53 protein-coding genes and 2 tRNA genes (1 of these 55 cut by a window edge) are annotated in these 57,154 nt (G+C 56.5%); 34 read left to right on the top strand and 21 right to left on the bottom strand.

Annotated elements, in window-relative coordinates:
• The 8 genes from dnaK to greA form a co-directional block, all read left to right on the top strand.
• Positions 1-370: the final stretch of a molecular chaperone DnaK gene (dnaK, locus tag HZS80_RS17490; RefSeq protein ID WP_179916763.1), read on the top strand. It extends 1,565 nt beyond the left edge of the window; the window shows 370 of its 1,935 coding nt (coding positions 1,566-1,935); the start codon falls outside the window, past its left edge; it ends in the stop codon at positions 368-370.
• Between the two features lie 164 nt (positions 371-534).
• Complete coding sequence (gene dnaJ / locus HZS80_RS17485; RefSeq protein ID WP_179916762.1) at positions 535-1,680, top strand: molecular chaperone DnaJ; 1,146 nt, start codon at positions 535-537, stop codon at positions 1,678-1,680.
• Between the two features lie 88 nt (positions 1,681-1,768).
• The gene (locus HZS80_RS17480; RefSeq protein ID WP_179916761.1) at positions 1,769-2,668 is read left to right on the top strand and encodes a DMT family transporter; all 900 of its coding nucleotides are present in this window, start codon (positions 1,769-1,771) and stop codon (positions 2,666-2,668) included.
• Positions 2,669-2,853: 185 nt separating this feature from the next.
• Positions 2,854-3,135, top strand: a complete 282-nt coding sequence (locus tag HZS80_RS17475) for a DUF2218 domain-containing protein (RefSeq protein ID WP_035562678.1) — start codon at positions 2,854-2,856, stop codon at positions 3,133-3,135.
• A 102-nt stretch (positions 3,136-3,237) separates the two neighbouring features.
• Complete coding sequence (gene dapB, locus HZS80_RS17470; RefSeq protein ID WP_179916760.1) at positions 3,238-4,044, top strand: 4-hydroxy-tetrahydrodipicolinate reductase; 807 nt, start codon at positions 3,238-3,240, stop codon at positions 4,042-4,044.
• A gap of 383 nt (positions 4,045-4,427) precedes the next feature.
• Entirely contained in the window at positions 4,428-5,573 is a 1,146-nt protein-coding gene (gene carA / locus HZS80_RS17465; RefSeq protein WP_179916780.1) for a glutamine-hydrolyzing carbamoyl-phosphate synthase small subunit, read from the top strand.
• A gap of 68 nt (positions 5,574-5,641) precedes the next feature.
• Positions 5,642-8,872 (top strand): carbamoyl-phosphate synthase large subunit, encoded by a 3,231-nt coding sequence (carB, locus tag HZS80_RS17460; protein WP_179916759.1) that lies wholly within the window; start codon positions 5,642-5,644, stop codon positions 8,870-8,872.
• Positions 8,869-9,345, top strand: coding sequence for a transcription elongation factor GreA (gene greA / locus HZS80_RS17455; protein ID WP_008958788.1), 477 nt, complete (start codon positions 8,869-8,871; stop codon positions 9,343-9,345). Before carB ends, greA begins: the two co-directional genes overlap by 4 nt.
• Positions 9,346-9,439: 94 nt before the next feature.
• On the opposite strand, the gene yhbY is transcribed toward greA, so the two are convergent.
• On the bottom strand, positions 9,440-9,766 hold the full coding sequence (yhbY, locus tag HZS80_RS17450; protein WP_008958789.1) for a ribosome assembly RNA-binding protein YhbY: 327 nt from the start codon (positions 9,764-9,766) through the stop codon (positions 9,440-9,442).
• Between the two features lie 114 nt (positions 9,767-9,880).
• On the opposite strand from yhbY, the gene rlmE reads away from it, so the two are divergent.
• From rlmE to HZS80_RS17370, 16 genes are all read left to right on the top strand, one after another.
• A complete protein-coding gene (gene rlmE, locus HZS80_RS17445) occupies positions 9,881-10,528 on the top strand; it encodes a 23S rRNA (uridine(2552)-2'-O)-methyltransferase RlmE (RefSeq protein WP_179916779.1) in 648 nt (215 codons plus the stop codon).
• A gap of 274 nt (positions 10,529-10,802) precedes the next feature.
• Positions 10,803-12,809, top strand: a complete 2,007-nt coding sequence (ftsH, locus tag HZS80_RS17440; RefSeq protein WP_179916758.1) for an ATP-dependent zinc metalloprotease FtsH — start codon at positions 10,803-10,805, stop codon at positions 12,807-12,809.
• A 114-nt stretch (positions 12,810-12,923) separates the two neighbouring features.
• The gene (gene folP / locus HZS80_RS17435; protein WP_035562701.1) at positions 12,924-13,838 is read left to right on the top strand and encodes a dihydropteroate synthase; all 915 of its coding nucleotides are present in this window, start codon (positions 12,924-12,926) and stop codon (positions 13,836-13,838) included.
• The gene (gene glmM / locus HZS80_RS17430; RefSeq protein WP_035562704.1) at positions 13,835-15,184 is read left to right on the top strand and encodes a phosphoglucosamine mutase; all 1,350 of its coding nucleotides are present in this window, start codon (positions 13,835-13,837) and stop codon (positions 15,182-15,184) included. The genes folP and glmM overlap by 4 nt, the downstream gene beginning before the upstream one ends.
• A 121-nt stretch (positions 15,185-15,305) precedes the next feature.
• Positions 15,306-16,055, top strand: a complete 750-nt coding sequence (gene tpiA / locus HZS80_RS17425; RefSeq protein WP_035562707.1) for a triose-phosphate isomerase — start codon at positions 15,306-15,308, stop codon at positions 16,053-16,055.
• A 4-nt stretch (positions 16,056-16,059) separates the two neighbouring features.
• Positions 16,060-16,419, top strand: coding sequence for a preprotein translocase subunit SecG (gene secG, locus HZS80_RS17420; protein WP_035562710.1), 360 nt, complete (start codon positions 16,060-16,062; stop codon positions 16,417-16,419).
• 48 nt (positions 16,420-16,467) lie between these two features.
• Positions 16,468-16,554, top strand: a tRNA-Leu gene (locus tag HZS80_RS17415).
• 167 nt (positions 16,555-16,721) lie between these two features.
• A tRNA-Met gene (locus HZS80_RS17410) sits at positions 16,722-16,798 on the top strand.
• Positions 16,799-17,149: 351 nt separating this feature from the next.
• The gene (rimP, locus tag HZS80_RS17405; RefSeq protein WP_008958796.1) at positions 17,150-17,611 is read left to right on the top strand and encodes a ribosome maturation factor RimP; all 462 of its coding nucleotides are present in this window, start codon (positions 17,150-17,152) and stop codon (positions 17,609-17,611) included.
• 72 nt (positions 17,612-17,683) lie between these two features.
• Positions 17,684-19,198 (top strand): transcription termination factor NusA, encoded by a 1,515-nt coding sequence (gene nusA, locus HZS80_RS17400; RefSeq protein ID WP_035562713.1) that lies wholly within the window; start codon positions 17,684-17,686, stop codon positions 19,196-19,198.
• A gap of 27 nt (positions 19,199-19,225) precedes the next feature.
• Positions 19,226-21,805, top strand: a complete 2,580-nt coding sequence (gene infB, locus HZS80_RS17395) for a translation initiation factor IF-2 (protein WP_035562716.1) — start codon at positions 19,226-19,228, stop codon at positions 21,803-21,805.
• 18 nt (positions 21,806-21,823) lie between these two features.
• Positions 21,824-22,240, top strand: coding sequence for a 30S ribosome-binding factor RbfA (rbfA, locus tag HZS80_RS17390; RefSeq protein WP_008958799.1), 417 nt, complete (start codon positions 21,824-21,826; stop codon positions 22,238-22,240).
• Positions 22,240-23,160, top strand: coding sequence for a tRNA pseudouridine(55) synthase TruB (truB, locus tag HZS80_RS17385; RefSeq protein WP_035562719.1), 921 nt, complete (start codon positions 22,240-22,242; stop codon positions 23,158-23,160). Before rbfA ends, truB begins: the two co-directional genes overlap by 1 nt.
• Positions 23,161-23,289: 129 nt before the next feature.
• Positions 23,290-23,559: a 30S ribosomal protein S15 gene (gene rpsO / locus HZS80_RS17380; protein WP_007111823.1), complete on the top strand. Its 270-nt coding sequence runs from the start codon at positions 23,290-23,292 to the stop codon at positions 23,557-23,559.
• 163 nt (positions 23,560-23,722) lie between these two features.
• Positions 23,723-25,891 carry a polyribonucleotide nucleotidyltransferase gene (gene pnp, locus HZS80_RS17375; RefSeq protein WP_035562722.1) on the top strand — a complete coding sequence of 723 codons (2,169 nt, stop codon included), beginning with the start codon at positions 23,723-23,725 and terminating at the stop codon, positions 25,889-25,891.
• Between the two features lie 143 nt (positions 25,892-26,034).
• Positions 26,035-27,204 carry an MFS transporter gene (locus HZS80_RS17370; protein ID WP_035562724.1) on the top strand — a complete coding sequence of 390 codons (1,170 nt, stop codon included), beginning with the start codon at positions 26,035-26,037 and terminating at the stop codon, positions 27,202-27,204.
• Positions 27,205-27,234: 30 nt separating this feature from the next.
• Here the strand turns inward: HZS80_RS17370 and HZS80_RS17365 are convergent, their stop codons facing one another.
• The gene (locus HZS80_RS17365; protein WP_082072658.1) at positions 27,235-28,110 is read right to left on the bottom strand and encodes a LysR substrate-binding domain-containing protein; all 876 of its coding nucleotides are present in this window, start codon (positions 28,108-28,110) and stop codon (positions 27,235-27,237) included.
• A 173-nt stretch (positions 28,111-28,283) separates the two neighbouring features.
• Between HZS80_RS17365 and HZS80_RS17360 the strand changes: the two genes are divergently transcribed.
• The 5 genes from HZS80_RS17360 to HZS80_RS17340 are packed head-to-tail and all read left to right on the top strand — an operon-like array spanning position 28,284 to position 32,663.
• Positions 28,284-29,207, top strand: a complete 924-nt coding sequence (locus tag HZS80_RS17360; protein WP_035562726.1) for an aminotransferase class IV — start codon at positions 28,284-28,286, stop codon at positions 29,205-29,207.
• Entirely contained in the window at positions 29,197-30,156 is a 960-nt protein-coding gene (locus HZS80_RS17355; RefSeq protein ID WP_200897114.1) for an alpha/beta hydrolase family protein, read from the top strand. The genes HZS80_RS17360 and HZS80_RS17355 overlap by 11 nt, the downstream gene beginning before the upstream one ends.
• Positions 30,146-30,715, top strand: coding sequence for an RBBP9/YdeN family alpha/beta hydrolase (locus tag HZS80_RS17350; protein ID WP_035562728.1), 570 nt, complete (start codon positions 30,146-30,148; stop codon positions 30,713-30,715). Before HZS80_RS17355 ends, HZS80_RS17350 begins: the two co-directional genes overlap by 11 nt.
• Positions 30,712-32,115, top strand: coding sequence for a CoA transferase (locus tag HZS80_RS17345; protein WP_179916757.1), 1,404 nt, complete (start codon positions 30,712-30,714; stop codon positions 32,113-32,115). Before HZS80_RS17350 ends, HZS80_RS17345 begins: the two co-directional genes overlap by 4 nt.
• Entirely contained in the window at positions 32,112-32,663 is a 552-nt protein-coding gene (locus HZS80_RS17340) for a 2'-5' RNA ligase family protein (RefSeq protein ID WP_179916756.1), read from the top strand. The genes HZS80_RS17345 and HZS80_RS17340 overlap by 4 nt, the downstream gene beginning before the upstream one ends.
• Before the next feature lie 132 nt (positions 32,664-32,795).
• Here HZS80_RS17340 and HZS80_RS17335 read toward each other — a convergent pair whose 3' ends face one another.
• The 11 genes from HZS80_RS17335 to dksA form a co-directional block, all read right to left on the bottom strand.
• Entirely contained in the window at positions 32,796-33,974 is a 1,179-nt protein-coding gene (locus HZS80_RS17335; RefSeq protein WP_035562738.1) for an acetyl-CoA C-acetyltransferase, read from the bottom strand.
• Positions 33,975-34,193: 219 nt separating this feature from the next.
• Positions 34,194-34,574 carry an aspartate 1-decarboxylase gene (panD, locus tag HZS80_RS17330; RefSeq protein ID WP_007111819.1) on the bottom strand — a complete coding sequence of 127 codons (381 nt, stop codon included), beginning with the start codon at positions 34,572-34,574 and terminating at the stop codon, positions 34,194-34,196.
• Between the two features lie 28 nt (positions 34,575-34,602).
• On the bottom strand, positions 34,603-35,475 hold the full coding sequence (panC, locus tag HZS80_RS17325; protein ID WP_179916778.1) for a pantoate--beta-alanine ligase: 873 nt from the start codon (positions 35,473-35,475) through the stop codon (positions 34,603-34,605).
• 69 nt (positions 35,476-35,544) lie between these two features.
• Positions 35,545-36,336 (bottom strand): 3-methyl-2-oxobutanoate hydroxymethyltransferase, encoded by a 792-nt coding sequence (panB, locus tag HZS80_RS17320; protein ID WP_179916755.1) that lies wholly within the window; start codon positions 36,334-36,336, stop codon positions 35,545-35,547.
• 157 nt (positions 36,337-36,493) lie between these two features.
• Positions 36,494-36,988: a 2-amino-4-hydroxy-6-hydroxymethyldihydropteridine diphosphokinase gene (gene folK / locus HZS80_RS17315; RefSeq protein WP_179916754.1), complete on the bottom strand. Its 495-nt coding sequence runs from the start codon at positions 36,986-36,988 to the stop codon at positions 36,494-36,496.
• Positions 36,988-38,370, bottom strand: a complete 1,383-nt coding sequence (pcnB, locus tag HZS80_RS17310; RefSeq protein ID WP_179916753.1) for a polynucleotide adenylyltransferase PcnB — start codon at positions 38,368-38,370, stop codon at positions 36,988-36,990. Before pcnB ends, folK begins: the two co-directional genes overlap by 1 nt.
• Before the next feature lie 896 nt (positions 38,371-39,266).
• The gene (locus HZS80_RS17305) at positions 39,267-40,655 is read right to left on the bottom strand and encodes a sigma-54-dependent transcriptional regulator (protein ID WP_179916752.1); all 1,389 of its coding nucleotides are present in this window, start codon (positions 40,653-40,655) and stop codon (positions 39,267-39,269) included.
• Entirely contained in the window at positions 40,633-43,581 is a 2,949-nt protein-coding gene (locus HZS80_RS17300) for an ATP-binding protein (protein WP_179916777.1), read from the bottom strand. Before HZS80_RS17300 ends, HZS80_RS17305 begins: the two co-directional genes overlap by 23 nt.
• 1 nt (position 43,582) lies before the next feature.
• The gene (locus HZS80_RS17295; RefSeq protein ID WP_007111811.1) at positions 43,583-43,759 is read right to left on the bottom strand and encodes a hypothetical protein; all 177 of its coding nucleotides are present in this window, start codon (positions 43,757-43,759) and stop codon (positions 43,583-43,585) included.
• A 1-nt stretch (position 43,760) separates the two neighbouring features.
• Entirely contained in the window at positions 43,761-44,672 is a 912-nt protein-coding gene (gene gluQRS / locus HZS80_RS17290; RefSeq protein WP_179916751.1) for a tRNA glutamyl-Q(34) synthetase GluQRS, read from the bottom strand.
• Positions 44,673-44,788: 116 nt separating this feature from the next.
• Positions 44,789-45,226: an RNA polymerase-binding protein DksA gene (dksA, locus tag HZS80_RS17285; RefSeq protein WP_007111809.1), complete on the bottom strand. Its 438-nt coding sequence runs from the start codon at positions 45,224-45,226 to the stop codon at positions 44,789-44,791.
• A 217-nt stretch (positions 45,227-45,443) separates the two neighbouring features.
• Here dksA and HZS80_RS17280 point away from each other — a divergent pair, with 217 nt between their 5' ends.
• Positions 45,444-46,604 carry an aminotransferase class I/II-fold pyridoxal phosphate-dependent enzyme gene (locus HZS80_RS17280; RefSeq protein ID WP_179916750.1) on the top strand — a complete coding sequence of 387 codons (1,161 nt, stop codon included), beginning with the start codon at positions 45,444-45,446 and terminating at the stop codon, positions 46,602-46,604.
• Positions 46,601-47,332 carry a DNA/RNA nuclease SfsA gene (sfsA, locus tag HZS80_RS17275; RefSeq protein ID WP_374730583.1) on the top strand — a complete coding sequence of 244 codons (732 nt, stop codon included), beginning with the start codon at positions 46,601-46,603 and terminating at the stop codon, positions 47,330-47,332. Before HZS80_RS17280 ends, sfsA begins: the two co-directional genes overlap by 4 nt.
• Positions 47,333-47,352: 20 nt before the next feature.
• Here the strand turns inward: sfsA and HZS80_RS17270 are convergent, their stop codons facing one another.
• From HZS80_RS17270 to HZS80_RS17245, 6 genes are all read right to left on the bottom strand, one after another.
• Positions 47,353-47,802: a DUF4426 domain-containing protein gene (locus HZS80_RS17270; protein WP_179916749.1), complete on the bottom strand. Its 450-nt coding sequence runs from the start codon at positions 47,800-47,802 to the stop codon at positions 47,353-47,355.
• Positions 47,803-47,843: 41 nt separating this feature from the next.
• Positions 47,844-48,437 (bottom strand): methionine biosynthesis protein MetW, encoded by a 594-nt coding sequence (gene metW / locus HZS80_RS17265; protein WP_179916775.1) that lies wholly within the window; start codon positions 48,435-48,437, stop codon positions 47,844-47,846.
• A complete protein-coding gene (gene metX, locus HZS80_RS17260) occupies positions 48,437-49,663 on the bottom strand; it encodes a homoserine O-succinyltransferase MetX (protein WP_179916748.1) in 1,227 nt (408 codons plus the stop codon). The genes metW and metX overlap by 1 nt, the downstream gene beginning before the upstream one ends.
• Positions 49,664-49,729: 66 nt before the next feature.
• Positions 49,730-50,323 (bottom strand): YggT family protein, encoded by a 594-nt coding sequence (locus HZS80_RS17255; RefSeq protein WP_035562766.1) that lies wholly within the window; start codon positions 50,321-50,323, stop codon positions 49,730-49,732.
• A gap of 69 nt (positions 50,324-50,392) precedes the next feature.
• Positions 50,393-51,217, bottom strand: coding sequence for a pyrroline-5-carboxylate reductase (gene proC / locus HZS80_RS17250; RefSeq protein ID WP_035562768.1), 825 nt, complete (start codon positions 51,215-51,217; stop codon positions 50,393-50,395).
• 54 nt (positions 51,218-51,271) lie between these two features.
• Positions 51,272-51,988 carry a YggS family pyridoxal phosphate-dependent enzyme gene (locus HZS80_RS17245; RefSeq protein ID WP_179916747.1) on the bottom strand — a complete coding sequence of 239 codons (717 nt, stop codon included), beginning with the start codon at positions 51,986-51,988 and terminating at the stop codon, positions 51,272-51,274.
• 32 nt (positions 51,989-52,020) lie between these two features.
• Between HZS80_RS17245 and HZS80_RS17240 the strand changes: the two genes are divergently transcribed.
• Positions 52,021-53,064: a type IV pilus twitching motility protein PilT gene (locus tag HZS80_RS17240; protein ID WP_035562773.1), complete on the top strand. Its 1,044-nt coding sequence runs from the start codon at positions 52,021-52,023 to the stop codon at positions 53,062-53,064.
• Positions 53,065-53,071: 7 nt separating this feature from the next.
• Positions 53,072-54,232, top strand: a complete 1,161-nt coding sequence (locus tag HZS80_RS17235) for a PilT/PilU family type 4a pilus ATPase (RefSeq protein WP_179916746.1) — start codon at positions 53,072-53,074, stop codon at positions 54,230-54,232.
• Between the two features lie 36 nt (positions 54,233-54,268).
• Here the strand turns inward: HZS80_RS17235 and HZS80_RS17230 are convergent, their stop codons facing one another.
• Positions 54,269-55,408 (bottom strand): anhydro-N-acetylmuramic acid kinase, encoded by a 1,140-nt coding sequence (locus tag HZS80_RS17230; protein ID WP_035562776.1) that lies wholly within the window; start codon positions 55,406-55,408, stop codon positions 54,269-54,271.
• A 145-nt stretch (positions 55,409-55,553) separates the two neighbouring features.
• Here HZS80_RS17230 and tyrS point away from each other — a divergent pair, with 145 nt between their 5' ends.
• The gene (gene tyrS, locus HZS80_RS17225) at positions 55,554-56,753 is read left to right on the top strand and encodes a tyrosine--tRNA ligase (protein ID WP_179916745.1); all 1,200 of its coding nucleotides are present in this window, start codon (positions 55,554-55,556) and stop codon (positions 56,751-56,753) included.
• Between the two features lie 131 nt (positions 56,754-56,884).
• On the opposite strand, the gene HZS80_RS23290 is transcribed toward tyrS, so the two are convergent.
• On the bottom strand, positions 56,885-57,154 hold a 270-nt coding region (locus tag HZS80_RS23290; protein WP_218927757.1), incomplete at its 5' end, for a hypothetical protein.

The following is a 57,154-nucleotide window of genomic DNA, read 5'->3' as shown; positions in this document are numbered from 1 at the left end:
CGCCGAAGAAGATAAGAAGTTCGAAGAGCTGGTGCAGCTGCGTAACCAAGCTGACGGCATGATTCACGCCACGCGCAAAACGGTGGAAGAGGCTGGTGACAAAGCCACTGACGACGAGAAGCAGGCGATTGAGACGGCCATCAGCGAGCTGGAAGAAGCAGTTAAAGGTGACGACGTCGATAACATTCAGAAGAAGCTGGATGCATTGACCGAAGCCTCTGGCCAGCTAGCCCAGAAGATGTACGCTGAGCAGGCCGAAGCGGCGCAGCAAGAGGGCGGTGAAGGTGCCGAGAACGCGGGCACCAAGCCGGACGAAGACGTGGTTGATGCTGAGTACGAAGAAGTCAACGACGATCAGAAAAAGCAGTAACAACCTCTTTCTGCCAAGGAAAGCGGTGACGCGGGAGCTTACTCCCGCGTTGCTGTTTCCGCGGCCAAGACGCACGTAGTTAAGTATCACGTAGTTAAATATACAGTTGAATACATGGCTAAATGTGCAGTTGAGTGCGTAGCTAACCAGGAGGCGTAGGGCCTATGTCCAAACGCGATTATTACGAAGTCCTGGGTGTCGAAAAAGGGGCCGATCAGAAAGAGATCAAGAAGGCCTATCGCCGTCTGGCGCAAAAATTCCACCCTGATCGAAACCCGGACGATACCACCTCCGCGGAAAAATTCCGCGAAGTGTCCGAAGCGTATGAAGTGCTTAGCGACGGCGAAAAACGCGCAGCCTATGACCAGTTCGGCCATGCGGGCGTTGATGGCCAAGGCGGCGGCGGTGGTTTCGGCGGTGCTGGCGCTGGTGATTTCAGCGACATTTTCGGCGATGTGTTTGGCGATATTTTTGGCGGAGGCGGTGGCCGCCGTCGTGGGCCCAATGCCCCGGCACGCGGTTCCGACCTGCGCTATAACCTAGAGCTGGATCTAGAGAACGCCGTTTCAGGCACCACAGTCGATATCCGCGTACCGCGACATATCGAGTGTGACCGTTGCGATGGCGGTGGTGCGGAGCCGGGTTCCTCTAAAGAGACCTGCCCGACCTGCCACGGTCACGGTCAAGTGCGTATGCAGCAGGGCTTCTTCGCCGTGCAACAAACGTGCCCCACCTGTCATGGTTCTGGTCAGCACATCAAAGTGCCGTGCCATAAGTGTAACGGCGAAGGCCGTGTACGTGAGACACGCACGCTGTCCGTTAAGATTCCGCCCGGCGTGGATACCGGCGACCGTATTCGCTTGAACGGCGAAGGCGAAAGCGGTGTGAACGGTGGCCCACCTGGGGATTTGTACGTCCAGGTAGCCATCAAGCCGCACCATATCTTCCAGCGTGACGGTAAACACCTGCAGTGTGACGTGCCGATCAACTTCGTCGACGCAGCGCTAGGTGGCGAGCTTGAAGTGCCGACGCTCGATGGCCGCGTGAAGCTGAAGATTCCGCCGGAAACGCAAACCGGCAAGCTGTTCCGCCTGCGTGGTAAAGGCGTGAAGCCAGTGCGCGGTGGCATGCCCGGCGACTTGCTATGCAAGGTAGTGGTGGAAACCCCCGTCAAGCTTAACGACGAGCAGCGCGACTTACTGCGCCAGCTGCAAGAGAGCTTCGACGGCAGCAACAGCCACAGCCACTCACCGAAGAAAACCGGCTTCTTCGACAGCGTGAAAAGCTTCTTTGAAGATATGAAGCCGTAAGTCTGAGATAATGGTTAGCAGTTAGTTGTTTGGTTCAAAAACCCCCGGTTCGCCGGGGGTTTTTGCTGTTTAGGGGGTGCTGCGCGCAATGGATAACCTTCAGGAAAGGCCCACAAAGGGCATCTTGCTCCGGGTGCTCTCAGGCGCTCTGTTCACTGGCATGCTGGTGTGCATTAAAGCCGTGAGCGACGCAGTGCCGGTGGGGCAGTCGGTATTTTTTCGCTCATTGTTTGCGCTGCTGCCTATCGTGATTTTTCTGTTGCTGCGGCGGGAGTTTCCCCAGGGGTTGGCTACGCGGCGCCCCTTGGGGCATGCGTTGCGCTCGGGGATGGGGACGGCGGCGATGTTTGCCTCCTTTGCGGCGGTGGCGCTGCTACCCGTTGCTGAGGCGACACTATTAGCCCAGCTAACACCGGTATTTATGGCGATAGGTGGCATATTGCTGTTGGGGGAGCGTTTCTCGCTCTACCGCGCTGGCGGCATAATATTGGCGATTGCTGGAGTGGCAGTGCTGATCTTGCCTGGGCTCAATGCCAGTTCCAGCAATGGGCAAATAACCGGGTACGCGTTAGGGGCGCTGGGTGCGCTGTTAACCGCGGGGGCGCTACTGACCGTGAGGCGTATTTCGCGCACCGAGAGTGCTGCCTCCATCGCCTTCTACTTTATTGTGGTGGCAGCGCTGGCTGGGCTTGCCACGCTCCCGCTGGGCTGGGCCGCGCTCACACAGGCGGAGTTTGCCCTGTTGGTGCTCTCGGGCCTGTTTGGCGGTGCCGCCCACATCGCGATGACATTAGCGCTGCGCTACGCCGAGGCGTCGCGGTTGGCGCCTTTTGAATATATTGCTCTGGTGTGGCCTATGCTCGCCGACTGGGTGTTGTTTGGCATACCGGTCTCCAGCGGCTTCCTGCTAGCGCTACCGCTGATGTTAAGCGGGGTGGCGCTAGCAGCGATGGAAGGACGGCGGCTTAAATGGCTGCTTCGGCGTTAATTTGCGCCTGGTGCTTCGAGTTGGGTAAAGCAAGCAAGGCCACTGTGGTGTGGGAAAGGAGCCCATAAATGAAGTTTTATTACTACGTGAAAACGTGCTGTTCCAGCGGGGTATCATTCATTACTTGGCAGCGCTGGTCGCTTCGCTCTAGGCTAAGAGGTAGATAACTTCTTGGAGTCACTGCTATGCCGCTTTCCCGCGCTGAAATTGCTACGCCTTCTGCTGAACGCTTGATCAACCGTCTTTGTAAACATTGGGCGCACAAGCTGGAGGTGGAGCAAAGCGATCAGCAAGGTAAAATCTCGTTTGCCACGGGCACCTGCTTAATGCTCGCTGAGCCCGATAAATTGGTGGTCGCCATTGAAACGCTTGAGGAGGAGCATTTGGATGAGCTTGAAGGCGTGGTCGAGCGTCACTTAATTCGTATGGCAGGGGATGAAGAGCTGGCGATTGTTTGGGAGAACTAAGCTGAACCTTCATGGCAGCAAAGGAGAGCGTCTAATGCGCTGGTGCGTCTGCTATAATTGCGACATTTTTTATCTACCGGAACGCAGAGCGCAGGAGTTCGCATGACCCGAATTGCCATTGTAGGCGTGGCTGGCCGCATGGGCCGGACGTTGGTAAATGCTGTAGAGCAAGATGCTGAGGCGACGCTGGCTGGTGGAATTGTGGAGCCAGGCAGCTCCTTAGCGGGCGCTGACATTGGCGAGTTGGCGGGTGTCGGGAAGCGCGGCGTTGTTGCGGTCGATTCACTCGCGTCGATTGTCGATGACTTTGATGTGCTGATCGACTTTACGGCTCCTCAGGTCACGCTGGGTAATCTGGCGTTTTGCGCAGAGCACGGCAAACGTATCGTGATTGGTACGACTGGCATGAGCAATGATGAGCTGGCCCAACTCGACAGCTATCGCGATAAGGTCGCTATGGTGTTTGCCCCTAATATGAGCGTCGGCGTTAATCTAACGCTGAAGCTGCTCGAAACGGCTGCCAAAGCGCTCGGCGATGAAGGCTACGATATTGAAATAATCGAGTCTCACCATCGCCATAAGGTCGATGCGCCTTCCGGTACCGCAATCAAAATGGGCGAAGTCATCGCCGACAGCTTGGGGCGCACCCTGAAAGAGCACGGCGTGTTCGAGCGAGTTGGTCAGTGCGGCCCACGCACGGATAAAGAGATTGGCTTTGCCACCGTGCGTGCAGGCGATATCGTGGGCGAGCACACGGTGATGTTTGCCACCGAAGGCGAGCGCATCGAAATCACCCATAAAGCCTCCAGCCGGATGACCTTTGCCAAAGGCGCCGTTCGCGCAGCGCGCTGGGTCGCCGGCAAAGAGGTCGGCCGTTACGATATGCAGGCTGTGTTGGGTTTGGATTAAGGAATGACTAATGCTAGAACTGCCCTGTCACTCAGGGGTAGTTTTAGGCCAGGAATTCCTGTAACATTTCAAAAATTTTGGCCGGGTGGCTTAGAAGCTCTGACTTACAGACCTTAGACGGCGCGCTTGTTGCGTTGGCCAGCCCAAAGCCTGCCGCGAGTTTGCTGATGTAACGTTATCAGTTAAGCGACTCTGAAAGGCATCGAACAACAAGCGGGATGAAACCGATTCTTTTTATCGGCTTCGTCCCGCTTTTTTACGGCCCTTGTTTTGATATTGAATGACTTTGATCGCGAGCGTCGTGGATTAATGAAGAAATTGCTGAGCCTGCGCCCTACAGGCTCCCACCAGCATGGGAGGATCTTGTTTTGAATAACCCCGCATTGAGCAAACCCGCAATATTGGCCCTGGAAGATGGTAGTGTGTTCCACGGTATCGCCATTGGCGCGGATGGAGTAACCAGCGGTGAGGTGGTGTTCAATACGGCCATGACCGGCTATCAAGAAATCCTCACTGACCTTTCCTATGCCCGCCAGATTGTAACGCTCACCTATCCCCATATCGGTAATACCGGCATTAACACTGAAGATGTTGAGTCTGCTTCTATTGCTGTAGCGGGTTTGGTGATTCGTGATCTGCCGCTAATGGCCAGCAGCTTCCGCTCAGAGCAGTCGCTGTCGGACTACCTGAAGAGCCAGAACGTGCTGGGCATTGCCGATATTGACACTCGCCGCCTGACGCGCATTTTGCGTGATAAAGGCGCCCAGAACGGGGCGATTTTGGCCGGTGAGGATGCCGAGGGCGAAGGTGCAGTGGCGCGGGCGCTGGAAGCCGCCAAGGCGTTTCCAGGGCTGAAGGGCATGGATTTGGCTAAAGAAGTCTCCTGCAAAGAGGCTTACGAATGGACGGAAGGCGAGTGGACGCTGGGGGAAGGCTACGCTGATGCTTCCAAAAGCGAGCGCCCCTATCACGTGGTGGCGTACGACTACGGCGTGAAATTCAACATCCTGCGCATGCTGGCCGCTCGCGGCTGCCGTCTCACGGTGGTGCCTGCGCAAACCCCCGCCGCTGACGTGCTGGCGATGAAGCCTGATGGCGTTTTTCTGGCTAACGGCCCCGGTGACCCAGAGCCCTGTGACTACGCTATTAAAGCGATTCAGCATGTGCTGGTAACGGATATCCCGGTATTTGGCATCTGCCTGGGTCACCAGTTGCTAGCGCTCGCGGCTGGGGCGAAAACCGTCAAAATGAGCCTCGGCCACCACGGTGCCAATCACCCAGTGCAGGATTTGGATACCGGCACAGTGATGATTACCAGCCAGAACCACGGCTTTGCGGCGGATGAAGCGACCCTGCCTGCCAATGTACGCGCCACGCATCGTTCGCTGTTCGATGGCACCTTGCAGGGAATCGAGCTTACCGACCGACCGGCGTTCAGCTTTCAAGGCCACCCGGAGGCGAGTCCCGGCCCGCGCGATATGGCGCCGCTGTTTGATCGCTTCGTGGCTATGATGCAGGCACGCCGTTAACGCGCGCCTCGCATCACCGTATCGTCGTCTTTTGTCGCTCATCGTCACCATTTTTTGCGGGAACCGTTATGCCTAAGCGTACCGACATCAACACTATCTTGATCATTGGCGCTGGCCCAATTGTGATCGGCCAGGCCTGCGAATTCGACTACTCTGGCGCCCAGGCGTGTAAAGCGCTGCGCGAGGAGGGTTACCGGGTTATTTTGGTTAACTCCAACCCCGCCACCATCATGACCGACCCGGCCATGGCCGATGCCACTTACATCGAGCCGATTACCTGGCAGACGGTCGAGAAAATCATCGAGGCCGAGCGTCCCGATGCGATTCTGCCCACCATGGGTGGCCAGACGGCGCTGAACTGCGCCCTCGAGCTTGAAAAGCATGGCGTGCTGGAGAAGTTCGGCGTGGAGATGATCGGTGCCAACGCCGATGCGATCAATATGGCCGAAGACCGCGATCTGTTCGATCAGGCCATGAAGCGCATTGGCTTGGAGTGCCCGAAAGCGAAAGTCGCCCACAGCATGGATGAGGCGTGGGAGATTCAGGCAGAGCTGGGTTTCCCAACGATTATTCGTCCTTCCTACACCATGGGCGGCTCCGGCGGCGGTGTGGCGTATAACAAGGAAGAGTTCGAAGAGATCTGTACGCGCGGTTTTGAACTCTCCAACAACCACGAGCTGCTGATTGATGAGTCGCTGCTGGGTTGGAAAGAGTATGAGATGGAAGTGGTGCGTGATAAAAACGACAACTGCATCATCGTCTGCGCGATTGAGAACTTCGACCCCATGGGCGTACACACCGGTGACTCCATCACCGTGGCCCCGGCGCAAACGCTGACGGATAAAGAGTATCAGATCATGCGAGATGCCAGCCTCGCGGTCCTGCGCGAGATTGGTGTGGAAACCGGTGGCTCTAACGTCCAATTCGGTATGGACCCCAAGACCGGCCGTTTAGTGGTTATCGAAATGAACCCACGGGTGTCGCGCTCCTCGGCGCTGGCCTCTAAAGCGACCGGTTTTCCGATTGCTAAAATCGCCGCGAAATTGGCGATTGGCTATACCCTGGATGAATTGCAAAACGATATTACCGGCGGGCGTACACCGGCATCGTTTGAGCCGTCTATCGATTACGTGGTTACCAAGATTCCACGCTTCACCTTCGAGAAATTTCCCCAGGCCAACGACCGCCTGACCACCCAGATGAAGTCGGTGGGCGAGGTGATGGCGATTGGCCGCACCTTCCAGGAGTCGCTGCAGAAAGCCCTGCGCGGCCTGGAAACCGGTAACGATGGTCTTGATCCGATCATTACCGATTTCACGCCGGACAACATGGCGATTATCCAGGGCGAGCTCCAGGCTGCGGGCGCCGAGCGTATTTTTTATATCGCGGATGCCATGCGCTCAGGTATGAGCGTTGATGAGGTGTTTGCGCTGACCAATATTGACCCTTGGTTCCTAGTCCAGCTTGAAGATCTAGTGCTGACTGAAAACGCTGTCGCTAAACGCTCACTGACCGACTTTTCTGCCCGTGAGATCTATCAGCTCAAACGCAAAGGCTTTGGTGATGCGCGCCTGGCCAAGCTGCTCAGCGTCAGCGAAAAAGAGTTCCGCCAAACCCGCCATGCAGCAGGCATTCGCCCGGTTTATAAGCGTGTAGATACCTGTGCTGCCGAGTTCGCTTCTGATACCGCCTATATGTACTCCACCTATGAAGAGGAGTGCGAGGCGGATGTGTCTGATCGTCAGAAAATTATGGTGCTGGGCGGTGGTCCGAACCGGATCGGCCAGGGTATCGAGTTTGACTACTGCTGCGTTCACGCCGCCTTCGCCATGCGCGACGACGGTTATGAAACCATCATGGTCAACTGCAACCCGGAAACCGTTTCGACCGATTACGACACCTCTGATCGCCTCTACTTTGAGCCGGTGACGCTGGAAGACGTGCTGGAAATTGCCGACAAAGAGAAGCCGGTGGGCGTGATCGTTCAGTTCGGCGGCCAGACGCCGCTGAAACTGGCCCGTGAGCTGGAGGCTGCCGGTGTGCCGATTATTGGCACCACGCCGGACGCCATCGACCGCGCAGAAGACCGCGAACGCTTCCAGGTGATGATCGACAAGCTGGGCCTGAAACAGCCGCCCAATGCCACGGCGCGTAGCTTTGCCGAAGCCTTCGATAAAGCGGCGGCGATTGGCTACCCGCTGGTAGTGCGCCCAAGCTATGTGCTGGGTGGCCGGGCCATGGAGATCGTCTACGACGCCTCCGAGCTTGAAAACTACATGACCCACGCGGTGAAGGTCTCCAACGACTCGCCGGTGCTGCTGGATCACTTCCTGAGTGCCGCAATCGAGATCGATATCGATGCCGTGTCGGACGGTCAGCAGGTGGTGATTGGCGGCATCATGCAGCACGTCGAGCAAGCGGGCGTTCACTCCGGTGACTCCGCCTGTGCGTTGCCGCCTTACTCGCTGCCTGCCGATGTGCAGGACGAGATGCGCCATCAGGTGAAGCAGATGGCGGTTGAGCTGGGCGTTAAAGGCTTAATGAACGTGCAGCTGGCCTGGCAGGATGGCGAGATCTACGTGATCGAGGTGAACCCCCGTGCTTCGCGTACCGTGCCCTTTGTGTCCAAGTGCATCGGTACGTCGCTTGCGCAGATCGCAGCGCGCTGCATGGCCGGTAAAACCCTGGCTGAGCAGGGCTTTGAGAAGGAAATCGTGCCGCACTTCTATAGTGTTAAAGAGGCGGTTTTCCCGTTCAATAAATTCCCGGGTGTCGACCCGATTTTGTCGCCGGAAATGAAGTCCACCGGTGAAGTGATGGGCTCTGGCGATACCTTTGCAGAGGCCTTCTTCAAGGCGCAGCTGGGGGCGGGCGAAGCGATACCCGCGCTGACCGGCGAGCGTAAAGCGTTCCTTTCCGTTCGTGAACCAGACAAGGCGGGGATTATCGAAGTGGGCCGTTCTCTGTTAGCATTAGGCTTTACGCTATGTGCAACACGGGGAACAGCGGCTGCTTTGGAAGCTGCCGGGCTTGTCGTGGAACACGTCAATAAAGTTTACGAAGGCCGTCCCCATATCGTCGATCTGCTTAAGAACGACGAAATCGCCTACATTGTGAACACTACTGAAGGTCGTCAGGCTATTAACGACTCTTCGGTCATTCGCCGTACTGCTCTCTCGCGCAAGGTGCCCTATGCGACCACCTTGGCGGGTGCTAATGCTGTTTGCATGGCGCTTGAGTACGGTAGTGAGATTACGGTGCGACGCCTTCAGGATCTGCATGCAGGAGCAAGTCAATGAACAAGGTCCCGATGACAGTGGCGGGAGAAAGAAGCCTTCGTGAAGAGCTCGACCACCTTAAAAGCGAAGCGCGTCCGCAGGTGATCGCGGCCATCGCTGAAGCGCGTGAACACGGTGATCTGAAAGAGAACGCCGAGTATCACGCCGCTCGTGAGCAGCAGGGGTTTATCGAAGGGCGTATTCAGGAGATCGAAAGCAAGCTCTCCGTCTGCCAGGTAATTGATGTCACAAAACTGCCGAAAACCGGCAAAGTGATTTTTGGTGTTACCGTGTCGCTAATGAATCTGGATACCGATGCGGAAGTCACTTATCGTATCGTCGGCGAAGATGAAGCGGATATTAAGTCTGGCCGTATTTCGGTCACTTCTCCCATCGCCCGTGCTTTAATCGGCAAGGAAGAGGGGGATGTTGTGGTGGTGAAAACCCCCGGCGGCGATGTCGAGTACGAAATAGGTAGCGTCGAATACGTTTGATGAAAAAACGCCCCTTCAATTGACCTCGGTTAGGTCGGTTGAAGGGGTGTTTTAGTGCAGCAGCATTCGTTTTAGAACGAGTACAATCTAACGGTTAGTGCCGACCGTGGTGGTTCTCAAAGCGGGTAACATTAGAAAGCTTTGGATTCACCTGCGGGTTCCTACGGTAGAGCAGCGCCATTTTGCCAATGGTTTGCACAAGATCTGCACGGCTGTTGGCGATCAGTTCGGCTATCATGGCAGCCCGATCATCACGCTCAGGAATGGCGAGTTTCACTTTGATCAGTTCGTGATCAGTGAGTGCGCGGTTAAGTTCTGCGAGCAAATTTTCGGAGACGCCGTTCTCAGAAACGGTGACCACTGGGTTAAGATGGTGGCCAATGCTACGAAATGCTTTCTTTTGTGCCTGTGACAAGCTCATGGTATCTTGCGGTATCCCGGTTAGCGCTTAACGCTCCATCTTACGGTGAAACGTCACCGAGTGAAAGCGATCGCGTGAATGCGCCCATCTCTTATTCCAGTGTTAGATTCCCACATGCAGCAAAAGCCGCCAAGCCGTAAACATTCCGTTAGTAAAACCAGCAATAACTGGAAGAAGGAGCATTTTGACGACCAGTACGTGAAGCAGAGTTGGCAAGATGGCTATCGCTCCCGCGCCAGCTATAAGCTGATTGAGCTGGATGAAAAGGATAAACTGCTGCGACCCGGTATGACGGTTATTGACTTAGGGGCAGCGCCTGGCGGGTGGAGTCAGATTGCTGCTGAGCGGGTAGGGCCTGAGGGTGTCGTCATCGCCTCTGATATTCTAGAGATGGATGCGCTGGCCGGTGTGGACTTTATCCAGGGGGATTTTACGGAAGAGGCAGTGTTAGAGGCGATATTAAAACGTCTAGATAATCGCCGTGTAGACCTTGTGATGTCGGACATGGCCCCCAATATGAGTGGTATGGCGGCGATTGATCAACCCCAGGCGATGTACTTGGTGGAGCTAGCGTTAGAACTCGCTCGCGAAACGTTGTCACCCGGTGGTCGATTTTTAGCTAAAGTATTCCAGGGGGAAGGGTTTGACGCCTACTTGAAAGAGTTACGCGGCAGCTTTAACAAAGTAGTGACTCGTAAGCCGGATGCCTCTCGGGCACGCTCCCGGGAGGTGTATTTCCTGGCCGAAGGGTTTCGCGGTTAACGCATCATATGGTTCGATGATTTTACCTGTGATGGGATAACGGTGTATGTGGTTCATAGCCAAGATTTATCAGCGCGATTGCCAGACAGGCAAGCGCAACGTGTGTCACATTAGCCGCAATACGCGCGTGACACAGATGGCCCGAGGCATAAGACGCTTTGGCAATGGTTGAACGCTTGATGCTGATGTAATGTCGTAGTACTAAGATTATTAGTAGCAGGCTTTATTAAGCATCAGGGTTTAACTGACGGATTCTTGTAATGAGGGTAGCCCCTTGAATGATATGGCGAAGAACCTGATTCTGTGGTTGGTCATCGCGGCCGTCCTACTGACAGTGTTCAATAATTTCAGCACCGAAAGTGCACCGCAAAACACCAACTATTCTCAGTTTGTGCAGCAGGTGCAAAATCAGCAGGTACGTAGCGTCACGATTGATGGTTATACCATCAGTGGTGAGCGCACGGATGGCTCTCAGTTTCAGACGATCCGCCCATCGGCAGAAGATCCGAAACTGATGGACGACCTGTTGAGCAATAATGTGACGGTCGTGGGTAAAGAGCCAGAGCAGCAAAGTATCTGGACGCGGCTGCTTATTGCCAGCTTCCCGATTCTGCTGATTTTGGGCATCTTTATGTTCTTTATGCGCCAGATGCAGGGTGGTGCCGGTGGTGGTAAAGGCGGCCCGATGAGTTTTGGTAAATCGAAGGCCAAGCTGCTCTCTCAAGATCAGATCAAAACGACCTTTGCCGACGTGGCTGGCTGTGATGAAGCCAAAGAAGAAGTCGAAGAGTTGGTCGACTTCCTGCGTGACCCCACCAAATTCCAGCGTTTGGGCGGTACGATTCCCCGCGGCGTGTTAATGGTAGGGCCTCCAGGTACCGGTAAGACGCTGCTGGCAAAATCGATTGCTGGTGAAGCGAAAGTGCCGTTCTTCTCTATCTCGGGCTCTGACTTCGTTGAAATGTTTGTCGGTGTCGGCGCATCACGTGTGCGCGACATGTTCGAACAGGCTAAGAAGCAGGCGCCCTGCATCATCTTTATCGATGAGATTGACGCCGTGGGCCGCTCTCGCGGTGCTGGCATGGGTGGCGGTAACGACGAGCGCGAGCAGACGTTGAATCAGCTGCTGGTCGAGATGGATGGTTTTGAAGCCAACGAAGGCGTCATCGTTATCGCTGCAACTAACCGCCCGGACGTGCTTGATCCTGCGCTTATGCGCCCTGGTCGCTTTGACCGTCAGGTTACCGTTGGTTTGCCGGATATTCGTGGCCGTGAGCACATTCTTGGCGTTCACCTGCGTAAAGTGCCGCTGGCGGATGACGTTAAGCCGCAAATAATTGCGCGTGGTACGCCAGGTTTCTCCGGCGCGGATTTGGCTAACTTGGTTAATGAATCAGCCCTATTCGCCGCGCGTCGCAATAAGCGCTTGGTTAGCATGGAAGAGCTTGAGCTTGCGAAGGACAAGATCATGATGGGCGCTGAGCGCAAGTCGATGGTCATGACCGATAAAGAGAAGCTCAACACCGCTTATCATGAATCAGGTCACGCCATTATCGGTCTGGTTGTGCCTTCTCATGATCCGGTCTACAAGGTAACCATTATCCCCCGTGGGCGTGCCCTCGGCGTGACGATGTTCCTGCCGGAAGAGGATCGTTATAGCCTGTCGAAGCAACAAATTTTGGGGCAGATCTGCTCGCTGTTTGGTGGTCGTATTGCTGAAGAGATGACGTTGGGGCCGAACGGTGTCACTACTGGCGCCTCCAACGATATCAAACGCGCCACTGAGCTTGCCCACAACATGGTGGCGAAGTGGGGCTTGTCGGATGAGATGGGTCCGATCATGTACGACGAGGACGAGTCGCATCAGTTCCTTGGCGGCCCGGGCCAGGGCGGCAGTAAGATGAAGTCGGGTGATACCACCACACGACTTGATAAAGAAGTGCGTAAAATCATCGACGATTGTTATGAGCAGGCGCGCCAAATCCTGACGGATAATCGCGACAAGCTGGATGCCATGGCCGAAGCGTTGATGAAGTATGAGACTATTGATGCCACGCAGTTGAAGGACATCATGGAAGGTCGCGATCCGCGCCCACCGGAAGGCTGGGACGACGGTGACTCATCCGGCGGCGGAACGCCAGTTGGCGGCGGTGATAAGCCAAAAGCGCAAGAAGCCGATGATGATACGTCTACCAGCGCTTCTGGCAGCGACGGCGAAGAGGATGATGACGAGCCGCGCCGTCGGCCTTCAGATCCTCTCGGCGGCCCAGCGGGCCCTTAGGTGATTAGATAGTTAACCCTGCGTATAAGCCGAAGGCGCCCCGTCAAGGGGCGCCTTTTTTGTTATGCTGTACCTATAACACTGCAAAGTTTCTTTTATTGACCAGGCTGCAGCATGAAATCACTTATGGATACGTCCTCTACGCAAACAGCTGAAAATGCTTTCCAGCTGCGTTGTGGGCGCCACCTGCTGGATCTCTCGTTTCCCCGCGTGATGGGCATCCTTAATGTCACACCCGACTCTTTTTCTGATGGCGGGCAGCACGTCGCGTTAGATGACGCGTTGCGCCATGCCGAGCGGATGTTGGCGGAAGGGGCTGCAATCATTGATGTGGGCGGCGAGTCGACTCGTCCTGGCGCTACGCCTGTCAGCCCCCAGGAAGAGCTTGACCGGGTTGCCCCCGTGGTGGAAATCCTGGTGCGCGAACTGGATGCGCTGGTGTCGGTGGATACCAGTTGTCCCGCCGTTATCCGCGAGGCGAGCGAGCTGGGCGCCGGTATGCTTAACGACGTGCGCGCATTAGAGCGTGAAGGAGCACTGCTGGCTGCGGTGGGCAGTGGCCTGCCCGTTTGCTTGATGCATCGTCAGGGTGAGCCGCAAGATATGCAGCAGGCACCTGCTTATTCGCGTCCAATCGAGGAAGAGGTAGCTGACTATTTGACCCGCCGTGTGGCCGAGTGTGAGGCGGCTGGGCTGCGCCGTAATCGGCTTTTAATTGATCCTGGTTTTGGCTTCGGCAAAACCGTCGAACACAATCTACGCTTACTCAAATATATGGAGTCTCTGCAGTCGCTGGAGCTTCCATTGTTGGTAGGTATGTCGCGCAAGAGTATGATTGGCAAAGTGTTAGGCCGCCCGGTAGAGGAGCGTCTTTCCGGTGGTTTGGCGCTGGCAGCCATGGCGGTAGAGCGTGGGGCGAATATTCTGCGTGTACATGATGTCGCTGCAACGGTAGATGCAGTCAATATGGCGTGGGCGGTACTACAAGAAGGCTGCGAGCCGCCGCTTAACAAGGAGTCTGACGCATGACAAGACGCTATTTTGGTACCGATGGTATTCGCGGCACAGTGGGTAAATCACCCATTACGGCTGATTTTATGCTCAAGCTAGGCTGGGCGGCAGGACAGGTCTTGCGCCGTGATAAAGGCCGAACGCGGGTGTTAATTGGCAAAGATACGCGTATCTCTGGCTACATGTTTGAATCCGCATTAGAGGCGGGGCTTTCTGCCGCCGGTGTGGATGTGTCGCTGCTGGGGCCAATGCCGACGCCAGGCATCGCCTACTTGACGCGTACGTTCCGTGCTGACGCGGGTATTGTCATTTCAGCATCGCATAACCCCTTCGATGACAATGGCATCAAATTCTTCTCCGCAGAGGGCAAGAAGCTTCCTGATGAAACGGAAGATCGTATTGAAGCCATGCTTGAAGCGCCGCTGACCACGGCAGAAGCCGCTCAGCTGGGTAAAGCAACCCGTATCGACGATGCCGCAGGCCGTTACATTGAATTTTGCAAATCAACCCTGCCTGATCGGCTTAGCTTGCATGGCCTTAAGGTAGTGCTAGATTGCGCCCACGGCGCCACTTACCATATCGCGCCTAATGTGTTTCGCGAACTGGGGGCTTACGTCACCACCATCGGCGCTGCGCCCGACGGGTTAAATATTAACCAGCAGGTAGGCTCAACGCATCCCGCCGCACTGCGTGCTGCCGTCATTCAGCAAAATGCTGACTTGGGGATTGCCTTTGACGGTGATGGCGATCGCGTAATGTTGGTTGACGGCAATGGTCGCGAAGTCGATGGCGACGATATTCTCTATTTAATTGCCCGTGATCGTCATGAGCGTGGTTTGCTGCAGGGCGGTGTGGTGGGCACCTTGATGTCTAATTTTGGCCTATCCATGGCGTTGGATAAGCTGGGTATTCCTTTTGAGCGAGCAAAAGTGGGCGACCGTTTTGTCATGGAGCGAATGGCCGCCAACGGTTGGGAGTTGGGCGGTGAGTCGTCGGGTCACATTGTGTGCGGTCATGTGCAGACTACCGGTGATGGTATCGTCTCGGCGCTGCAGGTGTTGGCGCTGATGATGCGCGAGCAGAAGAGCCTACCGACGCTGCTAAAAGAGCTGGAAAAAGTGCCGCAGGCGCTGATTAATGTGCGTTTACCCGCCCATACAAGTGCTAAAGAGGTCATGGCGTCGGCGCCGCTCCAGCGGGCGGTTGCTGCGTTAGAGCATGAGCTGGGCGATGAAGGGCGCGTATTGTTGCGCCCGTCAGGCACTGAACCACTGATTCGTGTGATGGTGGAGGGGCGTGCCCATTTGGATGTCGAACAATTGGCGCACAGCTTGGCTGATCAAGTTCAGGCATTGCTTAAATAAACGTGTCCCACTAATCGATATAGCTAGCTGGCCCAGGAAAGCAAACCTGTGCTTGCAACAGCGGTTGTCTTGACAAGGCCGCTCCTATACCATTTCGCTCCACCTTGAGTGAGGAGAGTCGATGCGTACGCCTTTAATTGCCGGTAACTGGAAAATGAACGGTTCCGTGGCGTTGATCAACGAATTCGGCCAGGCCTTCTCTGCCGCCGTATCGCCAAAGGGCGTGGATGTCGTTATCATTCCGCCGTTCCCTTATTTGGATGCGGCGCGCCTGGCGTTTGAGGGCACGGGGCTGTCATTGGGCGCGCAAACATTGAATCCCATTCACTCTGGAGCGCATACCGGTGAAGTGAGTGGTCGCATGCTCAAAGAGTTTGCGGTCTCTTACGTCTTGGTAGGGCACTCAGAGCGGCGTCAGCTTTATAAAGAGAGCGACGAACAGATATTTGCGCGCCTGCTGGCGGCATTGAGCGTGGATATCACGCCGATTCTCTGTGTGGGGGAGTCCTTGGAGGAGCGCGACGCGGGCCGCACAATGGACGTAGTGTTGCGTCAAGTAGGGCACGTAATGTCTCGCCTGGAGCCAGACCAGCGCAAGCGAGTGGTGATTGCCTACGAGCCCGTTTGGGCGATTGGCACGGGGCGTACGGCATCTCCTGAACAAGCCCAGGAAGTCATGGCAGGCATTCGTGCTTACCAGGCGGGCTTTGATAAGGGGTTGGCTGAACAGCTGCGTTTGCTCTACGGCGGCAGTATGAATGCAAGTAATGCGGCTGAGCTGCTTGCTCAGCCAGATATCGACGGCGGTCTAGTGGGCGGAGCCTCACTTAAGATCGATGATTTTTATGCCATTTGTCAGTCAGCAGGATAACGCCATGCAAGTTGCAATTCTTATGATCCATGTGGTGATTGCGATCGCCCTGGTGGTACTCATTCTGCTTCAGCAGGGTAAAGGTGCCGAAGCCGGTGCGGCTTTCGGGGGTGGTGCTTCACAAACCGTGTTTGGTTCGCGGGGCAGCGGTAACTTTTTATCACGCACAACGGCTATTTTGGCGGCGGGTTTCTTCGTTACCTCTATGGCACTGGCTTACTTCGCCACCCAGGCTGGTCAGGCACCAGAAGCAGGTATTCCAGACTCGCGCTTGATCGAGCAGCAGCAAAGCGTTCCGACGCTTGACGACAGGCCTGCGGACGTGGATAATACCGCGCCAGTGCTAGAGGAAAGCAGCGAGTAAGTAATTCTCGTTGTTTCGTTAGATAACGTTTCTTTAGCCTCCCCTGATGCCGAAGTGGTGGAATTGGTAGACACGCTATCTTGAGGGGGTAGTGACCGTATGGTCGTGCGGGTTCAAGTCCCGCCTTCGGCACCATCTGTTTTGCTGGCTCGCCAGCTTCCCAGAATGTCTTTTTAGGTTGTTAAATGAGAACGTCGCATTTAGCAGCTAAAATGAAAAGACAGCTTTAAGTAAAGTGTTCTTGAAGCAAGTAATTGTTGACGTAAGTAGCTTTAGTGTCTATTATCGTCGACCTAGATTGATGCGGGGTGGAGCAGTCTGGTAGCTCGTCGGGCTCATAACCCGAAGGTCATCGGTTCAAATCCGGTCCCCGCTACCATTTTCTAGTGGCATGTTCGAAAGTTGTTTTCTCTACTACCATAGATTGAAAATAGCTTCTATCAGGTAAATCCTGGGGCGTGTTGCTGAGACGGTACTTGAAGATAGTACTGAGAATTAGTACTTAAGGTTTCTTTTAAAAAGCCCCTTCCAGTGAAGGGGCTTTTTGTTAGCAGCTTTTGGTTAGCAAAAGCATTGGGCTAGCGCCCGCTTGTCGCTAATATGAGTAATCTTAATAGCGGATGCGTCCGGATAACCGGGAGCACATTTCCGAGTAACGCCAATCAGCCACCTAGCTTTTCTAATAACTCCTGGCCAGGTGCCTGATGCAACGGCTATAGGAGCTTTGTCTGTGGCCACTAAACACGCTGCGCTTCACGCGCTGATCGAACCTGTTGTTGCTGCCATGGGCTTTGAGCTATGGGGCATCGACCATCTTTCCCAGGGCAAAAATTCGCGGCTGGTGATCTATATCGAGCGCGAGAGTGGCGTTAGCGTAGAAGACTGCGCAGATATTAGCCGCCAAGTCAGTGCTGTTATGGATGTGGAAGACCCCATTGCCGGTGAGTATCGGCTGGAAGTCTCCTCGCCAGGCATGGCACGTCCCTTGTATTCCCTGGATCAGTTTACCCGCTTTCAAGGTCATCACGTCGCGCTCAAGCTGCGCACTGCCTTTGACGGGCGGCGCAAGTATCAAGGGCTTCTGGTCGGTGTTGAGGGGGATGAAGTGCTCATTCAACTGGATGGCGAAGAGTATTGCTTTCCTATTGAGAGTATTGATTCTGCTCACATTGTACCGCAGTTCGACGATTGACCGGGTGGCGGCGCTGCCGGCAGGCTGCCGGGGTGATGCACATAAGGATAGGTTTTCTGGCGAGGCATACGCATGAGTAAAGAAATTTTAATGGTCGTAGACGCGATCTCCAATGAGAAGGGCGTCCCACGTGATGTCATCTTCGAAGCGGTAGAAGCCGCTCTTGCGAGCGCGTCACGTAAGCGTTTTGACAAAGAAGAAGCCAATGTGCGCGTGCATATTGACCGTCGCACCGGTGAATACGAAACCTTCCGCTTCTGGACTGTCGTAGAAGACGACGAGTTTGAAACGCCAGATTACGAAATTAAAGAGACCATCGCCGAGCAGCGTGATCCGCCGCTAAAGTTGGGCGATGTGGTCGAAAAAACCATCGAAAACGCATCGTTTGGTCGTATTGCTGCGCAAACCGCCAAGCAGGTGATCGTACAGAAAGTACGTGAAGCTGAGCGGGCTGAAGTCGTGCGCCAATATGCAGATCGTGAAGGCGAACTGGTTGCCGGCATTGTTAAGAAAACCACCCGCGACGGCCTGATCATTGATTTGGGCGAAAACGCTGAGGCGTTTTTACCCCGCAATGAAATGATCCACGGTGAGCGTTACCGCATGAACGAGCGGGTGCGCGCCCTGTTGATCAAAGTGGATCCCGATGCTCGTGGCGCCCAGCTTCAGCTGTCGCGGACATGTCCCGAGCTGATCATCGAGCTGTTCAAAATCGAAGTGCCTGAAATCGCTGAGCAGCTGATTGAGATTAAAGGCGCTGCTCGTGATCCCGGTTCGCGCGCCAAAATTGCGGTTAAAACCAATGATCGCCGCATCGACCCGGTGGGTGCCTGTGTGGGAATGCGCGGTTCGCGCGTTCAAGCAGTCTCTTCCGAGCTGCAAAACGAGCGCGTCGATATTGTGTTGTGGGACGACAATCCCGCCCAGTTGGTCATTAATGCCATGGCGCCCGCCGATGTTGGGTCTATCCTTGTTGACGAAGATGCCCACGCGATGGACGTGGCCGTGGCGCAAGATAATCTGGCTCAGGCCATTGGCCGTAGCGGTCAGAACGTGCGTTTGGCCTCTGAGCTTACCGGCTGGCGGATTAACGTCATGACCGAAGAAGAAGCAGAGTCTAAGCGCGACCAAGAGATTGATAGCCTGGTGGACTCTTTCATCCAGCACCTTGAAGTGGATGAAGATGTCGCTCGCCTGTTGGTGGAAGAGGGGTTCACTACCCTGGAAGAAGTCGCCTACGTGCCGATGGAAGAGATGCTCGAAATCGAAGAGTTCGATGAAGATTTAGTAGAGCAGCTACGCGCACGTGCGAAAGACGAGCTGCTGACGATGGCAATTGCCTCGGAAGAAGCGCTAGACGGTGCCCAACCAGCAGCTGATCTGCTGGAGATGGATGGCATGGAGCGCCACCTGGCCTTCATTTTGGCCAGTCGCGGCATTGTCACTATGGAAGATCTCGCCGAGCAGTCTGTCGACGATCTGGTCGATATCGAGGAGTTGGACGAAGCGCGCGCAGCGGCACTGATCATGACTGCCCGTGCGCCCTGGTTTGAAGTCGATGACGCATCGGATTCGAACACACAGTAAACAGGTCACGGGCTGAGGAGGGTCAATATGTCAGATATGACAGTTAAAGATTTCGCAGGAAAGGTGGGCCGTGATGTGCCCCGCCTACTAGAGCAAATGAAAGAAGCAGGTTTAGAGCACGCTTCTGAAAGCGATGCTGTGTCTGAAGAAGATAAGCAAAAGCTGCTGAGTTTCTTGAAGAAAAGCCACGGTGGCAGCGACACCGCTGAAGCGGGCAAAAACCGCATCACGCTGACGCGCAAAACCCGTAGCCGTATTAATACCGGCGAGCGCGGCAAAACTATTGAAGTGCAGGTACGTAAGAAAAAGACTTACGTCAAAAGCGCTGAAGATGAGAAGCCGAAAGCGCCAGAGCCTAGCTACACCGGCCCACGCCAGTTAGTGGGCGATATGGCGGAAGCGGAAGCTGAGCGCAAAGTAAACGATGCGCGTGTCGCTGAAGAAAAAGCAGCTGCGCAGAAGGCTCAGGCAGCTAAAGCGGCTGAAGAAGCAGCGAGCAAGAAAGAAGCCGCTGCTAAGAAGCCAGCTGACGCCAAGCCGAAAGCTGAAAAGGCGCCTGTAACGCCTGATCTTGATGTGCCTAATCTGCAAATCGACGATACCCCGTCGGGCGACGATATGCCGCCAGCGCCGCCGAAAGAGGGCCGCTCTGACCGCCGTACCGCGCCGCCGAAGAAAACGGCAGCGAAGGCCAAAGGTCGTCGTGACGATGAAGATCGTGGTGATCGCGAAGAGCGTAAACGCGGTGGCGGCGGTAAGAAGGTAAAACGTGCCGAACAACGTCGTGGTGGTCGCCGTGGTGGCAACCAAACCGGCAATGGCAAGCACGCTTTCCAGAAACCGACCCAGCCGATGGTGCGTGAAGTGTCGATCCCTGAGTCTATCAGCGTGGCGGAATTGGCCGACAAAATGTCGATCAAGGCCAATGAAGTGATCAAGGCCATGTTTAACATGGGCGCGGCGGTTACCATCAACCAAACCATCGATCAGGATACGGCGGCGATTGTGGTGGAAGAGATGGGCCATACCGCGAAGCTGGTTAAAGATGACGCGTTGGAAACGGAAATGCTCGAAGGCATCTCCTACGAAGGCGAAGAGATCACTCGTTCACCCGTTGTGACGGTGATGGGTCACGTTGACCACGGTAAAACCTCGCTGCTGGATTATATCCGTAAGGCGAAGGTTGCCACTGGTGAAGCGGGCGGTATTACCCAGCACATCGGTGCGTATCACGTGGAAGATAACCACGGTGGCGTTACCTTCCTGGATACCCCAGGCCACGCGGCGTTTACCGCTATGCGTGCCCGTGGTGCTAAGGCAACGGACGTCGTGATTCTGGTCGTTGCAGCGGATGACGGCGTGATGCCGCAGACCATTGAAGCGATTGAGCACTCCAAAGCCGCTGAAGTACCGATGGTGGTGGCGGTGAATAAGATCGATAAGCAGGGTATCGACCTGGATCGCATCAAGAACGAGCTTTCCCAGCACGGCGTGATTTCGGAAGAGTGGGGCGGTGACACCCAGTTTGTTCACGTGTCTGCTAAGACAGGTGAAGGTATGGAAGAGCTGCTTGAAGCGATCCAGCTGGCCTCCGAAGTGCTTGAGCTAAAAGCCGTGCCTTCCGCGCCGGGTAAAGGTGTGGTGGTTGAGTCACGCCTTGATAAAGGCCGTGGTCCGGTCGCTACCGTACTGGTTCAGAACGGTACATTGAAAAAGGGCGATATCGTCCTGGCGGGTCTGCACTATGGTCGTGTGCGTGCGCTGACCAACGAACTTGCCCAGCAGGTTGATTCGGTTGGCCCGGCCATGCCGGTAGAGATTCAAGGCTTGGGCGGAACGCCGGATGCCGGTGATGACTTTATGGTCGTCGCTGACGAGAAGAAAGCCCGCGAAGTGGCTAACTTCCGTCAAGGCAAGTACCGCGAAGTGCGCTTGGCGCGTCAGCAGAAAGCCAAACTGGAGAACATGTTCAGCCAGATGGGCCAAGACGAAGTGGCCAAGGTCAATGTCGTCCTCAAAGCCGACGTTCAAGGCTCTCTGGAAGCGATCAAGGGTGCTCTGGAAGAGCTCTCCACCGATGAAGTGGAAGTGGCCGTGGTTTCTTCGGGCGTGGGTGGTATCACCGGTACCGATGCCAACTTGGCACTTGCTTCTGAAGCCATCGTGGTCGGCTTTAACGTTCGTGCTGACGCTGCTGCCCGCGAGATCATCGAGCGTGAAGGTCTGGATCTGCGCTACTACAGCGTTATCTACCAGCTGATCGACGAGGTCAAACAGGCGATGAGCGGTATGCTCGCCCCTGAGTGGAAAGAAGAGATCGTTGGTATTGCCGAAGTACGCGACGTCTTCCGTGCGCCGAAGATTGGTGCGATCGCCGGTTGTATGGTGATTGAAGGCAACGTCCATCGTAATAAGAAGATCCGCGTGCTGCGTGATGACGTGGTGATCTACGAAGGTGAGCTCGAATCGCTGCGCCGCTTCAAAGACGATGTGCAGGAAGTGCGCAACGGTATGGAGTGTGGTATCGGCGTGAAGAACTACAACGATGTCCAAGTCGGCGATAAGATCGAAGTCTTCGACCAAGTGAAGGTCGAGCGCAGCCTGTAAGGTTGCGAGGAGCTAAACATGCGCGAATTTAAGCGTACCGACCGGGTAGCCGACCAGCTCCAAAAGGAGCTGGCGGTGTTGATCCAACGTGAAGTGAAAGACCCGCGTTTAGGTATGGTCACCGTTAGCGGCGTTACCGTTAGCCGTGACCTTGGCTACTCCGACGTCTACGTCACTCTGTTGGGTGAGCAAGAACCCGAGCGTATTAAAGAAAACCTGCAAGTGCTTAAGCGCGCCGCCGGTTTTCTAAGAAGTCAGATTGCTAAGCGCATCAAGCTACGTCACGTACCGGAGCTACGTTTTCATTTCGATGAAAGTGTGGTGCGTGGTCAGCAACTCTCTTCATTGATCGATGAAGCGGTGACCACGGATCGTGCACGCTATCAAGATGACGAGGATGACGCGGACGCCGAGCAAAGTGAGGAAACTCGCTAGTGGCGCGTCAACGTCGCGGTTTGCCGGTCAATGGTGTACTGCTGCTGGATAAGCCCAAGGGCGTTTCCAGCAACCACGCGCTGCAGCGTGTTCGTCGGTTGTTTCAGGCTCAAAAAGCCGGACACACCGGGACGCTAGACCCGATGGCAACCGGCTTGTTGCCGATCTGCCTTGGGGAAGCCACTAAGTTCTCGTCGCACCTGCTTGAAGCCGACAAGGTGTATCGCACCCGGGTAGAACTGGGGGTGATCACCGATACCGGCGATGCGGAAGGCTCGGTGATGGAGCAGCATGAAGTTCCCAGCCTAAACGTCGATGACGTGGAAGCTGTGCTCACCCGTTTTCGCGGTGAGATCGACCAAGTGCCGCCCATGTATTCGGCTTTAAAGCATCAGGGTAAAAAACTCTACGAGTTGGCCCGTGAAGGTAAACACGTAGAGCGTGCAGCACGCCGAATAAGCGTGTATGATGCGCGCCTGCTTTCATTTGATGGCACGGCTTTCGAGCTGGAAGTAAGCTGTAGTAAAGGCACTTATATCCGCACGTTAGCCGAAGATATTGGTCAGGCGCTTGGCTGTGGCGCGCACATTAGTCAACTAAGAAGGCTCAAAACAGGGCCCTTTTTAGCCGACGCGATGTGGACGCTAGAGGCCTTGGAAGCGTTAGCCGACCAAGCCGCCTTGGAAGCTGAGCTAATGCCCGTGGATGTGCTCGTTGATCATTTACCGTTACTGACAGTCGATGACACCGCTCACGCCCGTTTGGCCCATGGCCAGCCCGCTGCTCTCGAAACCGGTGCATTAGCCGCGGACGACGTAGCCAGACTTTATTACGCCGAGACGTTTATCGGCCTTGGTGTAGTGAAAGGTGCCCAGGAAGTGGCGCCTAAGCGGCTGTTAAGTACCGTCGCTATCTCGTAAGGCCTGTTGCAAGGACGCCGCAGACTACGTGAAAATAGTAAGATGCAAGACGCACATAGTAGCTTGAGACTGCAAATATGCGTGGTCTCACCCATTCATTTTTAGGCATATTGCTTACTGGAGATACAGATGGCTTTAACCGCTGAGAAGAAGGCCGAGATCGTCACTGAATACGGCCGCGGCGATAACGATACCGGTTCCCCTGAAGTGCAGGTTGCACTGCTGAGCGCCAACATCAATGGCCTGCAGGACCACTTCAAGACCAACAAGCAGGATCACCACTCTCGTCGTGGTCTGATCCGCATGGTTAACCAGCGTCGTAAGCTGCTGGACTACCTAAAGCGTAAAGATTTCGAACGCTATCAGTCTCTGATTCAGCGTTTAGGTCTGCGTCGTTAAGCGTTAACGGCAACGATTAGAAACGGGCAGCTCCCAAGGAGCTGCCCGTTTTTTTATGTTTCGAGTTGACGACGAGAGGGAACAGGTAGCCCTAACGCGCTCCAGCGCCTAGAATGGTAACGAGTCAAAACGACCTAAACGAATAGACAAGTAGATATTGATAATGCTGAAGGAAGTCGCTGTGAATCCGGTAAAGAAAACGTTCCAGTACGGTCGTAGCACCGTCACGCTCGAAACCGGGCGTATTGCTCGCCAAGCTACCGGCGCTGTCATGGTAACAATGGATGACACCGTCGTACTGTGTACCGTGGTTGCTCGAAAAGACGCCAACCCGAGTCAGCCCTTTTTCCCCCTCTCGGTACACTACCAAGAGAAAACCTACGCGGTGGGCAAAATTCCTGGCGGCTTCTTCAAGCGCGAAGGGCGCCCCACTGAAAAAGAGACGCTAACCTCGCGCCTGATTGATCGCCCTATTCGCCCGCTGTTCCCCAAAGGCTTTATGAACGAAGTGCAGGTTGTCTGTACCGTTCTTTCTACCGATCGTAACCACGATCCGGATATTGCCGCTTTGCTTGGCACCTCCGCGGCGCTGAGTATCTCTGGCGTACCGTTTAGTGGCCCGATTGGCGCGGCTCGCGTTGGTTTTAACGAAGAGAAAGGCTACTTCCTCAACCCGACGGTTGAAGAACTGGCTACCTCTGAGCTGGACATGGTCGTCGCCGGTACTGAAAAAGCCGTACTGATGGTTGAGTCTGAAGCCAAAGAGCTGCTTGAAGACGAAATGCTGGGAGCCGTTCTGTTCGGTCACCAGGAAATGCAGGTCGCGATCAGTGCCATTAACGAGCTGGTTGCTGAAGCGGGCAAGCCGCGCTGGGAGTGGCAAGCCGCCGAAGAGAACCAGGCGCTTAAAGCCGCCATGGCCGATGCCTTTGAAGCCAAGGTAGGCGATGCCTATCGCATCACTGACAAGATGCAGCGCCAGGATGCGCTAGCCGAATTGAAAGCTCAAGCCATTGAGCAACTGGCAGCCGATGAAGGCGAACCGGTTAACGATAAGTTCAGTAAAGATGACGTGAAAGGTGCCTTTGCTGGTTTGGAAAAACGCGTTGTGCGTTCACGCGTTGTAAAAGGCGAGCCGCGTATTGACGGTCGTGATAACCAAACCGTGCGCCCCTTGGCCATCGAAGTCGGTGTGCTGCCCAAAGCGCACGGCTCTGCTGTTTTCACTCGCGGTGAGACCCAGGCGATTGCAGTGGCAACGTTGGGCACGCTGCGTGATTCTCAGCTCATCGAATCGTTGGAAGGTGAGCGTAAAGACCGCTTTATGCTGCACTACAACTTCCCCCCCTACTCGGTAGGCGAAGCGGGCTTTATGGGTGGCCCCAAGCGTCGTGAAATCGGTCACGGCCGCTTGGCGCGTCGTGGTGTGCAGGCCATGCTGCCCGCCGAAGACGCCTTCCCCTACACCATCCGTGTCGTCTCTGAAATCACCGAATCTAACGGTTCAAGCTCGATGGCCTCTGTGTGTGGCTCTTCGCTGGCCTTGATGGACGCGGGTGTGCCGCTAAAGGCTCCGGTTGCTGGTATTGCCATGGGCCTGGTGAAAGATGCCGATGGCTTTGCCGTCTTGACCGATATCCTGGGTGACGAAGACCACCTTGGCGATATGGACTTTAAAGTGGCCGGTTCTGAAGAGGGCATTACTGCCCTGCAGATGGACATCAAGATCGAAGGCATCAACGAAGAGATTATGGAGCTCGCGCTGCAGCAAGCACTGACCGCGCGACTGAGTATTCTCGAGCAGATGAATGTCGTGATCAGTCAGAGTCGTAGCGATGTCTCCGACAACGCGCCGTCCATGGCAACCATTAAAATCGATCCTGACAAGATTCGTGACGTGATTGGTAAAGGCGGCGCGACGATTCGCAAAATTTGCGAAGACACCGGCGCATCCATTGATCTTGACGACGATGGCACCGTACGTATCTACGCGGAAGATAAAGCCGCTGCGAAACGCGCCATCGACACCGTACTGGCGATTACCGCAGAAGCGGAGATCGGCAAGCTGTACAACGGTAAGGTAGTGCGTATTGCCGACTTCGGTGCGTTTGTGAACATCATGCCGGGAACTGATGGCCTGGTGCACATCTCGCAGATCGTTGCTGAGCGCGTTAATAACGTGCGCGACTTCTTGAACGAAGGCGACGACGTGATTGTTAAGGTACTCGATATCGACAACCGCAACCGCGTGAAGCTGTCGATGAAAGAGATCACCGAAGAAGAGAAAGCCGCTTTCGCAGCGGAAGCAGCGGAAACCGAAGCGACGATGTAAATCGCTAGCTAGGTTTCTGATACCGCCCTCGTAGCCTCTGGCTGCGGGGGCGTTGTTTTTGCTAGGTACTTTTTTTGCCAGATATGGTTTTGTGGTTAGGTATAGCTTTGTTCGCCGGAATTTAGACAGTCAGGGAGCAGCAGATGGAACAGGAGCAAGCGCCGCGCTGGTGGGCGGTGGTGGCCGTGATGATCGGCATTTTTTTACTGGTGACCGCTGAACAGTTGCCGATTGGGCTGCTCTCTCAAGTGGCTTCTTCCATGGGCGTTACCCCTGGGATGGCAGGCTTAATGGTCACCGTGCCTGGTGTGGTCGCTGCCTTTTCTGCACCACTCTTGCCGGTCGCGGTAGGGCGTCTGGACAGACGTATTATGCTCACCCTGTTAATGGTTGTGATGGTAGTGGGGAGCGTGCTTTCGGCGCTGGCAAGCAGCTTTATACTACTACTCGCCGCCCGCGTGTTAGTAGGGCTCAGCATTGGTGGATTTTGGGCGGTAGCAGGCAGCATTGTCCCACGGCTTGTGCCTGAAGCCCAAGTGCCAAAAGCGATGACGATGATTTTTGGTGGCGTTGCGGCGGCCTCGGTGCTGGGTGTGCCACTAGGAACGCTGCTGGGAGATCTGAGCAACTGGCGGGTCGCCTTTGGGTCGCTGGGCGCCCTAAGCCTGTTAACGGCCGCGGCGCTGTGGTTTTGGCTACCGCCGTTACCACCAAGGGAGCCGGTGCGGCTTCGCGTGCTCGCCCAGCAGTTTAGCAATCGCGGCGTGCGAGTGGCGGTACTCACGACCGCCTTTGTGGTCGTTGGCCACTTTGCTGCTTACACCTTTATTAGCCCCATCCTGCAAGAGATCAGCGGTATTTCCCAACGCCATGTGAGCAGTCTGCTGCTGCTTTATGGGGTGGCGGGTATTGTGGGTAATATCGCGGCAGGCATGTTTGCCGGGCGCCACCCCTACCGCGCCGTGCTGGCGATTCCCAGCCTGCTGCTCATCGTCGTCGCCATCTTCCCGCTGCTGGGTGTTCAGCCGAGCAGCGGCGTCATGTTGCTCATGATGTGGGGCGCGGTGTTTGGCAGCGTATCAGTCAGCATTCAAACCTGGATTATACGCACAGCACCCAACACCGAAGCCGCCACAGCGTTGATGGCGTTTACCTTCAACATGTCGATTGGATTGGGGGCTATGCTAGGGGGACGCTTGGTCGATGGCACTAGCCTACCCATTGCCATGTGGGCCGCATCAGGATTATTCCTGCTGGGGGCGCTGCTGGTCTGGCGAACACCTTCACGCATCGTGGGGGAGAAGCGTCGTTAAGTAAGCGATAAATAATGCGCAAGTATCTGGCTACGCTGACTGCTCGCACAGCCAGCTGCGCAAATTTTCCAAACGGCGATCCTCGCGCAGTGCATCTGGGTAGACTAACCAGAAGCCAACGTCTGCGTTGACTGGATGTTCGAATACCGACGTTAGACGCCCCAAACGCACGGCGCTATCGGCCAGTTCGCAGACCGCTATCGATACACCTACCCCATCGGCGGCGGCTTGCAGCGTTAATCCGCCGGAATCCACCTGCGTGACCACGGCGGGTTTGAAGGGGCCGCCGGGAAGGCTCTCCATCCAGCGTTGCCATGTCAGGCAGTGGCGGGAGACAAACAGATTGGCCTGGCTGACACGGTCAAGGCGATCGCGATGGGAGCCGGTAGCAAAGCCTGGACGGGCATAAAGGTCGATGGTTGCTTCAAAGAGGAGATCGGCCTGTAATTCCGGCCAATGCCCGTTGCCGTACCAGATGCCCACATCGGCCACCCCCGCGGCAAGGTCTACCTCATCCTGCGTAGTGGATATCTCAAGCGAGAATCCACGCCGCTCGAAGGGATACAGGCTTAACCGCGGCGACAGCCAGTTGGTTGCAAAAGTAGGCAACATGTTGAGACGTAGCGGCCCGTCACGGCGTTTTTGGCGAAGTGAGTCAACCCCCTTGGCAATCTGCGTAAAGCCTTGTTGCAGGTAAGGCGTTAGCTTGTGCCCCGCGTCGGTAAGCTCAAGACGCGTTCCTGTTCGGCGCAGAAGCACGACGCCAAACAACTCCTCCAGTATGCGCAGTTGGTGACTGACGGCCGAAGGAGTGACCGAAAGCTCCATGGCCGCTTCCTTGATTGAAAGATGCCGCGCCGTCGCCTCAAAAGCGCGTAGAGCATTTAATGGCACAGGAATCCGCATAATCGCTACCCCCACCCTCGAAGGTTGATAAACAGATCATACAAGAAGCCGCGCTGACCACGCTGTAAAAATCGCTGAGCAAAACTCAGCCCAGTTTGAGATTTACTCACTCGTTTTTAAAACATACTGAGGACAGACTGACGATATCGATAATCTGCTACTGGGTGGGTGCCATGCTAAACGCTCTTGATGACCGAGATGGGTTGATCTGGCTCGATGGTGAGCTGCTTCCTTGGCGTGAGGCGCGCCTGCACGTGCTTAGCCATGCGTTACACATGGGGGGAGCGGTATTCGAAGGCATGCGTGCCTACGGCAGGCGTGTTTTTCTGGGTGACGCGCATTTGGAGCGTTTAGAGCGTTCCGCCGCACTACTGGACTATCGGCTGCCCTGGTCGCACCGCGAGCTCAGCCAAGCGATTGACGCGGTGCTATGGGCCAATCAGCTAACCGATGCGTATATCCGCCCTATCGCCTGGCGTGGCGCGGACAGTGTGTCTATCGCGGCGCCTCAAGCACGTGTCCATGTGGCGATTGCCGCTTGGGATTGGCCTACGGCGGCGTCCCAGGGGCGGGCAGAGGTAGGTATTCGGCTGCAACTGGCCAACTGGCGACGCCCGCCCCCTAATACGGCGCCTACTGCCTCTAAGTGTTCTGGACTGTATATGATCGGCACGCTAGCCCGCCATGCGGCCATAGCAGTAGGCTGTGATGATGCGTTACTGCTCGATAGCGACGGCTTAGTCGCTGAAACGACAGCCACTAATCTGCTTTTGGTCAGTGATGGCGTACTGGTAACCCCACTGCCGACCTGTTTTCTTGATGGCATCACCAAGCGCCATGTGTTGGGTTTGGCACGTCAGAGAGGCCTGCCGGTAGAGGAGCGAGCGGTTACACTCGAGGAACTGCGTGCTGCAACCGAAGTGTTGACTGCCGGCACCTCGGTCGAGCTTCAGCCGGTGGTGGCATTGGTGGAAGATAAGGCGAAGACCGAATGGCCCGTGGGCCCTGTTACCCAGCAACTGATTGCGGACTTTCATGCTACCGTCACTGGGGCTAAGAACGGTATAGATGCAAGGCGACAGAACATTGATACCTGAGCTCGTCTCTATCAGCGCGGCGGATAGTTATGCGTTGCGCGGGTGGGTTTGGCGCCGGCCTTGTGATTCGTCGTCTCACCCTGGCCCCGTGGTGATCATTAACACCGCCACCTCGGTGCGCTGCCGCTATTACATGCCCTTTGCTGACTATTTGTACCAGCAAGGGTGGGACGTAGTGACCTATGACTACCGGGGAATCGGCGATTCGCGCCACCATTCGCTGCGCAAACTCAAGGCCGACTGGATCGACTGGGGGCAGCATGATTTTGAAGGCGTTCTACGCTACGTCGCCAGGCGTTTTCCTGGTCAACCTATCGATGTGGTGGGTCACTCTGCGGGCGGTTTCGTGATTGGCCTTGCCCAGTCCGCCCATCGCGTGCGTCGCATCTTCACCATGGGCGCACAGTATGCCTACTGGCGGGACTACGCACCCGAGGCTCGGCGCTCTATGTTCTTGCGTTGGCATCTAGCGATGCCACTGTTGGCACTTTTGGTCGGCTACGTACCCGCCAAGCGTCTGGGGTGGATGGAAGATACACCCAAAGGCGTAGCACTGGATTGGGCGCGAATGGGGCCGCGCTTTGAGCACAACGTGCGGCGTAAACGTGAAACACCTGAGGGCGAGCCCGAAGCTGAGATGCTGGTGCGGGGCTTCGCGCGTGTGCAGGCACCGATTTTGGCGCTGGGCATCGACGATGACCCTTTCGGCACTCGTCCCGCGCTTGATCGCCTTCTAGAGTATTACAGTAGTAGCGAACACTACCACCTGCGGCTAGCGCCAACTGCGGTGGGCCAGCCAAGCATCGGCCATTTCGCTTTTTTCCATAAGCGCTTTCGCGACGTGCTCTGGCCACTTGCCATGGAGTGGCTGCGCACCGGTAATCCGCCCACGACTTTTCCTGGCGAGTTGCGCTATCGACCGCGTAAGGAGACCTGCAATGACAACTAACAAGCCAGCGACCCAGCTGCTATTTCTGCCCGGTCTCGGCAATTCTGATGCTAACCACTGGCAGTCGCTATGGGCGCTAAAGCGGCCTAATAGCCTCCGTTTTCAGCCTGGCTCCTGGGATGAGCCGAATCTTACCGATTGGCTGCAGGCATTGGATACCGCCATTGATGAAGCTGAGGCGCCGGTGTTGCTCGTTGCTCACAGTCTTTCATGCCTGCTGGTGGCGCACTGGGTGCAGGAGGCCAACAGTAGCGATGAGAGAGCTCATCGATTGGCGCAGGTAAGCGGCGCGTTGTTGGTGGCAGTACCTGATCCTGGCGCAAAGGCTTTCCCGCCCGAAGCGAGCGGTTTCCGCAACCCTCCTGCTCGACCGCTGCCATTTCCAGCGCTGGTTGTCGCCAGCAGTGACGACCCCTACGCGACGACAGCCTATGCCCAGCAGCAGGCTGCGGCATGGCAAGCCGATTTTGTTGACGTGGGCGCCTGCGGGCATATCAACGCCGCAAGTCAGTTAGGGGAGTGGCCCCAGGGATGGGCGTTGTTGGAGGCTTTAGCATGAGTTTCCATACGCTGACAGCACGCGATGCACTGACCGCGCTCTGGTCACTGGGTGGTCTGCCGGCGGAGGCTTTGGACAAGATCACGTTGACTGGCCATGATCCCGTTTTCCCATCCTCGTTTGCCGTTGGCGCCGCCGCGCAAACGACGATCGCTGCCGCGGCGCTTGCCGCCTGCGAGCTGGGGCATTCACGTGGGGCTCCCCGCCAGCCAGTCGCGGTGGATATGGCGCACGCCGCCGCTGAGTGCTTGGGGTGGTTTAGCCTGAATGGCCAGGAACCCAACCTCTGGGATCCGTTCTCCGGCTTATATCGCTGCGCCGACGGGCACGTTCGTGTACACACCAACTTTCGTCACCATCGCGATGGCGCGCTACGGTTACTGGGCCTGGATAAGAGATCAGCGACACGCGAAGATGCCGCACAAGCACTGTTGCGCTGGCAGGCGCTGGCGTTCGAGCAGGCGAGCGCTGAGCGTGGCCTAGTGGCCACGGCGCTGCGTCGCTTCGATGAGTGGGATGCAACGCCCCAGGGCCAGACCATCGCATCGCAGCCGTTAATGACGATCACCCGCATCGGCGATGCACCGCCTCGCGCGCTGCCAACGCTGGCAAATAACGCTCGTCCGCTCACAGGCGTGCGGGTGCTTGATCTCACTCGTATTCTGGCTGGGCCGGTGGGAGGGCGGGCGTTAGCTTCATTGGGTGCGGATGTGATGCTGGTGAACTCACCTAACCTTCCCAATATCGCTGCCATCGCCGAGACCAGCCGGGGCAAACGCTCGGCGCATATTGATCTATGCACTGATGCCGGGCGAAGGTTGTTATGGCGGCTCATTGAGAATGCCCAGGTATTTTCGCAGGGCTACCGCCCCGGTGGGATGGCCGCACTCGGTTTTTCTCCTGATGCCCTGGCTGCGCGCCGGCCCGGCATTGTCAGCGTGTCGCTCACCGCTTACGGTACCCAGGGCCCCTGGGCCAACTGCCGCGGCTTTGACTCGCTGGTGCAGACGGCGATGGGATTCAATCATGCTGAGGGTGAAGTGACCGATGACGGCAAGCCACGCGCGCTGCCGATGCAGATTCTCGACCAGGCCAGTGGTTTCCTAATGGCCTTCGGGGCTGCCGCCGCCCTGTGGCATCAGCAGCGCGAAGGGGGAAGCTGGCATGTGCAGGTTTCGTTGGCGCAGACTGGCCACTGGCTGCGGGGGTTGGGGCGCGTCGAGGGAGGCCTTGACGCCGCTAGGCCCGACTTTGCGCCCTGGTTGACAAGTGATATTTCTGGCTTCGGCCTGTTACGCGCGGTGCGTCCCAGCGCGCAGCTGCTGCGCACGCCAGCAGGCTATGCACGGCCCTCGATGCCACCTGGCACGGATGCGCCGAACTGGACGATGCAGTCATGACCCGAGTGGCACCGCAAGCGGCCTTGATCGTTCCTGTTCGAGAAGCCGAACCCGTGGTTGGCGAGCTTCGTCAGCGCTATGATGCTACAGCGGCTATAGGCGTGCCCGCGCACATAACACTGCTTTATCCCTTTGTATCACCTAACGAGATTATCGAGAAAGATCTCCACAAGCTTCAAGCGATTGCTAAACAAACCACTGCTTTTGAGTTTTACCTATCGGGTGTGGGCCGATTCACGGACACGGTGTATCTTCAGCCAAGCCCTCGCGCTCCTTTTATCTCGCTGATTAAAGCATTCGTCGATGCCTTCCCAGACTACCCACCCTACGGTGGTCTCCATACAGCCAGCATACCTCACCTCACCGTCGCCAGAGAGAGTGAGCCAGAGGCGCTCGAGCGAATAGAAGATGAGGTGCGTTTGTTGATGGCGAAGCAGAGAGCGATTCAGTGTTATTGCAACAATTTTGCGTTGATCGTGAATACTGAGGGGAGATGGGTGACTCAACAACGATTTTCTCTTGTCGCGTCAGAGACCAATGACGACTAGTGACATTTAGCCCGGTAAAGATGATGTTAGTAGAACAAGATAAAGAAATTTGTGTATCCCGAACGGAAAAAGCCCTCGTCAATTAACGAGGGCTTTTATTAGCACTTAGCTACGCGAGCGAAGGGTAGGTTTTTAAGGCCGCTCGATAGCCAGCGCAACACCCTGACCGCCGCCGATGCACAGCGTCGCGAGGCCTTTCTTGGCATCGCGGGCGATCATTTCGTGGAGCAGGGTGACCAGTACGCGGCAGCCGGAGGCACCGATGGGGTGACCTAGGGCAATGGCACCGCCGTTGACGTTGACCTTGCTGACATCCCAGCCGAGCTCTTTATTGACAGATAGCGCCTGAGCGGCAAACGCTTCGTTGGCTTCGACCAAGTCCAGGTCATCCAGGCTCCAGCCGGCTTTTTCCAAGCAGCGGCGGGTAGCCGGTGCGGGGCCGATACCCATAATGGCAGGATCAACGCCTGCGTTGGAGTAAGCGGCAATACGCGCCAGCGGCTCTAGCCCCAACTGCTTGGCTTTTTCGGCGGAGCAGAGCATAACCACTGCCGCGCCGTCGTTGAGCGCCGAGGCGTTACCGGCGGTAACGGTGCCGTCTTTCTTAAACGCAGGGCGCATGCCGCCAAGCTTCTCCGCGGTAACTTCCCGTGGGTTCTCATCGGTATCAAACACCACCGGGTCGCCTTTGCGCTGGGGAATTTCCACCGGCACGATCTGACCTTTGAACTTACCTTCTTTGATGGCGGCAGCGGCTTTCTGCTGGGACGCTGCGGCGAACTCGTCCATCGCTTCGCGGGTGATGCCGTACTTCTCGGCCAAGTTCTCGGCAGTAATGCCCATGTGGTAGTTGTTGAACGCATCCCACAGGCCGTCGTGCACCATGGAATCAATTGCCTTCCAATCGCCCATGCGCTGACCGTTGCGCGAGTTGGGGAGTACGTGTGGCGAGGCGGACATGTTCTCCTGACCACCGGCCAGAATCAGCTCAGCATCGCCACAGCGAATGGCTTGAGTGGCGAGATGCAGCGCTTTAAGGCCTGAACCACACACTTTGTTGATGGTCATGGCCGGTACCGAGTCTGGCAGGCCGCCCTTGATAGCTGCTTGGCGCGCCGGGTTTTGGCCAACGCCTGCGGTGAGCACTTGGCCCAGCAGTACTTCGTCAACTTGATCGGGAGAAACGCCGGTTGAGGCGAGGATATCTTTGATCACCAAGGCGCCGAGGTCGCTCGCTGGAATACCTGCGAGGGAGCCGCCGAAAGCGCCCACAGCGGTGCGGCGTGCCGCAACAATGACTACTTCTTGCATAAGATGACTCCTGGAGTAATTAACAGACAGTCTGATGCCAGATGCCCGATAGGCGTGCTCTGCAGCCGTACTCTTTTATTCGTGCTGTGTCAGCCGTCTCTTCAGCATAGGGGAAGGTGGTGCGTTGCGGCAATAAACCTTTATGGGCAAATAAAAACGGGCCAACATGTGGCCCGTCAGGGGAAAGTAGTAGAGGCGCTAAGATTAGGCCAGTTGTGATCAGGCCAACTGCACCGGGATAATATTGCTGGTGTGGCTGACGTGGTTGCCTTCCTGCAGATACACCAGCGCAGGCTGGTGGTTTTCCAGTTCGGCTTCGGAATAGTGGGCGTAGCTGCAGATAATGATCCGGTGGCCAGGGGCGGCGAGGTGGGCAGCAGCGCCGTTGATCGAGATAAGTTTGGAGCCTTCCTCACCGCGAATGGCGTAAGTGGTGAAACGTTCGCCATTCTCGACGTTGTAAATCTGGATCTGCTCATTTTCACGGATGCCCGCCATATCCAGCAAGTCACCGTCGATAGCGCAGGAGCCTTCGTAGTTGAGTACCGCGTGTGTGACGCGAGCCATGTGCAGCTTGGCTTTGAGCATAATGGTGTGCATGTGAGTTCCTCTATTCCCAGTTGTTTATTTATTTGCTGAAGGCAGTGACTGTGCTGGCCGGGAGTTGAATCGTGACATTGTCGATTAACCGCGCCGGGCCTAGTTGGGCCGCTGCCAACAGTACCGCGTGGCGGGTGGTTGGGCTCACCGGTGCCAGTGATGCGTCACGTAGCTCCAGGTAGTCCGGTGTAAAACCAGCTTCACTTAGCGCGGCTTTACCCTGATCAAGAGCCTCTTCTATTGGGGCTCCGTGCTCCAGAGCATCGCGTAGCATACATAATGTGCGGTAGAGCGCAGGAGCGATAGCACGCTCCTCGCTGCTTAAATAACCATTTCGCGATGACAGTGCCAAGCCATCCTCGGCACGCACGATTGGTACACCGATAATCTCGATCGGCATATGCAGGTCGCGCACCAGCTTACGAATCACCGCCAGCTGCTGGTAATCCTTTTCCCCGAAGCAGGCAATATCTGGCTGCACCAGATTGAATAGCATGCTGACGACGGTAGAAACACCGTCGAAGTGGCCGGGACGCGAACCACCGCACAACCCCTCGCCGACGACGGGTACATGAACACGGGTTTGAGCATCCAAACCGTTTGGATAAAGTGAGCTCACCGCTGGTGCAAACAGCACGTCACAGCCAGCCTCAACCAACTGCGCCTGGTCGGCGTCAAAGGTACGCGGATAGCCGTCTAAATCTTCCCCTGGGCCGAACTGCATCGGGTTGACAAACAGGCTTGAGACTACGATGTCGGCGTGCTGGCGCGCGCAGGCCACCAGCGCTAAATGCCCCGCATGCAGGTTGCCCATCGTGGGCACCAGGGCAATGCGCTGGCCGCGCTGACGGTATTCCTGCAGCGTACTGCGTAGCTGATCAATGTCTCGCAAGGTGCGCATAGTCAAGATTTCTTCTTCTAAAAGCGGTCTTTAAAAACGGTCTTCAAGAACGATCTTCAAAAACAGTATTTAAAAACAGTGCTCTGGGGCCGGGAACTTGCGCGATTTGACCGCTTCGTGGTAATGCTGGAAGGCTGTTTGAATACTGTCAGCGTCAACCATAAAGTTTTTCACAAAGCGCGGTGTGCGGCCATGGGTGACACCGAGTACATCGTGCATCACCAGAATCTGGCCATCGGTATCCGGGCCTGCGCCAATGCCAATCACCGGCACATCCAGCGCTTCGGTGACCGCTTTGCCCAGGCTGGCAGGGACGCACTCGAGCAGAATCACCGAAGCGCCCGCTTCGACAAGCACTTTTGCGTCATTAATGATGCGTTCCGCTTGGGCGGCATCGCGCCCTTGAACTTTATAACCCCCTAACTGATGCACGGTTTGCGGGGTTAAGCCCAGATGGGCACATACCGGAACGCCGCGGCGAGTGAGTTCCCGAATGCCATCGGCCATCCAAGCTTCGCCTTCCAGCTTTACTAGCTCCGCCCCCGCGCGCATCACGGCACCAGCATCTTCCAACAGGCGCTCAGTGGTGGCGTTGCTCATAAAGGGTAGATCGACCATCAGCAGGCTATGGCCTTTACCACGCGCCGCGCAGCGGGTGTGGTAAACGATGTCGTCAATGGTGACGGGCAGGGTGCTGTTATGGCCCTGTAGCACCATGCCCAGCGAATCACCGACGAGCAGGACATCAATGCCTGCTTGGCTTGCCGCATGGGCAAAGGAGGCGTCGTAAGCGGTTAGACAACTGAACGTCTCGCCAGCCTGCTTATAGGCCTGCAGCGTGCTTAGAGTGACGGTTTTCATGGCGTGCTCTCTATTTTACGTGAGGCCGCTGCGACATAGGCAGCCGACCATTATTAATGCTGCTTCCCTGCAGGCGCGAAGTGGCGTAACCGGCAATTGTTACCTGAATGGGGTGTCGGTGTCGAGATTTGTGTCAAATGGTAGCGTTAGCCGCACACTAGGCGTTAGGTAAGCGTTCCAAGCCTTGGTTTTCAACACGTTCAAGCCAGATGGATAGCGGCTGTTGGAGAAGATCGAGAGAGGGGGCGATCTCTGCGAGGGGGAGCAGTACAAAGGCCCGGGCAGTCATTTGCGGGTGCGGTACGCGTAACCGCGGTGAGTTGATGTGGTCATTAGCGTAGAGCAGCAGGTCAAGGTCGAGCGTGCGTGGCCCCCAGTGGCGCTGGCGGCGGCGGCGATGCTGCTGCTCTAACGCCTGAAGCTGGTCGAGTAGCGCCAGCGGCGAGAGCCGGGTCTCCAGCGCTGCTACCGCGTTGATAAAGTCAGGCTGATCCTGCGGCCCCACCGGGCGGCTGGCGTAAAGCGATGAGGCTGCCACCAATCGACTTAGCGGTAGCCTTGCCAGCTCGGTGAGAGCCTCGCGAACCTGCTCGATAGGTGACTCTAGATTGCTACCCAAGCCAATATAGGCGAGCGGGGAAGGCGCACCCACTACTCTGGCGCGCTCGGCTTACGGCGCCGTTTGCGACGACGATCGCCCTGGCTGGCGGGGTCGCCGCCCACTTTTTGCAGCAGGCGACGCTGTTCGTGCTCATCGCCGCGCTGAAACGCCGTCCACCATTCGCCTAAACCACTGGGTATCTCGCCCGCCTGCTCGCGCAGCAGTAGCAGGTCATAGCCCGCCCGGAAACGCGAATGTTCGCGGGTTTGAAAGGCTTTTTTACCGCGCCGCTGGGGTAGCCGTTGCTGTAATTCCCAAATTTCCCGCATGGGGATGCCAAAGCGCTTGGGAATGGAGGTGAACTCTAACTGCCGGGATACCACCTGTTGAGCGGCTGCTTGAAGCGCAGGAATGGGCGGCATGCCCTCTTGTTCCAGCGCTTCCTGGCGATGCTTGACCGGGGCCCATAAAAACGCTGCCAGCAGAAAGGCCGGGGTGACGGGGCGTTCTTCGGCAATGCGTTTATCGGTGTTGGTCAGCGCCTGCTCAATCAGCTCTTCGGCCCAGGCGGCATCGGCCATGGCTTCTTCGGCTTCGGGGAACAGCATGCCGAACAGGCCGTAGTGGCTGAGCAGCCGGAAGGTGACCAAGCCGTGGCCCGACATAAACAGCTTGAGCACTTCATCGAATAGCCGCGCTGGGGGAATCTGCAGCAACAGCGGCGCCTGATCATACATCGGCGCTTCGGTAGCGGGGTCTAGCGTGAAGTCGAGCTTAGCCGCAAAGCGCACCGCCCGCAGCATGCGTACCGGGTCTTCGCGGTAGCGTGTTGCCGGGTCGCCAATCAGGCGCAGGGTGCGGGTTCTGATGTCCTCGGCACCATTGGCAAAATCAGTGATGCTGAAGTCGGCGATATTGTAGTAGAGCGCATTAACGGTAAAGTCGCGCCGCAGGGCGTCCTCTTCAATGTTGCCCCACACGTTGTCGCGCAGCAGCAACCCTTCATCGGACTGGTGGGCTATGTGGTCGCCATGCTCGTCTTGGGGTTTGCCACGGAAGGTGGTGACCTCAATGACCTCGCGGCCAAAGCGCACGTGGACAATCCGAAAACGGCGGCCGATCAGGCGCGAGTTACGAAATAGATCGCGCACCTGTTCGGGGGTGGCGTTGGTGGCGACGTCAAAGTCCTTGGGCATTTTGCCAAGCAGCGCATCGCGGATGCAGCCGCCCACCAAATAGGCGTCGAAACCAGCCCCGCTAAGGCGATAAAGCACTTTTAACGCGGCATCACTAATATGCTGGCGAGAAACAGGGTGCTCGGACCGAGGGATGTTGCGCGGAGTAAGGGCGCTGGTAGTGCTCTCTTGGGGATCAAGCAAGGTTTTCAATTGCTCCCCCGGGCTGTGTAGGAAACGGGTAAATCCTTTAAACATGCGACGATTTCAACTCGCAGGGTACATAAAAAAGTCAAGTATTGCGTAACATGACTATGTAAAAAGCACACCAAATGAGTACCTAACATAGAAAGTTAATGTTCGAGTGTATCCGACCCCCCAAGGCTTGCAAAGCATTTGACGCTGGTTTGCATAAACTCAAGTGTCCAGACACGGAAAGGGGAGGCTAAGAGAGCCTCCCCTATAAAGCAATCAATCAGCGTCCGTGCTGCTGTTTTTCTTCATGATGGCACATCGCCCTGAATACGCACCGCAGTCGGTAGGCGTTAGGATCGCAATCGCTCCGACCGCCTCGTATTCAAAACAATAATCCAACCGCGAACTTTTCTCCCCCCCGGGGAATTATTATTGGCGCCGGGGTGTACACACTGACAGCTATTGTTGTTGTTAGGATGCCAAGTCACGTTGTACGTCGCGTCCTTTCGGGCCACTTGCTACTTTTATTATTGTTAGCTGCGCCTGTGTTGCCTGCGCAAGCAAGTAATGAGACTCAAGCCTGTTGTTCTTATTAGTACCGTTATCTCTACCTGGCTCTGTTGTTTTTGTTGTAGCTCAGGTTCTGGCGAGGTCATGTTGTTTTTGTTAGTGACCTGGCGCTATGCCCAGTTTGTTTTTCTTACCCAGTAATACTGCAGACGCTGTGCCACCTATTTAATAAATTATAAATTTCAGAAGGTTGGCGTTTTTTTGAACGTGGTGGAACTTAGCGGCGCAAAAAGTGTTACCCCTTCTGGGTCCGTTTGTGCGCGGCTTTGTGTGGGAAGGTAACAGTGTCAGGGTAGCAGGGAGTAGGGTATTTCTTATTTAAATCAGTGTATTAGACAATGGTCGTAGAGGGCGCGAGGCGTTCGGGTAGCTAGGCGCCCCTGGGGGGCTTAGCCTGGGCGCCGGGCGGTTTTTTTGCGCGGTATGCCAAGCCGTTGGCGCCGCTCCCAAAGATTTTTACGGCTAATACCCAGTTTTTGTGCCAGTTCGGTTTCACTCATTTGATCCTGGTGCTCGAGTACAAAATGCTGAAAGTAATCCTCTAACGAGAGGTCGTCTTCATTTTCTTCCGCGGTATTATCTGCACTGCCAGAGGTGGCGGGAGTGGTCGTTGAGGGAGCATGAGGCCGAGTGGTAATGGGCGCTAAACCTAAATCATCCGGGTGGATCAAATGTCCCTCAGCAAGAATGACGCCACGCTCAAGGGCATTCTCCAGCTCGCGCACGTTGCCTGGCCAAGGGTAGTCGCGCAAGTCCTGACGGGCAGCACGTGATAAACGCAGACCGGTCCGTTCATGACGCTTACATGCTTTATCGAGCAGAATGTCAGCGATCTCGAGCACGTCATCCTCGCGCTCGCGCAGTGGCGGCAGCTCGATCTGCATCACGTTCAGCCGGTAATAAAGATCAAGGCGGAACTCACCGGTTTTTGACAGTGCCCGCAGGTCGCGATGGGTGGCCGCAATTAGCCGGACGTTAACGTGGCGGGTTTCCACCGAGCCAATTTTACGTATTTCGCCCTCTTGGAGTACACGTAACAGCCGTGCTTGAGCATCCAGCGGCAGCTCACCAATCTCATCCAAAAACAGCGTGCCGCCATCGGCTGCTTCGACCAACCCGGTGCGCGCGGCGCTGGCGCCGGTAAAAGCCCCTTTTTCATGGCCAAACAGCTCGGACTCGATCAGCGTTTCAGGAATCGCCGCGCAGTTGACGCAGATCAGCGGTGCTTTGGCGCGCTTGCTCTGCTGGTGAATCGCGCGTGCCACCAGCTCCTTACCGGTGCCCGACTCGCCCAGAACCAGTACGGTGACATCGGCGGGGGCGGTTTTACTAATGCGGGTGTAGACCTGCTGCATGGCAACGCAGTTGCCGATCATAGTCTGGCGGCCGCCGCCGGCATCGGTGATATCCGGCGGTGGGCTCTGCTGCATCGACTGCTTGTGCAGAATTCGCTCAACGGTTTCCAGCAGCTCCGCATGGTCGAACGGCTTGGCAACGTAGTCCACGGCGCCCTGTTTGAGCGACTCCACGGCAGAGCGCATGCTGGCGTAGCTGGTCATGATCAGAACCGGCACGGGGCTTGAAGCCGCGATCAGCGTAGTGCCAGGCTCGCCCGGCAGGCGCAGGTCGCTGATGATGAGGTCGAACCCTGTGAGTTCAAGCTGGCTGGCCTCCTCAGCGCTGCCTGCTTCGCTGACCGTATAGTCGTGGCGTTCCAGTAGGCGCTTTAACGCGCTGCGAATAATCGCTTCATCTTCAACAATCAGAATCCTGGGCATGAGCTGGCTGATCATCCTGTTGGTAAAGCGGCAGCCAAAGCGTAATGGCGGTGCCGCGAGGCTGTCCGGGCGGTGGCGAGGCCACGTCTATCTTACCCTGGTGTTCGTTGATAATCTGATAAGCCAGTGAAAGTCCCAGGCCGGTGCCTTCGCCTGCTGGCTTGGTAGTGGTAAAGGGCTCGAATAAATGCTCGCGCACTCGTGGGTCGATGCCCTGGCCGTTATCGGTTATCCGCCACCAGGCAAGCTGCTCATGGCGCCCTGCGGTGATGTGAACTTCTCCGCCCTGGCCGCAGGCATCCCGGGCATTGCTCAGCAGGTTGACCATCACTTGGGTTAATCGCTGGGCATCGCCGCGTACTACCACATCGTCAGGTGTTGCATTGGTTAAGGTAACATCCTCTCCCGAGCGGGCGAGGTGGATCAAGTGCAGCGCATCCTCGCTAATCGATGCGAGCGCCACAGGCGAGGTCGGGAGCGGCACCGATTGGCGCCCTCCATGGGCAAAACCCACCAGTGAGTTAACGATTTTGGTGACCCGCTGGGTTAACTGCTGGATTTGATCGGCAGTCTCCAGTAGGGCGGGGTCGTTGGTGTCGTAGCGTAAATTTTGCGCCAGCGACGAGATGCCGGTAATCGGGTTGCCAATTTCGTGGGCGACCCCGGCGGCTAACTGGCCGATAGAGGCAAGGCGCGCCGCATGCACCAACTCATCTTCCAACCACTTCATTTCGGTATGGTCTTCAATCAGAATAACGCTGCCGCCACGGCTGTCATTGCCGCTGAGAATCGCTTTGTGCAGGGTCAGAAAGTAATCCTTGCCATGTAGCGTCACCGCCTGCTTGTAGAGCGGGCCTGACGTCGCATCTAACACGCTGCCCAACAGGCTTGGCCAGGGGGCAGGCAGGCTATCGCGGCGTGAGCCAATCACGCTTTCACCGCTAATGCCCGAAAGTTGTGAAAGCGCTTGATTCCACATTAACAGCTCATCGTCATCGCCCAGGACACAAAGTCCCACCGGTAAATAAGCTAGGGTCTGGCGGTGGTGGCGGCGCAAACCGTCGAGTTCACGGGCTAACCCTGTTAGCCGTGAGCGGTAGGCTTCCAAGCGGCTTTCAACGAAGTGAATATCGTCGGTTTCCGGGGCGTCGTCGTGGCGGTAGGGAAGGTAGCGATCAACAATGTCTCGCGCCACCGATGGCCCCATTAGGCCCGAGAGATTGGCCTGAATACGGTCACGCAAGCGACGCAGCGCGTAAGGTCGGCGCTCCTGGGGTGTAAAGTTGAGCGCTTTCAGGGCCCGGTTAACTTCACGGCTAGCCGCCTCATCGCCGAGGGCGTGGGCTAAATGGGTAGAAAAGTCACTCGCCGTAGCGGCTTCTAGCGGAAAACGCTTGGAGCGAATAACCGCATCGACTGAGCACGCTTCTGCGGCGGACTGCTCCCCTTCAGAAATGCGCGTAAACAGCGATACCACAATCAGCAGCAGGATATTGACCGCTAACGAAAGCAGCGTGACGTTGTACCAAACCGGTGCCCCAGTGTCGGTAAGCGGTGTAAAAGGTAGCGTCGGTACGGGTAGCGAAAACATGAGTGGCAGCCATAGACCCCAAAGCCACACGCCCACACCTGCTATTAGGCCAATAATCATGCCTTTACGGTTAGCGCCCGGCCAATAGAGCAGCGCCAGCATGCCAGGCAGGCACTGGGCCATGCCGACAAACGCGGCTAACCCCAAGCCGATGAGACCATGGTGGCGACCTACCCACTGGTAAAACACCCAGCCGCCGATAATCACCGCGACCACTAAACCACGGCGCAGCCACAGCAGCCAGCCGTAGAGATCACTGCGCGCCTCAGGGGGCCTCGCTACCAGCACAATATGATTAAGCACCATGCCGGAAAGCGCCAACGCAATCATAATCATGGTGCCGCTGGTGGCGGCTAGCCCGCCGATAAACGCCAGCGCCCCTACCCACCAGTGTTCGCTCATTAGGTAGGCGGCATAGGCGGCGATGGGGATGTCGGGATTAACCGACTGCGCGGCCCACCAAATCAACGGCACGGGCAGCGCCATTAGCAGTAGAAACAGCGGCAGTGCCCAGCTCGCTTGTAGCAGGGTATGCCGCGACAGGCTTTCTGCAAAACTGATATGAAATAGGTGCGGCATCATAAACGCCGCCGCAAAAAACAGTAGCAGCAGGGTGCGCCACTGGGCAGGGTCAAGTTTGGGTGTCTGGTGCTGGAGGATAGCGCCTGGTCCTTCTAGCCAAAGCTGCAAATCACCTGGGCCATCAAACACCATCCATAGCGCCACCGCACCCAGGCCCAGCATGGCTAGCAGTTTAACAATGGATTCAAACGCAATGGCGCTAAGCAGGGTATCGTGGCGACCGTAAGACTGACTGTGGCGGGCCCCGAAAATGACCGCAAAGGCGGCAATGACGGCGCAAAAAAGCAGCGCAATGCCAGCGCCTGCCTGGCTGACGGTGATGATATTGATGGCTTCGCTCAGGGTTTTGACTTGAATGCCGAGCAGTGGCAGCACCGCCAGTAGGCTGACGAGGGTGACCAGCGTACCCGCCCACCGGGAACGAAAGCGAAAGGCAAACAGATCCGCCAGCGAGGTCAATTGATAGGTGCGGGTGATGCGCTGGATCGGTACCAGCAGCACAGGGGCGAGTAAGAAGGCACCCGCCGCGCCCAGGTAGTAGGCAAGGAAGCCAAACCCCGCGTTGGCCGCCATTTCGACGCTGCCGTAGATTGCCCAGGCGCTGGCATAAACACCCAGAGCAAGGGTGTAAACAATCGGGTGACGGGTAATGCGCACCGGCACCCAGCCACGCTCTACTGCAAAACCGCAGCCAAACAGCAGTGCCAGGTAGCCCAGCCCAAGCAGCAGCACGCCGACTATCTCAACGTGCATCTCAACGTTCATCAAGCTTCCTTTTCTGCTCCAGCCAGAGGGTTAACGCAATCAAACCACCCCAAATCGCAAACGGTCGGTACCAGGCGGCCTCAGGGTCGCTCCAGCCATTCATCAGTAGCGGAGAGAGCAGGTAACCGCCAAACACCAAAAACAGCATGATGCGGTAGACGTACATATCAATCTCCTGCTGGAGGTGAAGAGGGATTTAAACGGTGTGCCGTGGGGCTTAGCCGTGCCAACGACCAGTTCGCTACCGCCCAGTGTAGCTGAGTCGCCTGGGGCTCTGAGGCAAGTTCTTGGGGCGGTGCCTGATCAAGCGCTTCCAGCGCCTGAAAGAGCTGCTGGCGTAGCCCCTGCTCGTCTTCTGCCAGAGCCGGGGCCAGGTTTTGCTTGGAGAGCTTTTGCCCTTCAGCGGTCACAATGAGCGGCAGATGCAGGTAGCGCGGCTGCGGCAGCTGAAGCGCGCTCTGAAGTTGGCGCTGCCAAGGGGTGTTATCGAGCAAGTCGAGCCCGCGAACCACATCGGTAATCTGCTGCTCGGCGTCATCCACGACCACGGCGAGCTGATACGCCCAGAGGTCATCTTTGCGCTTTAATACCACATCGCCTAGTTCAGCCGGGTCAAACTGCTGTTCGCCGAACAGCCGGTCTTGCCAGCGGATAGGGCGTTCGCCACGGTCGCTGCGCAGCCGCCATGCCAGCGGTTTACTCGCATCGCAAACGCCATCGCGGCACCAGCCGGGGTAGATATCAAACGCCTGCCACTGCTTACGCGAACAGCTGCAGGGGTAGGCAAGGCCGAGCTGGATAAGCTGGTCAAGCGCCTGTTGGTAAGCATCGCTGCGGGTGTGTTGCCACATGACAGCTTCATCCCACTCCAGACCGAAGGTTTCCAGCTGGCGCAGGATAGTGCTCGCCGCATCTTCAGGGCAGCGCGGTGGGTCGATATCTTCAATGCGCACCAGCCACTGCCCATCGGCTGCGCGGGCATCTAAATAGCTGCCTAAGGCGGCGACCAAAGAGCCAAAGTGCAGCGGGCCAGAGGGCGTAGGGGCAAAGCGGCCCCGGTAGCGAGCAAAATCATTCATGGTAGCGTCATTGTTGAGAGGGGCTGGTTATTGACAAAAAAGCCATTCACAAAAAGCCGTTCACAAAAACGGGCACCCTAAGGTGCCCGCGTTCGAGTAGCACGGTCATTTAGTGCTCAGCCGCCTAGCTGTTTCTCTTTGAGTTCCGCCAGGGTTTTGCAATCCACGCAAAGGGTGGCGGTGGGGCGAGCTTCTAAACGCCGAATGCCGATTTCAACGCCGCAGGCTTCGCAGAAGCCGTAATCGTCATCATCGATGTTATCTAGTGTTTCGTTAATTTTCTTGAGCAGCTTACGCTCGCGATCCCGGGTACGCAGTTCCAGGCTAAAGCCCTCTTCCTGGGTAGCGCGGTCGGCGGGGTCGGCGTAGTTGTTCGCATCTTCCTGCAGGTGGCGTACGGTACGATCCACCTCTTCCATGAGATCCTGTTTCCAATCCAGCAGCAGCTGACGGAAGTGCGCTAGCTGCTGCTCGTTCATATACTCTTCACCCGGCGCTGGCTCATACGGGGTGAAGGACTTGGACGCTTCCGGTTTCTTTTCTGCTACTGGCATGGGACTGCCCCTTACATATGTGACTACTGATCGACCATGAGCGATTGTCACGATCTCACGCCAAAGGGATGCTTGTTTAGCTGAAAAATGACTGGGTTGCAAGCATAATGGTGAGCTTTCGACGATTGTTTGGCCTTGAATATGACTAGCGCCATGTTTTAGTTAGTTTTTCGAAATTTGCCCAGTTTTACAAAATGATTAGATTGAAGGAGCCGTTATGGCCTGGAATTCGCGTGTCGATCACGTTGCCCCTTTTCGGGTCATGCATTTGCTGGAAATGGCCCAGACGCGGGAAGCCGCCGGCCACGATGTGATTCACCTGGAAGTAGGCGAGCCGGATTTTGTTACTCCCGAGCCGATTATTGCTGCCGGGCAGCAGGCGCTGGCCAGTGGTCTTACCCGTTATACCCCCGCGGCAGGGATACCCGCACTGCGTGAAGCAATTGCCGGGCACTATGCTGAGCACTTTAACGCCACGGTAGATCCAGCGCGTATTTTGGTAACGCCGGGTGCTTCAGGCGCGCTGATGCTGGCCAGCCAGCTATTAGTCGAAAGCGGCTCGCGGGTGCTAATGGCTGACCCTAACTACCCCTGCAATCGCCACTTTATGGCCCTGGCGGGCGCAGAGATCGATGCGATATCCGTGGGGCGCGAGAGCGGCTGGCAGTTGGATGCCGCCCTGGTCGCCCAGCATTGGCGAAAGGACACTAGCCTGGCGATGTTGGCGTCGCCCTCTAACCCCACCGGCCACACGTTGAGCGCGCCACAGCTCTCTGCAGTGCTTGATGCAGTTGCTGAACGTGAAGGCGAGGTTATCGTCGATGAGATTTATCAGGGCCTCAACTACGACGATGCGCCGCTGTCGGCGAACTCGCTCTCGGCCAACGCCTTTGTGGTGAATAGCTTCTCAAAATATTTTGGTATGACCGGCTGGCGCCTGGGCTGGCTGGTAGCGCCAGAGCATGCGGTGGAGCCATTAACGCGGCTGGCGCAAAACATGTTTCTAGCCGCGGCGACGCCTTCGCAGCATGCCGCCCTGGCGGCGTTTACGCCCGAGTGCCGGGGTATTCTTGAACAGCGCCGTGAAACCCTGAAAGAGCGCCGCCAGGTGCTGCTGGAGGGCCTTGCAGGCTTGGGGCTGGCGCCGGATATACCGCCCCAGGGGGCGTTCTATTTATGGCTGGATATCTCCCGCTACAGCCGCGATAGCCAAGCCTTTTGTGAGCGCCTGTTGCAGGAGGAGAACGTGGCGATTACCCCGGGCATCGATTTTGCCGTGCGTGGTGGCGAACACCATGTGCGTATTGCCTTCACCAATGATGTCGCACGCCTGGAAGAGGCAGTGGCACGGATTGCCCGCTTTGTGGGCAGATTATGATGCTGTCTTATTCGTCGCTGGTGCCGGGCACGCTGATCAAGCGTTATAAGCGCTTTCTCGCCGATGTCCTGTTAGATGATGGCCGCGAGGTGGTCGCGCACTGCCCCAATACCGGCTCGATGAAGGCAGTGAACGTGCCAGGGTGCCGGGTGTGGTTGTCACCCAGCGATAACCCCAAGCGCAAGCTTGCTTGGACCTGGGAGTTTATCGAGCTGCCCCAAGCGGATGGACAGGTGGCGCTCGCCTCGGTGCATACCGGCCGCGCTAACCGCATCGTGGAAGCGGCGCTGGAGGCGGGGGCTTTGGCACCATTGGCAGGCTACGCCACTCTGCGCCGGGAGGTGAAAGTGGCCGATGCTCGCCTGGATTTTAGGCTGGAGGATCCAGAACGGGGGCGGGCGTATGTTGAGGTGAAGCAGGTCACCCTCAAAGAGCAGGACGGCCACGGCTACTTCCCAGACTCGGTAAGCGTGCGCGGTACCAAGCATCTGCATTCGCTGCGAGTGCTGGCAGAGCAGGGCGAGCGTGCGGTGCTACTGTTTTGTGTTGCCCATGAGGGCATTGCGGATGTGGCCGCCGCAGCCCATATCGACGCGACTTACGCGGCAGCGCTTTTAGAGGCCTCGGCCAGCGGGGTGGAAGTGCTGGCCTATGGTATTGACGTGATCCGGGAGCGGGAGCGTCCCATTGGAGTGCGGTTAACCCGCAGCCTGCCTGTACGGTTGTAGATAGGGCTTAGAGATAGAACTTAGCGATCAATATAAAAACGCTGAATAAAGTTAACCGGCTCGGGGGCGGCGTTGCGGTCGTAGCGCACGCTTAGCTCAAAGCGCATGCTTTCATCTTCGCGCATGGTAAAAGGCGCCAGATGGTAGGTCGCATCGCCGTCATGCACGGTGCGAAAGGTGAGTGATTCCTGAACGCCCGTCAAGCCACTAACGTGGCCCTGTACGCTGGCGTTAACGGGGCGGGTACTGCCATCGTCCTGGCGCTCGCGAACGCTAACATTGACCAAACCGCGGTTGGAGCTGCGCTGGAGGTTGTTCGCCTGGGCCACTTCAGGCGTCAAAAAGCTGCTGTTCACCGCGCTGTAGTGAATCTCGTAATCGCCTACACTGACGAACTGCTCAGCGTGGGCCCCAGCGGCGGCGAAGAGCGTGCCGACAAGGGCGGCACCGATCATTAATCTGCGTAACATGGCGTGGCTCCTAGGATGATCGATAAGTTGAATGTCTAAGCCTAGCGTCGGCGAACGCGGAAGATGGCAATTTCACCGAATAAATTGGGCCACAGTCGCGATTTCCAGTGACCTTGATGATCTCCTACGCCCACCGCGCGATCAACAATCATCAGACCCTTCTCGCGGCACAGATGCTCAAAGTCGTTGAACGTTGAGAGGTGGATGTTGGGTGTGTCGTACCAGGCGTGGGGCAGCGATTTGGATACCGGCATATAGCCGCGCAGACCCAAATGAATGCGGTGACGCCAGTAGGCGAAGTTGGGGAAAGTGATGATGCCTTCTTCGGCGACGCGCAGCATTTCATCGAGCATCTTGTCCGGACGGCGCAGCGCCTGCAGCGCCTGGGTCATGATCACCTGATCGTAGCTGTTGTCGCAGAAGCTGCTTAAGCCGTCATCCAGGTTATGCTCAATCACGCTGACGCCCCGGGCGACACAGGCATTAATGCCGTCGTGGTCGATCTCCAGGCCATAGCCGGTCACGCCTTTATTTTTCGCCAGCGTCTCAAGCAGTTCGCCGTCGCCGCAGGCGAGGTCGAGCACGTGCGCCCCTTCGGGCACCCAGTCATAAATCAGTTCAAGATCGGCGCGCATCATGGCGTTTCCTCCAGGCTCGCTTTATCTTTACCCGCTTCATCTCCGCCCGTTTCGGCGAGATTAAGCTCGCGGGCAGCGCGGCTCATAAAGGCGCTTAAGATAGCGTCGTAGCGCGGATTCGAGAGTAAGAAAGCATCGTGCCCATGGGGTGAATCGATGTTGGCGTAGCTAACCGCTTTGCCCGCGCGGGTGAGCGCATCGACCAGCTCACGGGAACGCGAGGGTGGGAAGCGCCAGTCGGTGGTAAAGCTAACAATCAAAAATGGGCACTGTGCTGGGGCCAGGGCTTTGGCTAAGTCGCCTCCCTGGGTAGCGGAAGGGTCAAAGTAGTCCAGCGCCTTGGTCATCAGCAGGTAGGTATTGGCATCAAAGGCCGTGGAGAAGGTATCGCCCTGATAGCGCAAGTAGGACTCCACTTGGAACTCAACGTCAAAGCCAAAGTTGAGGTCGTCGCTACGCAGGTCGCGGCCAAACTTGCTGCCCATGGCGTCTTCTGACAGATAGGTAATATGGCCTACCATGCGCGCCAGTTTCAGCCCTCGTTTAGGTACGGTGTCGTGCTCAGCGTACCAGCCATCGAAAAACTCAGGATCGGAGCGTATCGCCTGGCGAGCCACTTCGTTAAAGGCGATATTCTGTGCCGAGAGCCGGGGCGTTGCGGCAATCACCACCGCGTTAGCGACGCGTTCCGGATAAGTCATGGTCCACTGCATGACTTGCATGCCGCCAAGGCTGCCCCCGACGGCTGCAGCCCAGCGCTCAATGCCCAGCTGGTCGGCAAGTCGCGCTTGGCTGGCGACCCAATCGCTAACCGTCACCATGGGGAATTCGGGCCCCCATTGGCGGCCGGTCTCGGGATTGTGGCTAACCGGCCCGGTGCTGCCGTGGCAGCCACCCAGGTTATTCAGCGAAACAACAAAAAAGCGGTTGGTATCGATCGCTTTGCCGGGGCCAATATGGGCATCCCACCAGCCGGGCTTGCGATCATCCTCGCTATGGTAGCCCGCGGCGTGGTGGTGGCCGGAAAGTGCGTGGCAAATCAGCACGGCGTTGCTACGCTCGGCGTTCAGCGTGCCGTAAGTTTCGTAAATCAGCTCATAGGCAGGCAGCACTTTGCCACACGCAAGTGCGAGGGGCGTGTCGAAACGTGCTACGTGCGGAGTGACAAGGCCGACGGATGTCGTCGGCCGGTCTGCAAAGGCAAGAGTGTCTGAATCAGGCATTGAAGGCGCTAGTCCTGCTGAAGGTTTGCGACTGAATGAATCTTGCTAAATAGGCACTGGCTGCCATCACAACCCAACCAGCGCGCCGGAAATGCCCGCCGCACGAATCATTGAGCCGACCACCAAACCATCAATCAGGTTAATGGCAATAAACACCACGATAGGCGAAAGATCGATCATTCCCAGCGATGGAACCACTTTGCGCACCGGTGCCATAATTGGCTCTACCAGTTGCATCACCAGCAGCGCACCTGGATGACTGGCGTTAGGCGCTACCCAGCTCAAGATGATCATGACAATCATGGCGAAGAAGTAGATTTTTAAAATCGCATTCGCCAAGGCCGCTAGGCCCGCAATCAGCAGGCCAGGAATGGGTGGCATGCCAACGCCGATGACCATGAAAATGGCGACAATGCTGACGACTTTCAAGACAAAGCCTGCCGCCAACGTGGCGAGATCAAAACGACCTGCAACGGGACCTAAAAAGCCCTGAAACAGACCTACTACCGGCTGGGTGATTTTAACCACCGACTGGCTTAACGGGTTGTAGTAATCCGCCCGCGACGCTTGCAGCAGAAAGCGCAGCATGAGTAAAAAGAGGTAAATATTGATCAGGGTATTTACCAGCATTAACCCTGCACTGCCCAATTCATTGCCCATTATTATGTCTCCTTGATGATTCATTGCGAAGCGGTGGCGTTACTGAACCGTTATGTCAGTACTGTTATGTCACTCTCCGCTCAGTTCCTTAGCCATTGCCTGGGCGCGATCAGCGCAGGCCTGCATGGCGTCGGCAATCGTGGTGCGCAATTGTGCCTCTTCCAGATGTTGAATGGCACGTTCGGTGGTGCCGCCCGGCGACATCACGTTCTGTTTCAGCGTGGCCGGGTCTTTATCACTTTGCTGCGCCATCGTAGCGGCGCCCAGTGCGGTTTGAATAGCGAGGCGGCGCGCAGTGGCGGCAGGCAGGCCGAGTTTAACCGCGGCTTCTTCCATGGCTTCGAACATCAGAAAGAAGTAGGCCGGTGCGCTGCCGGAAACGGCGGTCACCGCATCTAACAGGGCTTCCTCTTCCACCCACTCGACAATGCCGACCGCTTCCATTAGCTGGGTGGCCACATCGCGCTGGTCATCGCTTACTTTCGCATTGGCGTAGAGGCCGCTGGCGCCATAACCGACCAGCGATGGCGTATTGGGCATGCAGCGTACCATGGCATTTTGGCCGCCTAGCCACTGGTCGATCGTGCTGGCATCCAGGCCAGCAGCTATCGAGATAACCAACGGCTGCTGGCGCTGAACGCTGTCGCGCAGCGCTTCACAGACGGCGCGCATGATTTGCGGCTTCACTGCCAGTACCACCACATCGGCTTCAGCCACCGCCAAATTGTTGTCGGTGTCGGTATTGATGCCCAAGCGTTGTTTAATCGATGCCAGTTCGCTGTCATTCGGCGCAGTGGCGGTAATAGTAGAAGGCGCGACGCCGCTGTCGATGAGGCCGCCGATAATGGCGCTGGCCATATTGCCAGCCCCAATGAAGGTAATGTTATTCGCCATGCCAGGTGTCCTTAAATAAAAGTATGTTCAGTGTAAAGGTAGGCGACTGCCCGCCTAGGCCGATTGGCGGGTGCCGAAAATCGCGGTGCCTAACCTTACCAGCGTGGCACCTTCCAGTACCGCCGCTTCTAAATCGTCGCTCATGCCCATTGAGAGTGTATCAAGGGGGGCATCCGGCAAGCTGCTCTGGAGGGAGGTCAACGCCTCGCGCAGCGCTGCCAATGGCTGGCGCTGAGCATCTACGCCTTCCGTCGGGGCGGGAATCGCCATTAAGCCGCGCAAGTGCAGGTTGGGCAGCGTGGCGACTTCTTTTGCCAACTCTTCCAGCGCTTCCGGTAGCACACCGGCCTTGCTCTCTTCGCGGCTGATATTAACCTGCAGGCAGATATTCAGCGGCGCTAGGTGGGCCGGGCGCTGTTCGCTGAGGCGCTTAGCAATTTTTAGCCGATCAACGCTGTGCACCCAATCAAAGTGCTCGGCGACAGCGCGGGTCTTGTTGGACTGCAGCGGCCCAATGAAATGCCATACAATGTCGTCAAGATCAGCAAGCTCAGTCTGTTTCTCTAGCGCTTCTTGCAGATAGTTTTCACCAAATTCACGCTGGCCTAACTGCCAAACCTGGCGAATCATTGCCGCAGGCTTGGTCTTGCTGACCGCTAGCAACTTGGCTGCATCCTGGGCGCGTCCCGCGGCTTCTAATGCGTTACGCAGGCGTTCACGCGCCTGATCGTATGAAGAGCCGAGTGACTCGTTAAGCGCGATGTCTGTCATACTCAAGCACCTTACCGCAGCTGGGAAGAGAGATGGATATTACCGAACTGCTAGCATTCTCGGCAAAGCAGAATGCCTCTGACTTGCACCTTTCGGCCGGTTTGCCGCCCATGATACGTGTTGATGGCGACATTCGTCGGCTCAATGTGCCTGCTATCGATAATAACGATGTGCGCAAATTGATCTACGACATCATGAATGATCGACAGCGGCGCGACTACGAAGAGCATCTGGAAATTGATTTTTCCTTTGAGGTGCCGGGGGTGGCGCGCTTCCGCGTGAATGCCTTCACCCAAGCGCGCGGTGCAGGGGCGGTGTTTCGCACCATCCCCAGTCAAGTGCTCTCCATGCAGACCTTGGGGCTAGGCGAGGTGTTTGAGCGCTTAGCGATGTTGCCGCGGGGCTTAGTGCTGGTGACGGGGCCAACGGGCTCGGGCAAGAGCACCACGCTGGCCGCGATGATCGATTACATTAACGATCATCGTTATGAGCATATTCTCACTATTGAAGACCCCGTCGAGTTTGTCCACGCCAGCAAGCGCTGTTTGATTAATCAGCGCGAAGTGCACCGTGACACCCATAGCTTTGCCGATGCGCTGCGCAGCGCGCTGCGTGAAGACCCGGATGTGATTCTAGTCGGTGAGCTGCGTGATCTTGAAACTATCCGCTTGGCGTTGACCGCTGCGGAAACAGGGCATTTGGTACTGGGGACGCTACACACCACTTCGGCAGCTAAAACCGTTGACCGGATTATCGATGTCTTTCCCGGTGAAGAGAAAGCCATGGTGCGCTCCATGCTCTCTGAATCACTCCAGGCAGTGGTGTCACAAACCCTGCTTAAACGTGAGGGCGGTGGGCGCGTGGCGGCCCACGAAATCCTTATTGCCACGTCTGCAGTGCGCAACTTGATTCGTGAAGACAAAGTGGCGCAGATGTACTCGGCCATTCAAACCGGTGGCAGCTTGGGCATGCAAACGCTGGATTCCGCGCTGTCCCGGTTAGTGAAAGAGGGTTCGGTAAGTTTGCAAGAAGCGCAGCTGAGGTCAAAGGGAACGCTGTCGATAAAGGAGGAGTAAAGAATCTATGAGTCAAGATGCCCAGCTTTCGCCCGCCCAGTGGCTGCACCAGCTGCTTGATATTATGGTTGAGCAAAACGCTTCTGATTTGCTCATCTCCGTGGGTGCGCCGCCAAGCTTGAAAATGCCCGATGGGTTGGTGCCCTTGGGTCAGCAACGCTTAACCGCGCATCAGGTAAGTGAGCTGGTTACTCACGCTCTACCGGAAGGATTGCGTGAACGTTTTACCTGTGAGCATGAAGCGAATTTCGCGCTCAGCCGAGAAGGCAAGTGGCGCTTTCGGGTCAGCGCGTTTCAGCAGCGCAATCAGATGGCCATGGTAGTGCGCAGCATCGCGATGGAAATTCCTTGCCTAGAGGCGCTGGGTGTACCAGAACAGTTGGCAGAATTAGCTCAGGCCAAACGGGGGCTGGTACTGGTGGTGGGTGGCACGGGAACGGGTAAGTCGACGACCCTGGCGGCGATGATTCAGCAGCGCAACGAAACCGTTGGCGGCCATATCATCAGCATCGAAGACCCCATTGAGTACTTGCACTCGCACAAGCGCGCTATCGTCAATCAGCGCGAGGTGGGGATCGATACCGAATCGTTTGAGGTGGCGCTAAAAAATACCCTGCGCCAGGCGCCGGATGTGATTCTGATTGGTGAAATCCGCACCCGAGAAACCATGGAACACGCACTGACCTTTGCTGAAACCGGCCATCTCTGCCTGGCAACGCTACATGCCAATAACGCCAATCAGGCGTTAGAGCGCATCATTCACTTCTTCCCTCATGAACGCCATGAGCAGATATGGATGGATCTGTCTCTGAATCTGCGTGCAGTCGTCGCCCAGCAGCTGCTGCCCACGCTTGCAGGCGGGCGCTGTGCTGCTATCGAAATCATGCTGCAGTCGCCGCGCATCGCCGACTTGATCCGTAAAGGGGAGGTCGCCGAGATGAAAGCAGCGATGGCCAAGTCCCGCGATGCCGGAATGCAGACCTTCGATCAGGCGCTGCATGATCTGCATCAGGCGGGGCATATCAGCAGAGAGGTGGCCATGGCACACGCCGACTCGGCTAACGACCTGCGCATGCTGCTCAATGTTAGTGACGCCAAGGGGCGTAACCTCTCGCTAGATGAACAGGTGCCGAGTCATTTAAGCCTACGCGATGGCGATGATTACTAAGCGAGCCTTGCGCAGCTCTAAGCAACTCAGCAAAAGCTATGCAGCATAAATACCACCCAATACCCGGGAGCCCTGCGCACCGGTGACCGAAGGTAAGTTGCCAGGCAGATGATTCAATCGCTGGTGAGCCAGCCAGGCAAAGGCGCCGGCTTCTATCCAGTCTTCAGGCCAGCCGTACGCGGCTGGCGAAGTGAGCGTTGCGCGCGGGAGATGATAGGCAAGGCGCTGCATTAAGTAGCCGTTGTGAGCGCCGCCACCAGCGGTGATCAGCGTTAGTGAACCGCCACTGATCCGCAGTTGTTCAATGCCTTGAGCAACACTGACGGCAGTGAGTTCGGCCAACGTCGCCTGAACATCGGCGGCGGATTCTTGGCCGCTGAGATGTTGGCGGAGCCAAGCCAGGTGGAAAAGCTCACGCCCTGTACTTCTCGGCGGCGGCTGCTGGAAAAACGGTTCTGATAATAACCGAGCTAACAGCGCTTCATCTATCTTTCCACTAGCGGCCCAAGCGCCGTCTTGGTCAAAGCGGCCGCCTTGGTGCAAGGCAAACCAGGCATCCAATAAAACATTCGCTGGCCCGGTATCAAAACCAATCACTGGGTCGTTCGGCTGACTGGAAAGCCAGGTCAGATTGGCAAAGCCCCCTAAATTGAGCACTAGCTGGTGCGCGTCTGATCTACCCAATAGCGCCTGATGAAACGCTGGCGCCAGTGGGGCTGCCTGGCCGCCAGCGGCTAAGTCACGGCGGCGGAAATCGGCGACCACCGCGCAGCCGGTGAGTTCTGCCAGCAGGCTGGGGTTATCCAACTGAAGCGTATAGGCCGGGCCGCCTCCGTGACCTTTAGGGGCGTGCTCGATAGTCTGGCCATGGCTGCCGATGGCGCTGATCTGTTCTACGCCCAATGAAAGTGGCGCTAATAAGTGTTTCACAGCTTGGGCTTGGCATTGGCAGAACGCGTGCTCCGCTGCTGCGAGCTGGGCAAAGCTCACCTGCTCTGCATGGCACAGTGTGAGCAGCAGGCGATGTAGCTCATCTGGCATGGGTTCGGCATGGGTGGCCAATAGGCGCGGCGGCGAGTCATTTTCGATGGCGATAAGTGCCGCATCAATACCGTCCAGACTAGTGCCGGACATCAGGCCAATATAGTAAAGCGGCGAAGCGGTAGGTGTTTTCATAAATGAACTCGTACAAAGCGGGGCTGAGGCTAAACCAGGGTGAGCGCTAAACCAAGGCTCAACCAAGGCGAACGAGCATGGTAACATCGTCGGTTATTTATCACCTGAGCCCGGTATGGGCGGTTCTTTATAGTGGAGAGAGGCAATGAGTGAGGTGGATCAGGCTTTAGCGCTGTTATCGCGCGGTACGCATGAAATCCTGGTAGAGGATGAGTTAAAAAAGAAGCTGGCCTCCGGCCGCAAACTGCGTATTAAAGCGGGTTTTGATCCCACGGCCCCTGACCTGCACCTGGGACACAGCGTGTTATTAACCAAAATGCGCCAGTTCCAGGACTTGGGGCACACGGTTATCTTTTTGATCGGCGACTTTACCGGCCGTATTGGTGATCCCACCGGTAAGAACGTGACGCGCAAACCGCTCACCGAAGAGGACGTGAAAGCCAACGCCGAAACTTACAAAGAGCAGGTGTTTAAAATCCTCGATCCTGAAAAGACCGAGGTACGTTTTAACGCCGAGTGGTTTAGCGAGCTCACCGCCGCCAAAATGATTGAGCTGGCTGCCCAAAGCACCGTCGCCCGCATGCTGGAACGGGACGACTTTGAAAAGCGCTATAAAGCCAATCAATCCATTGCCATTCACGAGTTTCTCTACCCGCTGGTACAGGGCTACGACTCGGTAGCGCTTGAGGCGGATGTGGAGCTGGGCGGCACCGACCAGAAGTTTAATCTGCTGATGGGGCGTGAGATTCAAAAGCACTTCGGCCAGGAACCCCAGGTGGTCATCACCATGCCGCTATTGGAAGGGTTAGACGGTGTGCAGAAGATGTCGAAGTCCCTGGGCAACTACATTGGTGTCGATGAAGCGCCTGGATCCATGTTCAATAAGCTAGTCTCTATGCCGGATAGCTTAATGTGGCGCTATTTTGAGCTGCTCTCTTTGAAATCAAATGAAGAGATCGACGCGCTTAAAGAGAGCGTTGAGCAAGGTGCCAACCCGCGTGACGTTAAAATGGAGTTGGCTCGAGAACTCATCGCCCGCTACCACGGTGATGAAGCGGCGGCCAATGCGCACAAGTCTGCGGGTAATCAGCTGGCCGATGGCGAACTTCCAGAAGACCTGCCCGAAGTCACGGTCGATTTCGAAGGCAGCGAGCAAGCGCCCATTGCGGCAGTGCTTAATAGGGCAGAGCTTACCAACAACAGCGCCCAAGCCAAGGATATGCTGGGGAATGGCCGGGTTAAAGTCGATGGCGACGTCGTTGCCAAAGACACCATGCTGGCGACAGGTAAGAGCTATGTGATTCAGGCGGGTAAGAAACGTTACGCCCGTGTGACGCTTATTTGAACTTTTTGTGCTTATTTTCAATCTAGGTCTTGCCAACCCGGCAGCGAAACCGTAAAGTACGCATCCGCTGCCGGGGACGCCAAGCGTTACCAGCGGTGCATAAGGTGTAAAAGCCTTGGTTTGTCAAGCAGTTAACGCTTTTGCGAAAGCAAGCGGTTTTGGATGTTGATTGATCCGCATCGAAAACAACGCCCTTGACAAACACCAGGAACTGCGTAGAATACGCCTTCCTCGCTGCGGCAAGCCAGTTCAACGGTTCGCCAGTCAAACACAGCGAAACAGCTCTTTAACAATTTGATCAGGTAATTCATGTGGGCGCTTGCTGATGTTGGTGACAAATCACCGAATATCAAGGCAAGCGACTCAAGCAATAGGGTGTTAAAGGATTCGTCCTTTGGGAT

Origin of the sequence: Vreelandella glaciei, from assembly GCF_013415125.1 — a bacterium.
Classification (GTDB): domain Bacteria; phylum Pseudomonadota; class Gammaproteobacteria; order Pseudomonadales; family Halomonadaceae; genus Vreelandella; species Vreelandella glaciei.
This window is presented reverse-complemented; position numbering and strand designations above follow the sequence as displayed.

What these genes read in the sequence shown, in the direction of transcription:
- dapB (WP_179916760.1), top strand. Translation starts at nt 3,238, where the DNA reads ATGACCCGAATTGCCATTGTAGGCGTGGCTGGCCGCATGGGCCGGACG.
- HZS80_RS17345 (WP_179916757.1), top strand. Translation starts at nt 30,712, where the DNA reads ATGAGTTTCCATACGCTGACAGCACGCGATGCACTGACCGCGCTCTGG.
- HZS80_RS17235 (WP_179916746.1), top strand. Translation starts at nt 53,072, where the DNA reads ATGAGTCAAGATGCCCAGCTTTCGCCCGCCCAGTGGCTGCACCAGCTG.
- rbfA (WP_008958799.1), top strand. Translation starts at nt 21,824, where the DNA reads ATGCGCGAATTTAAGCGTACCGACCGGGTAGCCGACCAGCTCCAAAAG.
- tpiA (WP_035562707.1), top strand. Translation starts at nt 15,306, where the DNA reads ATGCGTACGCCTTTAATTGCCGGTAACTGGAAAATGAACGGTTCCGTG.
- folP (WP_035562701.1), top strand. Translation starts at nt 12,924, where the DNA reads ATGAAATCACTTATGGATACGTCCTCTACGCAAACAGCTGAAAATGCT.
- dnaJ (WP_179916762.1), top strand. Translation starts at nt 535, where the DNA reads ATGTCCAAACGCGATTATTACGAAGTCCTGGGTGTCGAAAAAGGGGCC.
- rpsO (WP_007111823.1), top strand. Translation starts at nt 23,290, where the DNA reads ATGGCTTTAACCGCTGAGAAGAAGGCCGAGATCGTCACTGAATACGGC.
- pnp (WP_035562722.1), top strand. Translation starts at nt 23,723, where the DNA reads ATGCTGAAGGAAGTCGCTGTGAATCCGGTAAAGAAAACGTTCCAGTAC.
- HZS80_RS17340 (WP_179916756.1), top strand. Translation starts at nt 32,112, where the DNA reads ATGACCCGAGTGGCACCGCAAGCGGCCTTGATCGTTCCTGTTCGAGAA.
- panB (WP_179916755.1), bottom strand. Translation starts at nt 36,336, where the DNA reads ATGAAAACCGTCACTCTAAGCACGCTGCAGGCCTATAAGCAGGCTGGC.
- HZS80_RS17270 (WP_179916749.1), bottom strand. Translation starts at nt 47,802, where the DNA reads ATGTTACGCAGATTAATGATCGGTGCCGCCCTTGTCGGCACGCTCTTC.
- panD (WP_007111819.1), bottom strand. Translation starts at nt 34,574, where the DNA reads ATGCACACCATTATGCTCAAAGCCAAGCTGCACATGGCTCGCGTCACA.
- dksA (WP_007111809.1), bottom strand. Translation starts at nt 45,226, where the DNA reads ATGCCAGTAGCAGAAAAGAAACCGGAAGCGTCCAAGTCCTTCACCCCG.
- gluQRS (WP_179916751.1), bottom strand. Translation starts at nt 44,672, where the DNA reads ATGAATGATTTTGCTCGCTACCGGGGCCGCTTTGCCCCTACGCCCTCT.
- HZS80_RS17360 (WP_035562726.1), top strand. Translation starts at nt 28,284, where the DNA reads ATGCTAAACGCTCTTGATGACCGAGATGGGTTGATCTGGCTCGATGGT.
- HZS80_RS17240 (WP_035562773.1), top strand. Translation starts at nt 52,021, where the DNA reads ATGGATATTACCGAACTGCTAGCATTCTCGGCAAAGCAGAATGCCTCT.
- tyrS (WP_179916745.1), top strand. Translation starts at nt 55,554, where the DNA reads ATGAGTGAGGTGGATCAGGCTTTAGCGCTGTTATCGCGCGGTACGCAT.
- HZS80_RS17480 (WP_179916761.1), top strand. Translation starts at nt 1,769, where the DNA reads ATGGATAACCTTCAGGAAAGGCCCACAAAGGGCATCTTGCTCCGGGTG.
- metW (WP_179916775.1), bottom strand. Translation starts at nt 48,437, where the DNA reads ATGCGCGCCGATCTTGAACTGATTTATGACTGGGTGCCCGAAGGGGCG.
- secG (WP_035562710.1), top strand. Translation starts at nt 16,060, where the DNA reads ATGCAAGTTGCAATTCTTATGATCCATGTGGTGATTGCGATCGCCCTG.
- HZS80_RS17365 (WP_082072658.1), bottom strand. Translation starts at nt 28,110, where the DNA reads ATGCGGATTCCTGTGCCATTAAATGCTCTACGCGCTTTTGAGGCGACG.
- HZS80_RS17230 (WP_035562776.1), bottom strand. Translation starts at nt 55,408, where the DNA reads ATGAAAACACCTACCGCTTCGCCGCTTTACTATATTGGCCTGATGTCC.
- pcnB (WP_179916753.1), bottom strand. Translation starts at nt 38,370, where the DNA reads ATGTTTAAAGGATTTACCCGTTTCCTACACAGCCCGGGGGAGCAATTG.
- HZS80_RS17335 (WP_035562738.1), bottom strand. Translation starts at nt 33,974, where the DNA reads ATGCAAGAAGTAGTCATTGTTGCGGCACGCCGCACCGCTGTGGGCGCT.
- glmM (WP_035562704.1), top strand. Translation starts at nt 13,835, where the DNA reads ATGACAAGACGCTATTTTGGTACCGATGGTATTCGCGGCACAGTGGGT.
- proC (WP_035562768.1), bottom strand. Translation starts at nt 51,217, where the DNA reads ATGGCGAATAACATTACCTTCATTGGGGCTGGCAATATGGCCAGCGCC.
- greA (WP_008958788.1), top strand. Translation starts at nt 8,869, where the DNA reads ATGAACAAGGTCCCGATGACAGTGGCGGGAGAAAGAAGCCTTCGTGAA.
- panC (WP_179916778.1), bottom strand. Translation starts at nt 35,475, where the DNA reads ATGCGCACCTTGCGAGACATTGATCAGCTACGCAGTACGCTGCAGGAA.
- HZS80_RS17300 (WP_179916777.1), bottom strand. Translation starts at nt 43,581, where the DNA reads ATGCACGTTGAGATAGTCGGCGTGCTGCTGCTTGGGCTGGGCTACCTG.
- yhbY (WP_008958789.1), bottom strand. Translation starts at nt 9,766, where the DNA reads ATGAGCTTGTCACAGGCACAAAAGAAAGCATTTCGTAGCATTGGCCAC.
- HZS80_RS17350 (WP_035562728.1), top strand. Translation starts at nt 30,146, where the DNA reads ATGACAACTAACAAGCCAGCGACCCAGCTGCTATTTCTGCCCGGTCTC.
- carB (WP_179916759.1), top strand. Translation starts at nt 5,642, where the DNA reads ATGCCTAAGCGTACCGACATCAACACTATCTTGATCATTGGCGCTGGC.
- metX (WP_179916748.1), bottom strand. Translation starts at nt 49,663, where the DNA reads ATGCCTGATTCAGACACTCTTGCCTTTGCAGACCGGCCGACGACATCC.
- infB (WP_035562716.1), top strand. Translation starts at nt 19,226, where the DNA reads ATGTCAGATATGACAGTTAAAGATTTCGCAGGAAAGGTGGGCCGTGAT.
- HZS80_RS17370 (WP_035562724.1), top strand. Translation starts at nt 26,035, where the DNA reads ATGGAACAGGAGCAAGCGCCGCGCTGGTGGGCGGTGGTGGCCGTGATG.
- HZS80_RS17475 (WP_035562678.1), top strand. Translation starts at nt 2,854, where the DNA reads ATGCCGCTTTCCCGCGCTGAAATTGCTACGCCTTCTGCTGAACGCTTG.
- HZS80_RS17255 (WP_035562766.1), bottom strand. Translation starts at nt 50,323, where the DNA reads ATGGGCAATGAATTGGGCAGTGCAGGGTTAATGCTGGTAAATACCCTG.
- HZS80_RS17280 (WP_179916750.1), top strand. Translation starts at nt 45,444, where the DNA reads ATGGCCTGGAATTCGCGTGTCGATCACGTTGCCCCTTTTCGGGTCATG.
- HZS80_RS17295 (WP_007111811.1), bottom strand. Translation starts at nt 43,759, where the DNA reads ATGTACGTCTACCGCATCATGCTGTTTTTGGTGTTTGGCGGTTACCTG.
- nusA (WP_035562713.1), top strand. Translation starts at nt 17,684, where the DNA reads ATGAGTAAAGAAATTTTAATGGTCGTAGACGCGATCTCCAATGAGAAG.
- HZS80_RS17245 (WP_179916747.1), bottom strand. Translation starts at nt 51,988, where the DNA reads ATGACAGACATCGCGCTTAACGAGTCACTCGGCTCTTCATACGATCAG.
- HZS80_RS17305 (WP_179916752.1), bottom strand. Translation starts at nt 40,655, where the DNA reads ATGCCCAGGATTCTGATTGTTGAAGATGAAGCGATTATTCGCAGCGCG.
- sfsA (WP_374730583.1), top strand. Translation starts at nt 46,601, where the DNA reads ATGATGCTGTCTTATTCGTCGCTGGTGCCGGGCACGCTGATCAAGCGT.
- rlmE (WP_179916779.1), top strand. Translation starts at nt 9,881, where the DNA reads ATGCAGCAAAAGCCGCCAAGCCGTAAACATTCCGTTAGTAAAACCAGC.